The organism is Mycobacterium sp. E740, from assembly GCF_001672895.1.
Lineage (GTDB): Bacteria > Actinomycetota > Actinomycetes > Mycobacteriales > Mycobacteriaceae > Mycobacterium.
In genome coordinates, this window is sequence record NZ_LZKP01000224.1 from 1 (window position 1) to 57,302 (window position 57,302).

General features: G+C 68.3%; 54 protein-coding genes, 2 tRNA genes and 2 pseudogenes (1 of these 58 running past the window's edge). 26 read left to right on the forward strand and 32 right to left on the reverse strand.

What is annotated here, in order from left to right; translation table 11 throughout:
- The coding region (locus A5663_RS21725; RefSeq protein WP_068153797.1) for a DUF3515 domain-containing protein at positions 1-383 on the forward strand (383 nt) is incomplete at its 5' end.
- 7 nt (positions 384-390) lie between these two features.
- Here A5663_RS21725 and A5663_RS21730 read toward each other — a convergent pair.
- The 3 genes from A5663_RS21730 to A5663_RS21740 all read right to left on the reverse strand — a co-directional run bounded on the left by A5663_RS21730 (position 391) and on the right by A5663_RS21740 (position 3,711).
- Positions 391-1,494 (reverse strand): D-alanine--D-alanine ligase family protein, encoded by a 1,104-nt coding sequence (locus A5663_RS21730; protein WP_068153798.1) that lies wholly within the window; start codon positions 1,492-1,494, stop codon positions 391-393.
- A gap of 111 nt (positions 1,495-1,605) precedes the next feature.
- Positions 1,606-2,709 carry a cystathionine gamma-lyase gene (locus A5663_RS21735; RefSeq protein ID WP_068153799.1) on the reverse strand — a complete coding sequence of 368 codons (1,104 nt, stop codon included), beginning with the start codon at positions 2,707-2,709 and terminating at the stop codon, positions 1,606-1,608.
- Positions 2,710-2,712: 3 nt separating this feature from the next.
- Entirely contained in the window at positions 2,713-3,711 is a 999-nt protein-coding gene (locus A5663_RS21740) for an NAD(P)H-dependent glycerol-3-phosphate dehydrogenase (RefSeq protein ID WP_068153800.1), read from the reverse strand.
- 44 nt (positions 3,712-3,755) lie between these two features.
- On the opposite strand from A5663_RS21740, the gene cofC reads away from it, so the two are divergent.
- The 3 genes from cofC (at position 3,756) to A5663_RS21755 (ending at position 7,640) form a co-directional block, all read left to right on the forward strand.
- Positions 3,756-4,400, forward strand: coding sequence for a 2-phospho-L-lactate guanylyltransferase (cofC, locus tag A5663_RS21745; RefSeq protein WP_068153801.1), 645 nt, complete (start codon positions 3,756-3,758; stop codon positions 4,398-4,400).
- Positions 4,401-4,454: 54 nt separating this feature from the next.
- Positions 4,455-6,644 (forward strand): RNA degradosome polyphosphate kinase, encoded by a 2,190-nt coding sequence (locus A5663_RS21750; protein ID WP_068153802.1) that lies wholly within the window; start codon positions 4,455-4,457, stop codon positions 6,642-6,644.
- Between the two features lie 69 nt (positions 6,645-6,713).
- Positions 6,714-7,640: a bifunctional NUDIX hydrolase/histidine phosphatase family protein gene (locus A5663_RS21755; RefSeq protein WP_068153803.1), complete on the forward strand. Its 927-nt coding sequence runs from the start codon at positions 6,714-6,716 to the stop codon at positions 7,638-7,640.
- A 107-nt stretch (positions 7,641-7,747) separates the two neighbouring features.
- On the opposite strand, the gene A5663_RS21760 is transcribed toward A5663_RS21755, so the two are convergent.
- The 3 genes from A5663_RS21760 to leuC all read right to left on the reverse strand — a co-directional run bounded on the left by A5663_RS21760 (position 7,748) and on the right by leuC (position 10,636).
- Positions 7,748-8,383, reverse strand: coding sequence for an HU family DNA-binding protein (locus tag A5663_RS21760; protein WP_068153804.1), 636 nt, complete (start codon positions 8,381-8,383; stop codon positions 7,748-7,750).
- Between the two features lie 172 nt (positions 8,384-8,555).
- Positions 8,556-9,170: a 3-isopropylmalate dehydratase small subunit gene (leuD, locus tag A5663_RS21765; protein ID WP_068153805.1), complete on the reverse strand. Its 615-nt coding sequence runs from the start codon at positions 9,168-9,170 to the stop codon at positions 8,556-8,558.
- Between the two features lie 11 nt (positions 9,171-9,181).
- Complete coding sequence (gene leuC / locus A5663_RS21770; protein ID WP_068153806.1) at positions 9,182-10,636, reverse strand: 3-isopropylmalate dehydratase large subunit; 1,455 nt, start codon at positions 10,634-10,636, stop codon at positions 9,182-9,184.
- Between the two features lie 38 nt (positions 10,637-10,674).
- Here leuC and A5663_RS21775 point away from each other — a divergent pair, with 38 nt between their 5' ends.
- Complete coding sequence (locus A5663_RS21775) at positions 10,675-11,376, forward strand: IclR family transcriptional regulator (protein ID WP_068153807.1); 702 nt, start codon at positions 10,675-10,677, stop codon at positions 11,374-11,376.
- A gap of 10 nt (positions 11,377-11,386) precedes the next feature.
- Here the strand turns inward: A5663_RS21775 and A5663_RS21780 are convergent.
- The 4 genes from A5663_RS21780 to A5663_RS21795 form a co-directional block, all read right to left on the reverse strand.
- Positions 11,387-11,459, reverse strand: a tRNA-Glu gene (locus tag A5663_RS21780).
- Between the two features lie 62 nt (positions 11,460-11,521).
- Positions 11,522-11,596, reverse strand: a tRNA-Gln gene (locus tag A5663_RS21785).
- 134 nt (positions 11,597-11,730) lie between these two features.
- Positions 11,731-13,206, reverse strand: coding sequence for a glutamate--tRNA ligase (gltX, locus tag A5663_RS21790; RefSeq protein WP_068153808.1), 1,476 nt, complete (start codon positions 13,204-13,206; stop codon positions 11,731-11,733).
- Complete coding sequence (locus tag A5663_RS21795; RefSeq protein WP_068153809.1) at positions 13,203-13,991, reverse strand: fumarylacetoacetate hydrolase family protein; 789 nt, start codon at positions 13,989-13,991, stop codon at positions 13,203-13,205. Before A5663_RS21795 ends, gltX begins: the two co-directional genes overlap by 4 nt.
- Before the next feature lie 116 nt (positions 13,992-14,107).
- On the opposite strand from A5663_RS21795, the gene A5663_RS21800 reads away from it, so the two are divergent.
- The gene (locus A5663_RS21800) at positions 14,108-15,298 is read left to right on the forward strand and encodes an MFS transporter (protein WP_068153810.1); all 1,191 of its coding nucleotides are present in this window, start codon (positions 14,108-14,110) and stop codon (positions 15,296-15,298) included.
- On the opposite strand, the gene A5663_RS21805 is transcribed toward A5663_RS21800, so the two are convergent.
- The gene (locus tag A5663_RS21805; protein ID WP_068153849.1) at positions 15,295-16,305 is read right to left on the reverse strand and encodes a 3-isopropylmalate dehydrogenase; all 1,011 of its coding nucleotides are present in this window, start codon (positions 16,303-16,305) and stop codon (positions 15,295-15,297) included. The genes A5663_RS21800 and A5663_RS21805 overlap by 4 nt on opposite strands.
- Before the next feature lie 8 nt (positions 16,306-16,313).
- Entirely contained in the window at positions 16,314-17,900 is a 1,587-nt protein-coding gene (serA, locus tag A5663_RS21810; RefSeq protein ID WP_068153811.1) for a phosphoglycerate dehydrogenase, read from the reverse strand.
- A 30-nt stretch (positions 17,901-17,930) separates the two neighbouring features.
- Here serA and A5663_RS21815 point away from each other — a divergent pair.
- The 10 genes and pseudogenes from A5663_RS21815 to A5663_RS23440 form a co-directional block, all read left to right on the forward strand.
- Positions 17,931-19,334: pseudogene (locus A5663_RS21815) on the forward strand (phytoene desaturase family protein); the annotation flags it as partial.
- A 135-nt stretch (positions 19,335-19,469) separates the two neighbouring features.
- Positions 19,470-20,609, forward strand: a complete 1,140-nt coding sequence (locus A5663_RS21820; protein ID WP_369816688.1) for a polyprenyl synthetase family protein — start codon at positions 19,470-19,472, stop codon at positions 20,607-20,609.
- A complete protein-coding gene (crtI, locus tag A5663_RS21825; protein WP_068153812.1) occupies positions 20,609-22,117 on the forward strand; it encodes a phytoene desaturase family protein in 1,509 nt (502 codons plus the stop codon). Before A5663_RS21820 ends, crtI begins: the two co-directional genes overlap by 1 nt.
- Positions 22,114-23,061 (forward strand): phytoene/squalene synthase family protein, encoded by a 948-nt coding sequence (locus A5663_RS21830; RefSeq protein WP_068153813.1) that lies wholly within the window; start codon positions 22,114-22,116, stop codon positions 23,059-23,061. The genes crtI and A5663_RS21830 overlap by 4 nt, the downstream gene beginning before the upstream one ends.
- A 2-nt stretch (positions 23,062-23,063) precedes the next feature.
- On the forward strand, positions 23,064-23,408 hold the full coding sequence (locus tag A5663_RS21835) for a lycopene cyclase domain-containing protein (protein WP_068153814.1): 345 nt from the start codon (positions 23,064-23,066) through the stop codon (positions 23,406-23,408).
- Complete coding sequence (locus A5663_RS21840) at positions 23,405-23,734, forward strand: lycopene cyclase domain-containing protein (protein WP_068153815.1); 330 nt, start codon at positions 23,405-23,407, stop codon at positions 23,732-23,734. Before A5663_RS21835 ends, A5663_RS21840 begins: the two co-directional genes overlap by 4 nt.
- Entirely contained in the window at positions 23,731-24,462 is a 732-nt protein-coding gene (locus tag A5663_RS21845; protein ID WP_068153816.1) for a class I SAM-dependent methyltransferase, read from the forward strand. Before A5663_RS21840 ends, A5663_RS21845 begins: the two co-directional genes overlap by 4 nt.
- Positions 24,459-25,976: an FAD-dependent oxidoreductase gene (locus A5663_RS21850; protein WP_068153817.1), complete on the forward strand. Its 1,518-nt coding sequence runs from the start codon at positions 24,459-24,461 to the stop codon at positions 25,974-25,976. The genes A5663_RS21845 and A5663_RS21850 overlap by 4 nt, the downstream gene beginning before the upstream one ends.
- Positions 25,973-26,977 (forward strand): annotated as a pseudogene (locus tag A5663_RS21855) (DUF5914 domain-containing protein); the annotation flags it as partial. The gene A5663_RS21850 and the pseudogene A5663_RS21855, both read left to right, overlap by 4 nt.
- Positions 26,978-27,019: 42 nt before the next feature.
- Positions 27,020-27,229 (forward strand): DUF2945 domain-containing protein, encoded by a 210-nt coding sequence (locus A5663_RS23440; RefSeq protein WP_197503539.1) that lies wholly within the window; start codon positions 27,020-27,022, stop codon positions 27,227-27,229.
- Between the two features lie 2 nt (positions 27,230-27,231).
- Here the strand turns inward: A5663_RS23440 and idi are convergent, their stop codons facing one another.
- A complete protein-coding gene (gene idi / locus A5663_RS21860) occupies positions 27,232-27,777 on the reverse strand; it encodes an isopentenyl-diphosphate Delta-isomerase (RefSeq protein WP_068153851.1) in 546 nt (181 codons plus the stop codon).
- A 63-nt stretch (positions 27,778-27,840) separates the two neighbouring features.
- Positions 27,841-28,746 carry a MerR family transcriptional regulator gene (locus tag A5663_RS21865; RefSeq protein ID WP_231976870.1) on the reverse strand — a complete coding sequence of 302 codons (906 nt, stop codon included), beginning with the start codon at positions 28,744-28,746 and terminating at the stop codon, positions 27,841-27,843.
- 61 nt (positions 28,747-28,807) lie between these two features.
- Between A5663_RS21865 and A5663_RS21870 the strand changes: the two genes are divergently transcribed.
- The gene (locus A5663_RS21870) at positions 28,808-29,236 is read left to right on the forward strand and encodes a hypothetical protein (protein WP_068153818.1); all 429 of its coding nucleotides are present in this window, start codon (positions 28,808-28,810) and stop codon (positions 29,234-29,236) included.
- A 58-nt stretch (positions 29,237-29,294) separates the two neighbouring features.
- Here the strand turns inward: A5663_RS21870 and ilvC are convergent, their stop codons facing one another.
- The 3 genes from ilvC to A5663_RS21885 are packed head-to-tail and all read right to left on the reverse strand — an operon-like array spanning position 29,295 to position 32,722.
- A complete protein-coding gene (gene ilvC / locus A5663_RS21875) occupies positions 29,295-30,296 on the reverse strand; it encodes a ketol-acid reductoisomerase (RefSeq protein WP_068153853.1) in 1,002 nt (333 codons plus the stop codon).
- Positions 30,297-30,353: 57 nt separating this feature from the next.
- A complete protein-coding gene (gene ilvN / locus A5663_RS21880; protein WP_068153819.1) occupies positions 30,354-30,863 on the reverse strand; it encodes an acetolactate synthase small subunit in 510 nt (169 codons plus the stop codon).
- Positions 30,860-32,722 carry an acetolactate synthase large subunit gene (locus tag A5663_RS21885; RefSeq protein WP_068153820.1) on the reverse strand — a complete coding sequence of 621 codons (1,863 nt, stop codon included), beginning with the start codon at positions 32,720-32,722 and terminating at the stop codon, positions 30,860-30,862. Before A5663_RS21885 ends, ilvN begins: the two co-directional genes overlap by 4 nt.
- Before the next feature lie 318 nt (positions 32,723-33,040).
- Here A5663_RS21885 and A5663_RS21890 point away from each other — a divergent pair, with 318 nt between their 5' ends.
- Complete coding sequence (locus A5663_RS21890; protein WP_068153854.1) at positions 33,041-33,388, forward strand: PH domain-containing protein; 348 nt, start codon at positions 33,041-33,043, stop codon at positions 33,386-33,388.
- Here A5663_RS21890 and A5663_RS21895 read toward each other — a convergent pair.
- Entirely contained in the window at positions 33,385-34,215 is an 831-nt protein-coding gene (locus A5663_RS21895) for a DoxX family protein (RefSeq protein ID WP_068153821.1), read from the reverse strand. The genes A5663_RS21890 and A5663_RS21895 overlap by 4 nt on opposite strands.
- Positions 34,216-34,351: 136 nt before the next feature.
- Here A5663_RS21895 and A5663_RS21900 point away from each other — a divergent pair, with 136 nt between their 5' ends.
- Positions 34,352-35,473, forward strand: coding sequence for a sorbosone dehydrogenase family protein (locus A5663_RS21900; protein WP_068153822.1), 1,122 nt, complete (start codon positions 34,352-34,354; stop codon positions 35,471-35,473).
- A gap of 27 nt (positions 35,474-35,500) precedes the next feature.
- Here the strand turns inward: A5663_RS21900 and gatB are convergent, their stop codons facing one another.
- From gatB to gatC, 4 genes are all read right to left on the reverse strand, one after another.
- A complete protein-coding gene (gatB, locus tag A5663_RS21905; RefSeq protein ID WP_068153823.1) occupies positions 35,501-37,003 on the reverse strand; it encodes an Asp-tRNA(Asn)/Glu-tRNA(Gln) amidotransferase subunit GatB in 1,503 nt (500 codons plus the stop codon).
- 23 nt (positions 37,004-37,026) lie between these two features.
- Positions 37,027-38,058 carry an ATP-dependent 6-phosphofructokinase gene (locus A5663_RS21910; RefSeq protein ID WP_068153824.1) on the reverse strand — a complete coding sequence of 344 codons (1,032 nt, stop codon included), beginning with the start codon at positions 38,056-38,058 and terminating at the stop codon, positions 37,027-37,029.
- Between the two features lie 81 nt (positions 38,059-38,139).
- Positions 38,140-39,624 carry an Asp-tRNA(Asn)/Glu-tRNA(Gln) amidotransferase subunit GatA gene (gene gatA / locus A5663_RS21915; protein ID WP_068153825.1) on the reverse strand — a complete coding sequence of 495 codons (1,485 nt, stop codon included), beginning with the start codon at positions 39,622-39,624 and terminating at the stop codon, positions 38,140-38,142.
- A complete protein-coding gene (gene gatC, locus A5663_RS21920; protein WP_068153826.1) occupies positions 39,621-39,920 on the reverse strand; it encodes an Asp-tRNA(Asn)/Glu-tRNA(Gln) amidotransferase subunit GatC in 300 nt (99 codons plus the stop codon). The genes gatA and gatC overlap by 4 nt, the downstream gene beginning before the upstream one ends.
- A gap of 69 nt (positions 39,921-39,989) precedes the next feature.
- On the opposite strand from gatC, the gene A5663_RS21925 reads away from it, so the two are divergent.
- Positions 39,990-40,646 (forward strand): amino acid-binding protein, encoded by a 657-nt coding sequence (locus A5663_RS21925; protein ID WP_068153827.1) that lies wholly within the window; start codon positions 39,990-39,992, stop codon positions 40,644-40,646.
- A gap of 17 nt (positions 40,647-40,663) precedes the next feature.
- Here the strand turns inward: A5663_RS21925 and A5663_RS21930 are convergent, their stop codons facing one another.
- Together A5663_RS21930 and ligA are read right to left on the reverse strand one after the other, a co-directional pair.
- Positions 40,664-40,918: a hypothetical protein gene (locus A5663_RS21930; RefSeq protein WP_068153828.1), complete on the reverse strand. Its 255-nt coding sequence runs from the start codon at positions 40,916-40,918 to the stop codon at positions 40,664-40,666.
- A gap of 151 nt (positions 40,919-41,069) precedes the next feature.
- The gene (ligA, locus tag A5663_RS21935; protein WP_156744604.1) at positions 41,070-43,142 is read right to left on the reverse strand and encodes an NAD-dependent DNA ligase LigA; all 2,073 of its coding nucleotides are present in this window, start codon (positions 43,140-43,142) and stop codon (positions 41,070-41,072) included.
- A gap of 79 nt (positions 43,143-43,221) precedes the next feature.
- On the opposite strand from ligA, the gene A5663_RS21940 reads away from it, so the two are divergent.
- Both A5663_RS21940 and A5663_RS21945 read left to right on the forward strand, forming a co-directional pair.
- Entirely contained in the window at positions 43,222-43,626 is a 405-nt protein-coding gene (locus A5663_RS21940; RefSeq protein ID WP_068153830.1) for an MmcQ/YjbR family DNA-binding protein, read from the forward strand.
- Between the two features lie 38 nt (positions 43,627-43,664).
- On the forward strand, positions 43,665-45,269 hold the full coding sequence (locus tag A5663_RS21945) for a 4-coumarate--CoA ligase family protein (protein WP_068153831.1): 1,605 nt from the start codon (positions 43,665-43,667) through the stop codon (positions 45,267-45,269).
- Here A5663_RS21945 and A5663_RS21950 read toward each other — a convergent pair whose 3' ends face one another.
- Both A5663_RS21950 and A5663_RS21955 read right to left on the reverse strand, forming a co-directional pair.
- On the reverse strand, positions 45,270-46,079 hold the full coding sequence (locus tag A5663_RS21950) for a hypothetical protein (RefSeq protein ID WP_156744603.1): 810 nt from the start codon (positions 46,077-46,079) through the stop codon (positions 45,270-45,272).
- Between the two features lie 126 nt (positions 46,080-46,205).
- Positions 46,206-47,216: a methionine synthase gene (locus tag A5663_RS21955; RefSeq protein ID WP_068153833.1), complete on the reverse strand. Its 1,011-nt coding sequence runs from the start codon at positions 47,214-47,216 to the stop codon at positions 46,206-46,208.
- Positions 47,217-47,276: 60 nt separating this feature from the next.
- Between A5663_RS21955 and A5663_RS21960 the strand changes: the two genes are divergently transcribed.
- Positions 47,277-47,921, forward strand: a complete 645-nt coding sequence (locus A5663_RS21960; RefSeq protein ID WP_068153834.1) for a sensor domain-containing protein — start codon at positions 47,277-47,279, stop codon at positions 47,919-47,921.
- Here the strand turns inward: A5663_RS21960 and mnmA are convergent, their stop codons facing one another.
- The 6 genes from mnmA to A5663_RS21990 all read right to left on the reverse strand — a co-directional run bounded on the left by mnmA (position 47,922) and on the right by A5663_RS21990 (position 53,834).
- Positions 47,922-48,989 carry a tRNA 2-thiouridine(34) synthase MnmA gene (gene mnmA / locus A5663_RS21965; RefSeq protein ID WP_068153835.1) on the reverse strand — a complete coding sequence of 356 codons (1,068 nt, stop codon included), beginning with the start codon at positions 48,987-48,989 and terminating at the stop codon, positions 47,922-47,924.
- 2 nt (positions 48,990-48,991) lie between these two features.
- Positions 48,992-50,194, reverse strand: a complete 1,203-nt coding sequence (locus A5663_RS21970; protein WP_068153836.1) for a cysteine desulfurase family protein — start codon at positions 50,192-50,194, stop codon at positions 48,992-48,994.
- A 44-nt stretch (positions 50,195-50,238) separates the two neighbouring features.
- Positions 50,239-51,066, reverse strand: coding sequence for a 1-acyl-sn-glycerol-3-phosphate acyltransferase (locus A5663_RS21975; protein WP_068153837.1), 828 nt, complete (start codon positions 51,064-51,066; stop codon positions 50,239-50,241).
- Positions 51,063-51,893 (reverse strand): GNAT family N-acetyltransferase, encoded by an 831-nt coding sequence (locus A5663_RS21980; protein ID WP_068153855.1) that lies wholly within the window; start codon positions 51,891-51,893, stop codon positions 51,063-51,065. Before A5663_RS21980 ends, A5663_RS21975 begins: the two co-directional genes overlap by 4 nt.
- Before the next feature lie 151 nt (positions 51,894-52,044).
- A complete protein-coding gene (locus tag A5663_RS21985) occupies positions 52,045-53,001 on the reverse strand; it encodes an electron transfer flavoprotein subunit alpha/FixB family protein (RefSeq protein ID WP_068153838.1) in 957 nt (318 codons plus the stop codon).
- Positions 53,002-53,042: 41 nt separating this feature from the next.
- Entirely contained in the window at positions 53,043-53,834 is a 792-nt protein-coding gene (locus A5663_RS21990) for an electron transfer flavoprotein subunit beta/FixA family protein (protein ID WP_068153839.1), read from the reverse strand.
- Between the two features lie 194 nt (positions 53,835-54,028).
- On the opposite strand from A5663_RS21990, the gene A5663_RS21995 reads away from it, so the two are divergent.
- The 3 genes from A5663_RS21995 to A5663_RS22005 all read left to right on the forward strand — a co-directional run.
- A complete protein-coding gene (locus tag A5663_RS21995; protein ID WP_068153840.1) occupies positions 54,029-54,799 on the forward strand; it encodes a bifunctional 2-polyprenyl-6-hydroxyphenol methylase/3-demethylubiquinol 3-O-methyltransferase UbiG in 771 nt (256 codons plus the stop codon).
- Between the two features lie 86 nt (positions 54,800-54,885).
- Entirely contained in the window at positions 54,886-56,412 is a 1,527-nt protein-coding gene (locus tag A5663_RS22000) for a glycoside hydrolase family 57 protein (RefSeq protein WP_068153856.1), read from the forward strand.
- Between the two features lie 100 nt (positions 56,413-56,512).
- Positions 56,513-57,302, forward strand: partial view of a glycosyltransferase family 4 protein gene (locus A5663_RS22005; RefSeq protein WP_197503533.1) — the 5' portion only. The gene runs 452 nt beyond the window's last position; 790 of the gene's 1,242 nt are visible here — the first part of the coding sequence; its start codon is at positions 56,513-56,515; its stop codon lies off the right edge, out of view.

The following is a 57,302-nucleotide window of genomic DNA, read 5'->3' on the forward strand; positions in this document are numbered from 1 at the left end:
TGACCGCCGCACTACCCGACAAACTCGGCGACCTCGCCCGCGCCCAACTGGCCGAACCCGCTCCGCAAGGTGCTGCGGCGTGGCGGGCCGGTGGCGACGCCGAACCGGTCGTCCTGCGCTGCGGAGTGGACCGCCCCGCCGAGTTCGTCGTCGGGACACCGTTGCAGGGTGTCGACGACGTGCAGTGGTTCCGGGTGGGCGAGGCAGGCTCCGACGAGCTGCCCGCCGAACAACAGCGCAGCACCTGGTTTGCCGTCGACCGCGGCGTGTACGTCGCGCTGACGATGCCACCGGGTTCGGGGCCGACGGCTATCCAGCAGCTCTCCGCCGTCATCGCAAAGTCGTTGCCCGCCAAGCCCGTCGATCCGGCACCCGTCAGATGATGGGAAGTCAGCGCAGGCCGGTGCCCCGCTTGAGCGCGGTCTCGACCATGGTGGCCAACAAGGCCGGATAGTCAACGCCGCTGGCCGCCCACATCCGCGGATACATCGAGATCTTGGTGAACCCCGGCATGGTGTTGACCTCGTTGATGACCGGGCCGTCCTCGGTGAGGAAGAAGTCGACGCGGGCCAGTCCCTGGCAGTCGATCGCGTCGAAGGCCCGGATCGCCAACGCGCGCACGGTGTCGGCGACGTCGTCGTCGACCTTGGCGGGCACATCGAGTTCAGCGGCGTCCTCGAGGTACTTCGTCGCGAAATCGTAGAAACCGTCCTCGCGACCCCGCACACCGGCGACCCGGATCTCGCCGACCGTGCTCGCCTCCACGCGCCCGTCGGGGAACTCCAGCACACCGCACTCCAGTTCGCGGCCCGGCATCGCGGCTTCGACGATCACCTTCGGGTCGTGTCTGCGGGCTTGCTCGATCGCCGACGGCAACTGATCCCATGCCGTGACCCGGCTGACACCGATGGACGAGCCCCCGCGCGCGGGCTTGACGAAGACGGGCAGGCCGAGGCGCTCGCGGGCCTCGATGCTCAGCGTGCGCTGACGCGAGCGCAGCACCTCCTGGTCGCCGATCGGCAACCCGGCGGCGGACAGCAGCTTCTTGGTGAACTCCTTGTCCATCGCCGCAGCGCTGGCCAGCACGCCGGCCCCGACATAGGGGACCCCGGCGAGCTCCAGCAGACCCTGGATCGTGCCGTCTTCGCCGTACGGCCCGTGCAGCACCGGGAACACCACGTCGACCGCGGCCAGCAGTTCCCCGGCCGCCTCACCGAGCGACAGCAACTGCCCACGCCGGCCGGGATCGGCGGCCAATGCCAGCTCGGTGCCCGACGCGGCGGTGACCTCCGGCAGGCGGCCGTCGGTGATCGCGAGCGTGTCGGGGTCGGCGTCGGTCAGGATCCACGCCCCGTCGGGCGTGATGCCCACCGCGACGACGTCGAATCGCGCGGGGTCGAGGTTGCGCAGGATGCTGCCAGCCGAGACGCAGGAGATCGCGTGTTCCGGGCTGCGTCCGCCGTAGACCACAGCGACCCGGACGCGCCCCGGCATGCGGCCAGAGGCGGCCGGCCGGGCGGTTCCGGAGTCATTTGGGGCAGTCACAACCTGAAGACGCTACCGTCCGGCTCCGCAACGGGTCTTCCCATATCCGGCGCTGCGGTTTCAGCCCAGCGCCCGCTCGACATCGGCGATCAGGTCGTCGGTGTCCTCGATGCCCAGCGAGATTCGCGCGAAGCCTTCGGCGACCTCGTCGCCCCAGCGGGCGCGCCGGTCCACCGATGTGTGGATGCCGCCGAAGCTCGTCGCGGCGATCAGCAGTGCGCTGCGCTCGACCAGGGCGTGCACGGCCGCGGCGTCGGCCAGCTCGACGGCGATCAGACCGCCGAACCGCTTCATCTGCGAGCAGGCGATGCGATGGGACGGGTCGTCGGGCAGGCCGGGATACCGCACGCTGCGCACGGCCGGATGGGCGTTCAGCATCACCGCGAGCGCCGCCGCGTTGTGGCATTGCCGCTGGAATCGCAGCCCGGCCGTACCGAGGCTGCGCAGCAGCAGCCATGCCTCGAACGCGCCGAGGATGGCGCCCGACAGGAGCCGTTCGCGCGCCACTGCGGCCATCAGGTCGGAGTGACTGCCGGCGACGTAACCGGCGAGCAGGTCACTGTGGCCTGACAGGGCCTTGGTCGCGCTGGCCACGACGACGTCGGCACCCAGCGAAAGCGGTTGCTGACCGAGCGGGGTGGCGGTGGTGTTGTCGACGACGAGCGTTGCGCCGCGGCGCCGGCACTGCATCGCCAGCTGGTGCAGATCCACCACGTCCAACCCCGGATTGGCTGGACTCTCGGCGAGCACCACGTGGGCGTCGGCCGACGCCGCGCACATGTCGCGGCTGGGCGCCGCTATGACATGCACCCCTTGGGCGGCAAGGTATTCCGAGGCGTACCGGCGAACCTGGTAGTAGCCGTCGGCGGGGATGACGAGCGTGCTGCCGGGCTTGGCCAGCACTCGCAGCACCGACGAAATGGCCGCCATACCAGAGCCGAACGCCAACGCCTCGGTCGCGCCCTCGAGTCGGGCGAGCGCCGACTCCAACTGGCGCCAGTTCGGATTCGAGTTGCGGCCGTAGGCGTCCAGCGAATCGACCTGCTCGGGCGACAGGTGGAACGTGGCTGCCGGCACCGGTGACGGCGCCACCGGCCGGCCTGGAATCACCTCGGAGGCAACGGCTTTGACGCTGCGAGTGGAGTCACCGTACTGACCGTCCACCGGTCACTCCGGTTTGGTGGTGCGTCCGAGCAGCAGCACGACGGCCTCGTCGACCGACAATCCCTTGTGGCACACCCGGAAGACGGCGTCGGTGAGCGGCATCTCGACGTCGTAGCTTTCGGCAAGCGCCAGCACCGATTCGCACGATGCGACACCCTCGGCGACGTGGCCACCGGTCGCGCGCATCGCCGATTCCATCGTCCCGCCGCGACCGAGCCGCTCGCCGAAGCTGCGATTGCGCGAGTGCACCGATGTGCATGTCGCGATCAGGTCGCCCACCCCCGCCAGACCGGCGAGCGTGGCGGGCTTGGCGCCCAACGCAATTCCGAGCCGCATGATCTCGGCCAGGCCACGCGTGATGATGGCGGCCGCGGTGTTCTCCCCCAGCCCGGCTCCTGTCGCCATGCCGGACGCCAGCGCGATCACGTTCTTGCATGCGCCACCCACCTCCGCACCGATGACGTCGGCGTTGGTGTAGGGCCGGAAGTATCCGGTCGACAGCGCCCGCTGGAGCGCGACGGCACGCCCCGAGTCGCTGCACGCGACGACGGTGGCCGCCGGCTGCTCGTCGGCGATCTCACTGGCGAGGTTGGGACCGGTGACCACCGCGACCCGCGCCGGATCGGCGCCGGTGACCTGCACGATCACCTGGCTCATGCGCATGAGCGTGTCGAGTTCGATGCCCTTGGCCAGGCTGACCATGGTGACGTCGTCGCCGAGCAGGCCCGGCCACTGCTCCAGGTTGGTCCGCAACGTCTGGGCGGGCACGGCCAGCAACACCGTGCAGGCGCCGTCGAGTGCCTCGGCCGCATCGCTGGTGGCGCGGATCGTCTTCGGCAACTCGGCGTCACCGAGATACGACGAGTTGCGACCGGTGGCGTTGATCTCGTCGGCCAACTCGGGACGGCGTGCCCAGAGGCGAACCTCGTTGCCGGCATCGGCAAGGACCTTGGCCAATGCGCTGCCCCACGCACCGGCGCCCAATACCGCTGCCTCGACCACGCCATCAGCCTAGCCTGGAGCGGCCTGCTGGCAGGATGACGCACATGAGCGGGTCACCGGAAGCCGGCATCGGGTTGGTGATCGCGGTGAAACGGCTCGGCGCCGCCAAGACCCGCCTGGCACCGGTCTTTCCCGCGCCGCAGCGCGAGCGGTTGGTGCTGGCGATGCTGATCGACACGATCACGGCCGCGTCCGCGGTGCCCGCCGTGCACGCGATCACCGTCGTCACCCCCGACGACACTGCCGCCGGCGCCGCGGTCCGGCTCGGTGCGCGGGTGCTCGCCGACCCGACCCCCGACGGTCACCACGACCCGCTGAACAACGCGATCGCCGCCGCCGAGACTGAGGTTCGCCGTGAAACGCCCAATGTCGTTGTGCTGCAGGGTGACTTGCCGGCCCTGCAGCCGGACGAACTCGGCGCGGCGGTCGCGGCCGCCCGCGGTCACCAGCGCAGCTTCGTCGGGGACAGACACGGCACCGGTACCTCTGCTCTCTTCTCGTTCGGTGTCGGGTTGGACCCGCGCTTCGGCGCAGACTCCGCTCGGCGCCACCGGGATTCCGGTGCCATCGAGCTGACGGGAGCGTGGCCTGGGCTGCGGTGCGACATCGACACACCCGAGGACCTGTCGGTCGCACGACGCCTCGGAGTCGGCGCGGCGACCATGGCGGCGATCGACGCGAGCGGCTGAGCCGATCTGTTCGCGGTGGCACGATCCCCGGCGGATAAGGAATCATCTAGAAGCATGACGGAAACCGGGACCCACGTTCGTGACAGCGACGCCGACTCGGTGGCCGCGAGCGTCCGGCCGACCGCGGCAGACTCGGGCGACTCGGCGCCCGAGGCGCCCCCCGCAGCCACCTCACCCGCGATCGAAAACGCGCTTCCCGAAGACCGCTACCTCAACCGCGAACTGAGTTGGCTCGATTTCAACGCCCGCGTCCTGGCGCTCGCCGCCGACCCGTCGTTGCCGTTGCTGGAGCGGGCGAAATTCCTGGCGATCTTCGCGTCGAACCTCGACGAGTTCTACATGGTGCGGGTCGCGGGCCTGAAGCGGCGCGACGAGATGGGGTTGTCGGTGCGCTCGGCCGACGGCCTGTCGCCGCGCGAACAGCTGCGTCGCATCAACGAACGCACCCAGCACCTGGCCGATCGGCATGCGCACGTGTTCCTCGACGCCGTGCGCCCGGCCCTGGCCGACGAAGGCATCGTGATCGTCACGTGGGCCGAACTCGACGAGTCCGAACGCACGCGGTTGTCGACCTACTTCTACGAGCAGGTGTTCCCGGTGCTGACCCCGCTCGCGGTCGATCCGGCGCACCCGTTCCCGTTCGTCAGCGGGCTGAGCCTGAACCTGGCGATCACGGTGAAGCATCCCGATGACGGCGGCCAGCACTTCGCCCGGATCAAGGTGCCCGACAACGTCGATCGCTTCCTGGAACTCGGCCCGCCCGAAGGCGATTCACAGGTTGTGCGTTTCCTGCCCATGGAGGAGCTGATCGCGGCCTTTCTCACGGTCCTGTTCCCCGGCCTGGAAATCGTCGAGCACCATGCGTTCCGGATAACGCGCAACGCAGATTTCGAGGTCGAAGAGGACCGGGACGAAGACCTCCTGCAGGCGCTCGAACGCGAGTTGGCTCGCCGCCGGTTCGGTTCGCCGGTCCGGCTGGAGGTCTCCGACGACATGACCGAGAGCATGCTCGAGCTGCTGCTGCGCGAACTCGACGTCGCGCCGGGTGACGTCATCGAGGTTCCCGGACTGCTCGATCTGTCCTCGCTGTGGCAGGTCTACGATCTCGACCGCCCGGCGCTGAAGGACCGGCCGTTCGTGCCCGCCACCCCGCCGGCGTTCGGGGAACGCGAGACACCGAAGAGCATCTTCGCCACGCTGCGCGACGGCGACGTGCTCGTGCACCACCCGTACGACTCGTTCTCCACCACGGTGCAACGGTTCATCGAGCAGGCCGCCGCCGACCCGAACGTGTTGGCGATCAAACAGACGCTGTACCGCACCTCGGGTGACTCGCCAATCGTCAACGCGCTCATCGACGCTGCCGCGGCGGGCAAGCAGGTCGTTGCGCTGGTCGAGATCAAGGCCCGGTTCGACGAGCAGGCCAACATCAAGTGGGCCCGCGCGCTGGAGCGTGCGGGCGTGCATGTCGTCTACGGGCTCGTGGGCCTCAAGACCCACTGCAAGACGTGTCTGGTGGTCCGACGCGAAGGGTCGCTGATCCGCCGCTACTGCCATATCGGCACCGGCAACTACAACCCGAAAACCGCACGGCTGTACGAGGACATCGGCCTGCTGACCGCCGCGCCCGACATCGGCGCCGACCTCACCGACCTGTTCAACTCGCTCACGGGCTACTCCCGCAAGGATTCCTACCGCAATCTTCTGGTCGCTCCGCAGGGTGTCCGCAGGGGAATCATCGAGCGCATCGAACGCGAGATCGCCGCGGCCGGCGACGGTGCCGAGGGCCGGATCCGGCTGAAAGCCAACGCATTGGTCGACGAGCAGGTGATCGACGCCCTGTACCGCGCCTCCCAGGCGGGTGTGCGGGTCGAGGTGGTGGTCCGGGGTATCTGCGCGCTGCGCCCACATGCGCAGGGGTACTCCGACAACATCGTCGTCCGGTCGATTCTCGGCCGGTTCCTGGAGCATTCACGGATCATTCACTTCCGCGCCATCGACGAGTTCTGGATCGGTAGCGCCGACATGATGCATCGTAATCTCGACCGACGGGTCGAGGTGATGGCCGAAGTGAAGGATCCGAGGCTGAAAGCGCAACTGGACGACATCTTCGAGTCCGCGATGGACCCGGCCACCCGATGCTGGGAGTTGGGCGTGGACGGTAAGTGGACGGCGTCGCCGCACGAAGGCCAAACCGTCCGCGACCATCAGGTGTCGTTGATGGAACGCCGCCGGCAACCGTGACCGTCAGGACCGCGCTTGCCGTCCGGCGGCAAATGCCGTGGCTGCCCGGAATGATCTGCAGGAGTTGAGGTGCCGAAGCACAGTTCACAGACCGACCCTGCGTCGACGACGGTGCGAGCTGCCGGCGCGGTGTTGTGGCGGCCCGATTCGGACCCCGATTCACCCGAGATCGCGCTCATCCATCGCCCCCGCTACGACGACTGGTCGCTGCCCAAAGGCAAAGTCGACCCGGGCGAGACCGAACCCGTCACCGCGATCCGCGAAGTGCGAGAGGAGACCGGCTACACCGCGGTCCTCGGCAGGCGGCTGACTTCGGTGAGTTATCCGGTCGACAACGGCAAGAAGAAGAAGGTGCGCTACTGGGCGGCCCGTCAGAGCCACGGCGAGTTCCAGCCCAACGACGAGGTGGACGAGCTCAAGTGGCTACCGGTTTCCGCGGCGCTCAAGCAACTGGACTACCCGTATGACCGAAAGGTGTTGCGGCGCTTAATGAAGCACCCCGTCGACACCAAGACGGTGCTGATCGTGCGCCACGCGACCGCCGGGAGCAAGTCGCGTTTCAAAGGCGACGATCGCAAACGGCCGCTGGACAAGAACGGCCGGGCGCAGGCCGAGTCGCTCGTCGGAGTGCTGCTCGCGTTCGGTGCCGAGCACCTGTACGCCGCGGACCGTGTGCGGTGCGCGTCGACGCTGGAACCGTTGGCCGACGAACTCGGCACCGCGATCCACAGCGACGCGCTGCTGACCGAGGAAGCCTACGCCGAGAACCGCAAGGCGGCCCGGCAACGTTTCCTGGAGATCGCTGACATGCCAGGCACGCCCGCGATCTGCACGCAGGGCAAGGTGATCCCGGACCTGATCGAGTGGTGGTGTGCACGCGACGGCGTGCGGCCCGACAAGTCACGCAATCGCAAGGGCAGTACATGGGTGATGTCGCTGTCTCGCGGACGGCTGATCGCCGCCGACCACATCGACAGCCCACTGGCGCTCAAGTGACCACGCCCTGATGAATCCAAGTCAGGCGCCCGAAGACGTTGGGCGGGAGATGCTTTAGGCACAGAAACGCCGTGGGTCCCGATGACCCACGGCGTTTCCGTTGGAAACTACTTGCGGCCGCGCTTGGTAGCGGACTTCTTGGCCGGAGCCTTCTTCGCCGCGGTCTTCTTGGCGGCAGTCCGCTTGGTCGCGGCCTTCTTGGCCGGAGCCTTCTTCGCCGCGGACTTCTTGGCCGGCGCCTTCTTGGCGGCGGTCTTCTTCGCCGCTGTCCGCTTGGTCGCGGCCTTCTTGGCCGGCGCCTTCTTGGCGGCGGTCTTCTTCGCCGCCGTCCGCTTGGTCGCGGCCTTCTTGGCCGGAGCCTTCTTCGCCGCGGACTTCTTGGCGGGCGACTTCTTCGCGGCCTTGCGGGCGGTTCCTCCCGAGGTGACGCCTCTCTTCACTGCTGGTCCTTCCGCCGGGAGGCGCTGTGCCCCAGAGACAACGGCTTTGAACTGTGCGCCGGGCCGGAACGCCGGCACGGAGGTGGGCTTGACCCTCACGGTCTCGCCGGTGCGCGGGTTACGCGCGACGCGTGCTGCGCGGCGGCGCTGTTCGAAAACGCCGAAGCCGGTAATGGTGACGCTGTCACCCTTGTGAACCGCACGCACGATGGTGTCAACGACGTTCTCCACCGCGGCGGTAGCCGACCGACGATCCGAGCCCATTTTCTCCGTGAGTACGTCGATGAGCTCTGCTTTGTTCATGCATAACCTCCGGAAACCAGTGGCCCTCTTTGGACCGACTAGAGGACACGGTAAACCCATTCCCCATTGATTTCCAAGAGCCACGCGCAATTTCAGGCGTCGCCAGCGAACTTTCTTGCCCCCCTTGACGTCCTGAAGGCACCCCGGTGAACCGGGTCCGGCGGGGCGATTCCTACCCGCCGGCGGCTGTGCCCGCCGTCGGCTGAGTATGCGGCTTCCAGTCCGGCCTGCCCACTTCATACGCCTCGATTTGTTCGCATTTGCGCAGCGTAAGGCCTATATCGTCGAGTCCTTCGAGCAATCGCCAGGCGGTGTAATCGTCAATCCTGAACGGCACCATGACCGTTCCTGCGGTGATGGTCCGATCTTGAAGATTCACAGTGATTTCCATGCCTGGCTGCTCTTCTATGAGCTTCCATAAAATTTCGACATCATCTTGCGATATCTCTGCCGCCAGGAGGCCGGCCTTGCCCGCATTGCCCCGAAAGATATCGGCGAAGCGCGACGAGATGACGACCCGGAACCCGTAATCCATGAGCGCCCACACCGCATGTTCGCGCGACGACCCGGTGCCGAAATCGGGACCGGCGACCAAAACCGATCCCTTGTCGAACGGTGGCAGGTTCAACACGAATGACGGATCGTTGCGCCACGCGGCGAACAAGCCGTCCTCGAAACCTGTTCGGGTGACCCGCTTCAGGTAGACCGCCGGGATGATCTGGTCGGTGTCGACATTGGACCGACGCAGCGGGACGCCGATGCCGGTGTGGGTGTGGAAAGCCTGCATGGCTTGCGCTCCTATCGGATCAGGTCTGCGGGTGAGGACAGCGTGCCGCGGACCGCGGTCGCGGCGGCGACGGCCGGCGACACCAGATGGGTGCGGCCGCCCTTGCCTTGCCTGCCCTCGAAATTGCGGTTGGACGTCGACGCGCAACGCTGGCCCGGCGACAGTTGGTCGGGATTCATGCCCAGGCACATCGAACAGCCGGCCTGGCGCCACTCGGCCCCGGAAGCTTCGAATATGTCGCCGAGGCCTTCGGATTCGGCCTGTGCGCGCACGCGCATGGACCCGGGCACGACCAGCATCCGCACGCCGTCGGCCACCTTGCGGCCCTGCAGCACCTCGGCGACCACCCGCAGATCCTCGATCCGGCCGTTGGTGCACGAGCCGACGAAAACGGTGTCGACCGCGACGTCACGCATCGCCGTACCGGGCCGAAGGTCCATGTACGCCAACGCTTTTTCGGCCGCTTGGCGTTCACCGTCGTCGAACATCAACTCCGGGTCGGGCACGGAGTCGGACAGCGGAACTCCCTGTCCGGGGTTGGTACCCCAGGTGACGAACGGGCTCAGCGATGCGGCGTCGATGTAGACCTCGGTGTCGAATTCGGCGCCGTCGTCTGTGCGCAGCCGGCGCCATGCGGTGACCGCTTCATCCCACTGAGCACCTTGCGGCGCGTGCGGGCGTCCGCGCAGGAATTCGAAGGTGGTGTCGTCGGGTGCCACCATTCCGGCGCGCGCACCGGCCTCGATGCTCATGTTGCAGATCGTCATGCGGCCTTCCATCGACAGCGATTCGATGGCGCTGCCACGGTATTCGATGACGTGTCCCTGACCGCCGCCCGTGCCGATCTTCGCGATCACGGCGAGGATGATGTCTTTCGCGCTGACCCCGTCGGGAAGTTCACCGTCGACGTTGACCGCCATGGTCTTGAACGGACGCAACGGCAACGTCTGCGTTGCGAGCACGTGCTCGACCTCCGAGGTGCCGATGCCCATCGCCAGCGCGCCGAACGCGCCGTGCGTGGAGGTGTGGCTGTCGCCGCAGACGACGGTCATGCCCGGCTGCGTCAGGCCGAGCTGCGGTCCGATGATGTGCACGATGCCCTGTTCGGCGTCGCCCATCGGGTGCAGCCGGATGCCGAACTCTGCACAGTTGCGGCGCAGCGTCTCGACTTGCGTGCGCGAAACAGGGTCGGCGATCGGCTTGTCGATGTCGACGGTCGGCACATTGTGGTCTTCGGTGGCGATCGTCAGGTCGGGTCGGCGCACCGGCCGGCCGGCCAACCGCAACCCGTCGAAGGCCTGCGGACTGGTCACCTCGTGCACGAGGTGCAGGTCGATGTAGATCAGATCGGGTTCGCGCGCAGCGCCCTCACCGCCACCCTCGACGACGACGTGATCGGCCCACACCTTCTCGGCCATCGTGCGGGGCCGCTCGGCCCGCGCGGTGCTCGAATCTTCGGACGACATCTTGACTATCTCACAATCTGGGAAGTTAGTATCTCCTTGTGAGACAGGATAGCGGCATCGGCGTCTTGGACAAAGCCGTGTGCGTCCTGCACGCAGTGGCGGAGTCGCCGTGCGGGCTCGCCGAACTGTGCGAACGGACGGGTCTACCCCGCGCCACCGCACACCGCCTGGCCGCTGGGCTGGAGACCCACCGTCTTCTCACCCGCAACGGTGACGGCCGCTGGCGACTCGGTCCCGCCCTGACCGAACTGGCCGGCCAGGTCAACGATCCGCTCGTGGCCGCGGGCGCGGTGGTGTTGCCCCGGTTGCGGGAGATCACCGGTGAGAGCGTGCAGCTTTACCGCCGCGAGGGCTCTGCCCGGATCTGTGTGGCCGCACTGGAACCGCCGGCCGGGTTGCGCGACACCGTGCCGGTCGGCAGCCGGTTGCCCATGACGGCCGGTTCGGGCGCCAAGGTGCTGCTGGCGTACGCGGACGCCGCAACGCAACAGGCGGTGCTGCCAACGGCTAAGTTCACCGAGCGCACCCTCGCCGAGGTGCGCAAGCGCGGCTGGGCGCAGAGCGCCGCGGAACGCGAAGCCGGGGTGGCGAGTGTCTCTGCACCGGTACGAGACGGACGGGGAACGGTCATCGCCGCCGTTTCGGTGTCGGGCCCGATCGACCGGATGGGCCGCAGGCCGGGCGCGCGCTGGGCGGCGGATTTGTTGGCCGCCGCCGACGCACTGACTCGCCGACTTTGAGGAAGATTTGTACCCCCGATGGGATTCGAACCCACGCTACCGCCGTGAGAGGGCGGCGTCCTAGGCCGCTAGACGACGGGGGCTAGAACTGGTTTCCGGATGGCCAGCATATCTCAGCGAGAATTGCCGGCCTAATCACGGTCAGTGGCTGGGGTACCAGGACTCGAACCTAGAATGGCTGAACCAGAATCAGCTGTGTTGCCAATTACACCATACCCCACTGGCACCCATAACCGCAGGTCACGGGACCAATTCGGTCCTCACGCGCAACGAGCGGAGCGCGCCGCGCGTGGTTTCGGACCGACGTGCAGACTACCAAAGATTCTCGGGCCCCTTTTCACGCCCGGGCGCTACTCACGCCTGGGCCGCGGCGTGCTCTCGGCCGGCGCGCAGCCGGGCCAGGCTGCGCTCGCGGCCCAACAGGTCAAGCGATTCGAAAAGCGGTGGGCTGACCGAGGCACCGGTGGCCGCGACGCGGATGGGTCCGAAAGCCTTGCGCGGCTTGAGCCCCAGCCCATCGAGCAGGGCCTCCTTCAGGGCCGCCTCGATCGCCGCGGTGGTCCAGTCAGCGGTTCGTTCGAGCGCGCTCAGCGCTGCCTCGAGCACCGGAACGGCCTCAGCGCGCAACTCCTTGCCCGCGGACTTCTCGTCGAGCGTGAACTCGTCGTCGTTGAGGAACTTCAACAGATCCCATGCGTCGCCGAGCACCACGATGCGGGTCTGCACCAGGGCCGCGGCCTCGGCGAACCGCTTCTCGTCGAGGCCCGTGTCGTGACCCTGCTCGGCGAAGAACGCACCCAGTCGGGCCGTGAAGTCTTGCGCATCCAGCAGGCGGATGTGTTCGGCGTTCAGCGCGTCGGCCTTCTTCTGGTCGAACCGGGCCGGATTCGAGTTGACGTCGGCGACGTCGAAGGCGGCCACCATCTCGTCGAGGCTGAACACGTCGCGGTCCTCGGCGATGCCCCACCCGAGCAGCGCCAGGTAGTTCAACAGCCCCTCGGGGATGAAGCCGCGCTCGCGGTGCAGGAACAGATTGGACTGCGGGTCACGCTTGGACAGCTTCTTGTTGCCGTCGCCCAGAACACTTGGCAGATGGGCGAACTCGGGAATGCGGTCGGCAACCCCGATCCGTATCAGCGCCTGGTACAACGCGATCTGGCGCGTGGTCGAGGGCAGCAGGTCTTCACCGCGTAACACGTGGGTGATCTTCATCAGCGCGTCGTCGACAGGATTCACCAACGTGTACAACGGTTCCCCGGTGCCGCGGGTCAACGCGAAGTCGGGCACCGAACCCGCCGGGAACGTGGTCTGCCCGCGCACCAGGTCGTGCCAGCCGATGTCTTCATGCGGCATCTTCAACCGCACGACCGCCCGCCTGCCTTCGGCGCGGAACGCCGTACGCTGTTCTTCGGTGAGGTCCCGATCGAAGTTGTCATAACCCAGTTTCGGGTTGCGCCCGGCAGCGAGATGGCGCGCTTCGACTTCCTCAGGTGTGGAGAACGATTCGTACGCCTCACCGGTCTCGAGGAGCCGGGCGATGACGTCGCGGTAGAGGTCGAGTCGCTCGGACTGCCGATAGGGTCCGTACGGCCCACCGACTTCGGGCCCCTCGTCCCAGTCGAGCCCGAGCCAGCGCAGGGCGTCGAGCAGCGCGCGATAGCTCTCCTCGGAGTCGCGGGCCGAATCGGTGTCCTCGATCCGGAACACGAACGTGCCGCCCGTGTGGCGGGCGTAGGCCCAGTTGAACAGTGCGGTGCGGATCAGGCCGACGTGCGGCGTGCCCGTCGGCGACGGACAGAACCGTACCCGCACGGTGTTCTCGCTTGTCATGGTTTTCCTTTGCGCACAACCGGATTCGTCAGTGTGCCGATGCCTTCGATGGTGATGCTGACCGTGTCGGAGTCGTCGATCGGGCCCACACCGTGCGGCGTGCCGGTGAGGATGAGGTCACCGGGCAGCAACGTCATCACCCGGGAGATCCACTCCACGATCGCGCCGACGTCGTGGATCATGTTCGACGTCCGGCTGTCCTGCTTGACCGAGCCGTTGACCTCCGTGCGGATCGCGAGGTCGGTGGGGTCGACGTCGGTGGCGATCCATGGCCCGATCGGGCAGAACGTGTCGTGCCCCTTCGCGCGGGTCCACTGACCGTCTTTCTGCTGCTGATTGCGGGCCGAGACGTCGTTGCCGATCGTGTACCCGAGGATGTTCTCGGCGGCCCGCGCGGCGGGCACGTCCTTGCACGGCCGGCCGATCACAACGGCCAGTTCGCCTTCGAAATGCACGGGGTCGGCGTCGACGGGCAGCTGGATAGGGACGTTCGGGCCGACGATCGCGGTGTTGGGCTTCATGAAGATGACCGGCTCGTCGAACGTGCCGCCGCCCATCTCGGCGATGTGCGCGGCGTAGTTCTTCCCGACGCACACCACCTTGCTGGCCAGGATCGGGGCGAGCAGCCGGACGTCGGCCAGCGGCCACTGCCTGCCGGTGAACTCCGGGTTGCCGAACGGGTGCTCCGCGATCTCCCTGGCGATGGCCTCGTCGGGATCGTCGGGCGCACCCTCGATGCTGACGAACGCGACTCCGTCGGGACTGGCGATTCGGCCAAGGCGCATGCCCGTCAGCCTAGTGAACGGGGGCGTGGCCACCGCGGACCGCTCCCTCCCCGAGGGCGTCCTAATATCTGAGACAGCGATTCAGCATTGTGAGATCAATATGTCACGATGGTGCGATGTCCGTCGAGTCGATCGGCACCGCGCGGCGCTGGTCGCTGCTGTGCATCGCGCTGACCGCGACGACGAGTGCCAACGTCTTCATCAACGGCGCCGCATTTCTCATCCCGACCCTGCACACCGAGCGCGGACTCGACCTGGCCGCAGCGGGTCTGTTGTCGTCGATGCCCAGTTTCGGCCTGGTGCTCACCTTGATCGCGTGGGGCTACGTGGTCGACCGCGTGGGGGAACGTTTCGTGCTCACCGTCGGGTCAGCCCTGATCGCCGCTGCGGCATTTGCCGCTGCCGCCGCCGACTCCCTGGTCGCAGTGGGCGCCTTCCTGCTTCTCGGCGGAATGGCCGCCGCCAGCAGCAATTCCGCCAGCGGCCGCTTGGTGGTCGGCTGGTTTCCGCCCGAGCAGCGCGGGCTGGTCATGGGTATCCGCCAGACCGCTACGCCGCTGGGCGTCGGATTCGGCGCCCTGGTGATTCCGCGACTGGCCGAAAGTCACGGCGTCGCAACGGCATTGATGTTCCCGGGAATCGTCTGCGCTGTCTCGGCGGTCATCTGCCTGGTGGCGGTGATCGACCCGCCACGGCCGCCGCGTTCCGAGGCGCCGGCCGAACACCTGGCCAACCCTTATCGCGGATCGTCTGTGCTGTGGCGCATCCACGCTGTGTCGGTGTTGCTCGTCGTGCCGCAGGCCGTCGTGTGGACGTTCACGCTCGTGTGGTTGATGACCGACCGCGGCTGGTCGGCGGCCTCGGCCGGTGCCGTCGTCACCGTGGCCCAACTACTCGGCGCCGGCGGGCGAATCGCCGCGGGTTACTGGTCTGATCGGCTGGGTCAGCGGTTGCGGCCGATCCGCTGGATCGCCGCCGCCGCAGCGCTGTCGATGGGATTGCTCGCACTTTCGGACTGGCTGAGCTCACCGGTCAGCGTCGTCGTGATGGTCGTCGCCTCGGTGATCACGGTGTCCGACAACGGATTGGCGTTCACCGCCATCGCGGAGATCGCCGGCCCGTTCTGGAGCGGGCGGGCGCTGGGCACTCAGAACACCTCTCAGCATCTGGCGTCGGCGGCCGCCGCCCCGGTGTTCGGCGCGCTGATCGGTGTGGCGGGATATCCGGCGGCGTTCGCGGTGAGCGCGCTGCTGCCGCTGGTCGCGATCCCCGTTGTACCTCAGGACGACATCTCGCGAAACGACTAGAGGTAGCTCGCGATCCGGTCGCCGACCTGCGTAGTCGAGAACTTCTCGTCGCCGCGCGTGGCGAGGTGCTGTTCGACTGCCTTGTCGACGCGAGCGGCGGCGTCGACCTCACCGACGTGCGACAGCAGCAGCGCGACCGACATGATCGCCGCGGTCGGATCGGCGATCCCCTGCCCCGCGATGTCGGGGGCGCTGCCGTGCACCGGTTCGAACATCGACGGGTTCGTCCGCGTCGCGTCGATGTTGCCGCTGGCCGCCAGGCCGATACCGCCGCACACCGCGGCAGCGAGATCGGTGACGATGTCGCCGAACAGGTTGTCGGTGACGATCACGTCGAACCGCCCCGGGTCGGTCACCATATGGATGGTGGCGGCGTCGACATGCTGGTAGGCCACTTCGACGTCCGGGTATTCGGCGGCGACCTCCTGCACGGTGCGCCACCACAACGAACCCGCGAACGTCAGCACGTTGTTCTTGTGCACCAGCGTCAGATGCTTGCGGCGCCGCTGGGCCCGAACGAACGCGTCGGCCACCACCCGACGCACACCGAAGGCCGTGTTGACACTCACCTCGGTGGCGATCTCGTGCGGTGTCCCGACCCGGATCGCCCCGCCCGTACCGGTGTACGGGCCCTCGGTGCCTTCCCGCACGACGACGAAGTCGATGTCGGGGTCACCGGCCAGCGGACTGCTTACCCCGGGATAGAGCCGGCCCGGCCGCAGATTGATGTGGTGGTCGAGGGCGAAGCGGATACGCAACAGCAGACCGCGTTCGAGGACACCGCTGGGCACCGACGGATCACCGATCGCGCCGAGCAGGATCGCGTCGTACTCGCGTAGTTCGTCGAGCACCGAGTCCGGCAACACCTCGCCGGTGGCGTGGTACCGGCGCGCACCCAGGTCGTACGGCGTCTTCTGCACGCCGGGCAGCACCGCGTCGAGCACCTTGACGGCTTCGCCGACGACCTCGGGGCCGATGCCGTCGCCGGCAATGACGGCCAGCTTCATCGCGGAACTCACGACAGGTCAACCACTTTCAGCAAGTTCGCACCGACTTGCTCGGCGATCGACGAGCGCACGTCGTCGGGTACGTCGCGGTCGATCCGCAGCAGGATCGTCGCACCCGGACCCTCGGCGTCCTCGCTCAGCTGGGCGGCGTGGATGTTGATCTCCGCGCTGCCCAGCAGGGTGCCGATCTTGCCGAGCGTGCCCGGCTGGTCGAGATAGTTGACGATCAGGTACACACCTTCGGCGCGCAGGTCGAAGTTGCGCTCGTTGATCTGCACGATCTTCTCGACCAGTTGCGGACCGGTCAGCGTGCCCGCCACGTTGGCGGTCGAACCGTCGGCGTAGACCGCCCGTACGTCGACCATGCTGCGGTGGTTGGGACTTTCGGTAGCAGTGCTGATGTCGGCCTGCACGCCCCGTTCGGCGGCGAGCGCGGGCGCGTTGACGAATGTCACCGGATCCTCGATGACGGCCGAGAACAACCCGCGCAGTGCCGACAGCTTGAGCACCTCGACGTCTTCGGCGGCCAGCTCGCCGCGCACCTGGACCGACAGCGACACCGGCAGCTCGTTGCACAGCACGCCGACCAGCAGGCCGAGCTTGCGCACCAGGTCCAGCCACGGCGCGACCTCTTCGCCGACGACGCCGCCGCCGACGTTGACCGCGTCGGGTACGAACTCCCCCGCCAGCGCGAGCTTCACGCTCGCCGCGACGTCGGTGCCCGCCCGGTCCTGCGCCTCGGCAGTCGACGCCCCGAGGTGCGGGGTCACGACGACCTGCGGCAGATCGAACAGCGGGCTCTCGGTGACCGGCTCCTTGGCGAACACGTCGATGCCCGCCGCGCGCACGTGCCCGGAACGCACCGCGTCGGCGAGCGCGCTTTCGTCGATCAGGCCACCGCGCGCGGCGTTGACGATGATCACGCCCGGCTTGGTCTTCGCCAACGCATCCTTGTCGATCAGGCCTGCCGTCTCGGGTGTCTTGGGCAGGTGCACCGAGATGAAGTCGGCGCGGCCCAACAGCTCGTCGAGGCTCAGCAGCTCGATACCGAGCTGAGCGGCGCGGGCGGCCGAGACGTACGGGTCGTAGGCCACGATGTGGGCGCCGAACGCCGCCAGCCGCTGGGCGACCAGCTGACCGATGCGGCCCAGGCCGACGACGCCGACCGTCTTGCCGTAGATCTCGGTGCCGGAGAACGACGAGCGCTTCCAGGTGTGCTCGCGCAGTGAGGCGTCGGCGGCGGGAATCTCGCGCGCGGCGGCCAGCAGCAGGGCTAGCGCGTGCTCGGCCGCGCTGTGGATGTTCGAGGTCGGCGCGTTGACCACGAGCACCCCACGGGCGGTGGCGGCCTCCACGTCGACGTTGTCGAGGCCGACGCCGGCGCGGGCGACGATCTTGAGCTTGGGCGCCGCGGCCAGCACCTCGGCATCCACGGTCGTCGCGGAGCGCACCAGCAGCGCGTCGGCTTCGGGCACCGCGGCCAGCAGCTTCGGCCGGTCCGGGCCGTCGACCCAGCGGACTTCCACCTGGTCGCCGAGGGCGGCGACCGTCGATTCAGCCAATTTGTCGGCGATGAGTACAACGGGCAGGCTCACGCGGTCAGCCTAATGGGCTTGAATTGTCCGGTGGATGTCACCGTCGTCGGTAGTGGACCCAACGGTTTGGCCGCCGCGGTCATCTGCGCGCGCGCCGGCTTGTCGGTGCAGGTGCTCGAGGCGCAACCGACCTTCGGCGGCGGCGCGCGCACGCTGCCCGACCCCGAGTTTCCCGGCGTATCGCACGACATCTGTTCTGCGGTACATCCGCTCGCGCTGGCATCCCCGTTCCTCGCCGAGTTCGACCTGCCCGCCCGCGGCGTGACCCTAAAAGTGCCCGAGGTGTCCTACGCCAATCCACTGCCGGGGGCACGCTCGGCGGTCGGGTACCACGACCTCGACCGGACCGTCGCGGAGCTCGAGTGCGGCCGGTCGTGGCGCAGGCTCTTCGGGCCGATGGTCGACCACGACGACGCGGTACTCGACATCCTTCTCGGCGACAAGCGTTCGATCCCGACGAATCCGCTCGCCGCGGTACAAGTGGGACGCCGACTCATCGAGCAGGGCACGCCGGCGTGGCGGGCGCTGACGGGAGCCGATGCGCGCGCCTTGTTCAGCGGCGTTGCCGCTCACGTGATCTCACCGATGCCGTCGCTGGTGTCGGCCGGCGGTGGGCTGATGCTGGGTACGCTCGCGCACACGGTCGGCTGGCCCATCCCGGTGGGCGGCAGTCAGGCCATCGCCGACGCATTGATCGACGACCTCCGCGCTCATGGCGGTACGCTGACCGCCGACCACGAGGTCACCGAACCACCTACCGGCGTAGCGCTTTTCGACACGGCACCCACCGCGCTGCTGGGCATCTACGGTGACAGACTGCCGCGCCGGTACGCAAACGCTTTGCGGCGGTACCGATTCGGCCCAGGTGTGGCGAAGGTCGACTTCGTGCTGTCCGAGGAGGTGCCGTTCACCGACGAGCGGCTCCGGCGCGCCCCGACCCTGCACATGGGCGGCACCCGGGAGCAGATGGCACACGCCGAGCGCGAGATCGTCGCGGGCCGGCACCCGCAGTGGCCGATGGTGCTCGCGGCGCTGCCACACCTCGCCGATCCGAGCCGCGTCGATGCGCAGGGCCGCCGCCCGCTGTGGACGTACGCGCACGTGCCGTCGGGATCGACGGTCGACCAGGCCGAACGGGTCACCGATATCTTCGAACGCTTCGCGCCCGGGTTCCGCGACATCGTGGTGGCGGTCCGGTCGACGCCGGCCGCGCGGCTGGCCGACCACAACGCCAACCTCGTCGGCGGGGACATCGGGGTCGGCGGCAACACATTGATGCACGCGCTCGCCGGCCCGACACCACGCCTCAACCCGTGGAGCACGCCGCTGCACGGCGTGTACCTGTGCTCGTCGGCCACTCCGCCGGGCGGCGGAGTGCATGGAATGGCCGGCTACTTCGCCGCCCGCACGGTGCTGCGGCGCGAGTTCGGTATCAAGAGAATCCCCCCGCTTTCGCGCTATGATCAATCGATGCAAACTCGATGCATCAAATGCGGCGAAAGCGGGTACCCGCGATTGAGTGCCGCGCATCGGGGTACTTGTCGTCACATCGAGTGAAGGGGATGCTGCTTGAGCGGTATCAACGGACACGCGCACGCCCCTCTGCTGGCGATGACGCCCGCCGTTGCTCCGGAAAAGGGGCTGTTGAACACGGCCTTTCCGGTGTGGCGCGCCGCTGTGCGGCGTGCGGTGTTGCGGTCGCTGGCCGACTTCGTCACCACGCGGTGCGCCGACGACCTCGGCGCGGCAGGCGTGGATATCGCGATCGACGTACTGCAGGGCTTCGTCGACAGCGGCAAGTGCGTGCGCTCGACCTTCATGTACCTGGGCTGGTTGTGCGGGGCGCAGGACGATTCGGCAGCGCTGCGGGCCGCCGCGAGCTTCGAATTGCTCCACGCGTTCGCGCTCCTGCAGGACGACGTGATGGACGGATCGGCACTGCGGCGCGGACGCCCCGCAGCCCACGTCAGCTTCGCCCGATGGCACCGGCAGCGAGCGATGTCGGGTTCCCCCGAGCGATTCGGCGAGGCGGCCGCGGTCCTGCTCGGCGACCTGTGCCTGGTGTGGTCCCAGCAGATGCTGCGCGAGAGCGGACTCGGCGAAACGGCGCTGTCTCGCGCATGGCCCCGCTACGACGCGATGCGCACCGAACTCGCCGTCGGGCAGTTCGCCGACCTCGTCAACGACGCCGCCGAATTCCCCGAGTGGGAGCAGGTTCTCGACGTTCTGCGTCGCAAATCGGGCAACTACACCGTGCGCAGACCACTCGAGATCGGCGCCGCGATGGCCGGATGCACTTCCGGAGTCCTGGAGCTGCTCGGCGGCTACGGCGAAGCCGTCGGTGAGGCTTTCCAGTTGCGTGACGACGTCCTGGGGATCTTCGGCTCGCCCGAGATCACCGGCAAACCGGCGGGCAGCGACCTTTTCGAGCACAAAGCGACAAGCGTCGTGGTCGCGGCGTACCGGCTCGCGGACACGACCGTCCGTCGGGACCTCACCCAGTTGATGAGCACCTCCGATCTCTCCGACGGTGACGTCCGGCGGTGGCGCAAGCTGATCGTGGCCACCGGCGCAGTGGAATGGATTGAGCAGCTCATCGATTCGCGCCTGAACCGCGCGCTGGACCTGATCGAAGCGAGGCAGGTGGACCCGATGATCCGTACCGCCCTGACCGACATGGCCGCGGCCTGCACCGAACGGGCCGCGTGATGCGCACCGTCGGGGGAAGCACCGATCACGTGGTAGTGGTCGGTGCCGGGTTGGCCGGCCTTTCGGCGGCCCTGCAACTGGCCGGGCGCGACCGCGCGGTGACGGTCGTCGAACGCGGTCAGTATCCGGGGGGACGTGTCGGCCGGATGGACATCGACGGGTACCGGCTCGACACCGGGCCGACCGTGCTGACGATGCCCGACATCATCGACGACGCATTCGCCGCGGTCGGTGAGTCCCTCTCCGACCGGCTTGAGCTCATCAGCGTCGAGCCCGCCTATCGCGCGTCGTTCGCCGACGGCAGTGCGCTGCAGGTGCACAGCGACCGAGACGTGATGACGGCTGAGGTCGAGCGGTTCGCCGGCCCGCGAGAAGCCGACGGCTATGTCCGCATGCGTGACTGGCTCACCAAGCTGTACCAGGTCGAGTTCGACGGCTTCATCGCGGCGAACTTCGACTCGCCACTCTCGCTGCTCACTCCGCAGCTGGCCCGGTTGGCCGCGATCGGCGGATTCCGCCGGTGGGACAAGATGATTCGCCGCTATCTGCGCGACGAACGACTACAGCGGGTGTTCACGTTCCAGGCCCTGTACGCGGGCGTGCCACCCCACCGCGCGCTGGCCGTGTACGCCGTGATCGCCTACATGGACACCATCGGTGGCGTCTACTTCCCGCGCGGCGGAGTCCGCGCGCTTCCCGACGCGCTGGCCGCGGCCGCATCCGACGCGGGTGTCGAGTTCCGTTACGGCTCCGCGGTCTCCGCGCTGGAGCGGACGGGCGACCGGGTGGTGGCGGTGCGCACCGCCGCCGGTGACCGGATACCCGCCGATGCGGTCGTGCTGACCACCGAGCTGCCCGACACCTACCGCCTGCTCGGCCGCACACCGCGGCGCGCGCTGCCGCTGCGGCCTGCGCCGTCCGCGGTCGTCGCCCACGTCGGCTGTCGCGCGGTCGGCCCGGAGATCGCCCATCACACCATCGTTTTCGGCGACGAATGGGAGCAGACGTTCACCGACATCATCGACGACGGCCGGGTGATGTCGGACCCGTCGTTGTTGGTGACCCGGCCCACCGCCGGCGACCCCTCGCTGGCGCCCGCCGGCCGCGACCTGCTCTACGTCCTCGCGCCTGCACCGAATTTGAAAGTAGGACAAGTCGATTGGGCATCGACCCGGGACCGCTACGTCAGCCAGATGATGGACACCGTAACTGCGCGGTTACCACAGTTGGGAGCCGACGCGGAGGTGCTGCACGTGGTCGATCCGCTGGACTGGGCGCGCCAGGGCATGACGGCCGGCACACCGTTCGCACTGGCGCACACGTTCGCCCAAACCGGCCCCTTCCGGCCCGCCAACACCGTGCGTGGTGTCGCCAACGTGGTGCTGGCCGGGTCGTCGACGGTTCCGGGTGTCGGCGTGCCCACCGCGATGCTGTCCGGCCGGCTGGCCGCCGACCGAATCACCGGCCTGCCCATCCGGCGGGCCCGCAACCAGGTGGTGCAAGCATGATCGGTTCCGAACTCGACGCGGCGGGTGTACGCGATCCGGCGCTGCGCAAGGCCTACCGCCGATGCCGGACGATCAACGCCGAGCACGGCCGCACGTTCTTCCTCGCCACCCGTCTGCTCGCACCCGAACAGCGTCCGGCCGTCCATGCGCTGTACGGCTTCGCCCGCCGCGCCGACGACATCCTCGACGACTTCGATCCGGTCATCAGCATGAGCGAACGCGCCGATCAATTACAGCGGCTCGCCACAGAGCTTTTCAACCGGTTGGCTCCGGGCGGCTGCGACGACGGGGACCCGGCACTGGCCGCGGTCGTCGACTGCGCGCGCCGGTACGGCATTCCCTGGGAGCTGTTCGACGACTTCCTCAGTTCCATGCGCATGGACCTTTCCGTCACCGACTACCCCGACCGGGCGGCGCTCGACCGCTACATGTACGGCTCCGCGGAGGTCATCGGCCTGCAGCTGTTACCCGTGCTCGGCACCGTCGGCCCGCGTGAGGAAGCCGCGCCCTACGCGGCCGCGCTCGGAAAAGCCTTCCAGCTCACCAACTTCCTGCGTGACATCGACGAGGACCTCGAACGTGGCCGGGTGTACCTGCCCGCCGACGAGCTGGCCGCACACGAGGTGGACCGCGACGTGTTGATGTGGTGCCACGAGAACCAGCGCACGGACGCCAAGGTGCGGCGCGCGCTGGTCGAGCAGCACGCGATCAACCGGCGGGTGTACGACTACGCGCGGCGCGGCATCGCTCAGCTGCGGCCGCGGTCGCGGCCGTGCGTGTCGGCTGCCCTGACGTTGTACTCCGAGATCCTCGACCGCATCGAGGAGATCGACTTCGCGGTGTTCACCCAGCGTGCGAGCGTCGGGATCGGTCGCCGTCTCCGGGTCGGCGGCACCGGGCTGGTCAAAGCATGGAGCGCGCGGCGTCGGGACGGCAAGGTGTGAGGATGGAGCACTGGCAGTACCTGTTCGTGCTGGCGGCCTGCCTGGCGATCACCGCGCCGCTGGAGCTGCTCGGCGCAGGCGTGTATCGGCAGCCGCGCCGCGCCGCAGCTGCGCTGCTGCCCGTCGCGGCAGTCTTCGTGCTGTGGGACGCGATTGCGATCGCCACGGACATCTGGACATACAACCCGCGTTATGTCACGGGTTTCGACGTGGCGGGCGTGATGCCGGTGGAGGAACTCCTGTTCTTCGTCGTCATCCCGCTGTGTGGCCTGCTGACGTACAACGCCGTCGAGACGATACTGGCTTGGCTGCAACGCAAGCGGACCCGCGCGGAGCACGCGAAGTGAGCGGGCTCGGGTACACGGTGCCTGCCGTGGTGGCCGTGATCGCGGTCTGTGTCCTGGAATTGGGCGTCCTGCGCACCGGGCTGTTCCGCCGCCCGGCGTACTGGATCTCGATGGTGATCGTGGTCGGCTTCCAGGTGCCGGTCGACGGCTGGCTCACCAAGCTGGGCGCACCGATCGTGATCTACGACGAGCAGCACACCAGCGGGATCCGGTTCCCGTTCGACATACCGGTCGAAGACTTCCTGTTCGGGTGGGCGATGGTCACCGCGGTGCTGGTGCTGTGGGAGCGGCAGCGACAGCGGATGCCGAGAAAGGACGCGTCGTGAGGGACAACGTCGACGGCAGCTCCGATGACCCGGCGGACGTTCCGGCCGCCTTCGACGAAGGCGCGGCCGCCTACGACACGCTGGTCGACTCGAATCCGGGTTACCACGCCCACCTGCGGATCTCCGCGCGGCGAATGCGGCTGCCCGACGGGGGCCGCGGGCTGCGACTGCTGGATGCGGGGTGCGGCACCGGGGCGTCGACCGCCGCGCTGTTGTCCGTCGCACCCCACGCCGAGATCGTCGCGGTCGACGGCTCCGCGGGCATGCTCGCCGAGGCGCGCGCCAAGAGATGGCCCTCGACAGTGCGTTTCGTCCACAGCCGTATCGAGGACATCGCCCACGCCGGCGTCGACGGGCCCTTCGACGGCATCTTCGCCGCGTACCTGGTGCGCAACCTGCCCGACCCCGACGGCCAACTGCGCGAGTTCCGTTCGCTGCTGCGACCCGGCGCAAGGCTCGGAGTGCACGAGTACTCGGTGCGTGACTCGCGACTGGCCACCGCCGTGTGGAACGCTGTCTGCGTCGGGATCATCATTCCGAGTGGCCGGCTGCGCAGCGGCGATGCGTCGCTGTACCGGTACCTGCGGCGCAGCGTGAACCGCTTCGACGGAGCCGCCGAGTTCCGGAACCGGTTGCAGCGCAACGGTTTCAGTGCCGTAGACAGCAAGACGATGCGGGGCTGGCAGCGCAACATCGTGCACACGTTCCTCGCCGAGGCGCCCCGGTGACCGACCCACGCCGCGTGACCCACGCAGCGCCGACCGGCTTTCCCGACGCGGCAGCGCTGCCGCACAGGCCGAGCGTCGTGGTCGTCGGCGCGGGCATCGCCGGTCTGGCGGCGGCCACCGGACTGGCCGAACGCGGTGTCAGCGTCGATCTGCTCGAGCGCGAATCGTACCTGGGCGGTCGCGTCGGAGGCTGGAGCGAGACGCTCGACGACGGCACATCCGTGGCGATGAACCGCGGCTTCCACGCCTTCTTCCGCCAGTACTACAACCTGCGGAACCTGTTGCGGCGCATCGATCCCATGCTGGGAATGCTCAGCCCCGTGTCGGACTATCCGCTCGTCGACGCGCACGGCAGGCGCGACACCTTCCGCGGACTGCCGCAGACGCCGCCGTTGAACGCGCTGGCATTCGCGTTGCGCAGCCCCACCTTTCGGCTGCGTGACCTCGCGCGTCTCAACGCCCGCGCCGCGGCACCATTGGCGGCGGTCGCGGTGCCCGCGACCTACGAGCGGCTCGACCACCTCGACGCCGAGACGTTCCTGCGGCAGATCAACTTCCCCGCCGCCGCCCGGCATCTGGCATTCGAAGTGTTCTCGAGGAGTTTCTTCGCCGAACCCGCCGAACTCTCGGCAGCAGAACTGGCGACGATGTTTCACATTTACTTCCTCGGCTCCAGCGAAGGACTGGTGTTCGACGTCGCGAACGCCAACTTCGATACGGCCCTGTGGAATCCGCTACGCCGCCATCTGGAGTCGCTCGGCGTGCGGGTGCACACTTCAGTATCGGTCACCGAGGTGCACCCGGGCACGCGGTTCGTCGTCCGCTCGAACCACGGTGACGACATCGAGGCTGACGGCGTGGTGCTCGCGACCGATGTCTCGAGCCTGCAGCGCATCGTCGAAGGCTCGCCATCGCTCGGTGGCGACGGTTGGCGGCGCCGGATCGCCGCAATGGGCACCGCCGCACCGTTCGTCGTGCAGCGCTTGTGGCTGAGTAGGCCCGTCAATCCGGACCGCGCCGCGTTTCTCGGGACGGGCGGACGCCCGCCGCTGGACAATGTCAGCGTGTTGGAACGATACGAGCGGGAAGCTGCCGCGTGGGCGAACAGCACCGGCGGCTCGGTAGTCGAGTTGCACTCCTACGCGGTGACCGACGGCACGGCGGTTGTGCGCGAACGCCTTCCGGCCCGGATGCATGAACTCTATCCGGAGACCCGCGCCGCCGACATCGTCGGCGAGCGGGTGCTGTGCCGGCAGGACTGCCCGCGCTTCGCACCAGGTGACTTCGCACACCGCCCCACCGTGGGGACACCGCAGTCGGGTTTGGCGCTGGCCGGCGACGGCATCCGAATCGATCTACCGGTCGCGCTGATGGAACGCGCCGCGACGACCGGATGGTCGGCGGCCAATCTGCTGCTCGAGCGGTTCGGCCTCACCGGGCACGCGTTGCAGACCGTGCCGACCCGCGGCCGCTTCGGGCCGCTGCGGCGCCTGGCGGAAAGACAGCACAGATGAACATGCTCGCGAACGTGAAAGCCCGGTTGGCGAAAACGACACCGTTCGAGGTACTTCCGCGGACCGCGTGGTCGGGTCAGCAGCCCACCTATCACGACGCCGAGCCGGCGTTGATCCATTCGGCTCTGCGGCGCTCCCAGCGCAGGCCCAGCGGCAACTGGTATGTGTTCGCTGCCAGCGACACCATCGGCAAGCGGCCGATCCGTGCCACGGTCGGCGGGATCGAACTGGTCGCTTGGCGCGCCCGCGGCGGTGCGCTCGCGGTCGGCCCTGCGGCGTGCCCGCACCTGGGCGCGGACCTGTCGACCGGAACGGTCGACTGCGGTGCGTTGATCTGCCCGTGGCACGGTCTGCGCTTCGACGGCGGCCGCACCTGGAGTTGGCGACCCTATCCGGCACTCGACGACGGTGTGCTCGCTTGGGTCCGCCTGGATGAGCTCGGCGGTGAAACCCCCACTGCCGCACCGATACTGCCGAAGCGGCCGCACGAGCCGCAGCTGTCGGCGGTGACGCGGCTGGTCGGCACGTGTGAACCTTGCGACGTGATCGCCAACCGGCTCGACCCGTGGCACGGCGCGTGGTTCCACCCGTATTCGTTCACGCGACTCGAGGTGCTCTCGGCGCCGCCCGCCGACGACGAGCTCCCCGAGGAAGCGGACCGCCTGCTGGTCGCAGTCACGTTCCGGATCGCGCGGCTCGGTGTGCCGGTCATCGCGGAGTTCACCGCGCCGGAGCCGCGAACCATCGTGATGCGCATCGTCGACGGCGAAGGCGCGGGCAGCGTCGTCGAAACGCATGCCACCCCGCTGGGGGCCGATCGCGACGGCGCTCCGCGCACTGCCGTGATCGAGGCGGTCATCGCGCACTCCGATCGTCCCGGTTTCGGTCATGCGCTGCGCGGCGCACCGCTGATCGTCCCGTTCATGCGGCGTGCGGCAACACGGCTGTGGCGAGACGACCTCGCCTACGCCGAGCGGCTCTACCGGCTGCGCGCAAAACGTGAATCGGTTTCGCATCGATTCGCTTCGGGGTACTCCGCCGAAATGAGCAAGGACATCAGCAAGGGCGACAAAGTCCAGTGGAAGAGTCACGGCACCACGGTGACCGGGACGGTCGAGGAGAAGATCACCTCGGACACCGAAGCGGCGGGCCGCAAGGTGCGCGCCGACTCCGACAATCCGCAGTACCGGGTGCGCAGTGACAAGAGTGGACGCGACGCCGTGCACAAGCCAGGGTCACTGAAGAAGAAATAGCCTCACGGCCGACATCCCGGGTAGGTCTCATTCAGCAGCGGTATCTGTTCGGCCGCCCACGGACTGATGGCCCAGGGCAATTCGGCAGCCGACCGGAGTTGCTCCCAGGACACCCACATCCAGTCCATTACCTCGTCGGCGGCGGGTCGAATCGGTGCGTCGCAGCGCGCGACGAACACCGGACACACCTCGTTCTCCACGGTGCCGTCGGCGGCCACCGCGCGGTACCGGAAGTCCGGGAGCACGCAGGTGAGCGAATCGATCGCCACACCCAGCTCCTGCGCAGCACGGCGGCACACCGCATCGTCGATCCGCTCCCCCGGCGCTGGATGCCCACAGAACGAGTTCGACCACACCCCCGGCCAGGTCATCTTGCCGAGAGCCCGCCGGGTCAGCAGCACCCGCCCGTCCCTGTCGAACAGATAACACGAGAACCCGAGGTGCAACGGCGTCTGCGCATGGTGGACGGCGGTTTTGGCGGCACTGCCGATGTGCCGGCCTTGCTCGTCGAGTAACACGACGGATTCATCCGTTGTCGCGCTCGTCACTGCTGCCACTCCCTATACATACCCGAATTGGGCGGACTAACCGACGCAAACTCGATGCGCCCGTCATACATCGGACATGCAGTCGAGCGCTTCGCGCAGGCTGGTCACGCGCACCCCGGGCTCGATGTCGGGTACGGCGTCCCAGCCGAGGCCGCCGAGCAGTACTTCGGCATCGGCACCCAGCGCCCGGACGACGGCGATGTCGGCGGTGGCAGCGGTCTGCGACCACAACATCACCTTGACCGGTGAACCCACCCGCGAGACCGCTTCGGCCAACGCAGATTGCGGGACGTCGGCGCCGAGCGCCAGCGCGCCCTGTCCCTGCTCCGCGAGAGCCGCCCGCAGCGCCTCGAGCGGCAGGGCGTGCGTCTCGCCCGCAGTGCACGCCAGGATGACCGATGCCGCACCGGCGAGCGGCGCCAGCGGCGCGCGCTGCAGCGACCGCGACACCGCCCACGACAGGGCATGCTCGACGTCGACGCAACCGCCGCTCTCGTCCTGTTCCGTCATGATCGTCGAAAAGGCCGGGCGCACAATGAGATCCCAGGTGTCGAGGACGCCGAAATGGCGCAGGTGCGACTCGAGTAGCCGGCCCAGCGAGACGAGGTCGAGTTCGAATGCGGCAGCCACCAGCGAGTCGACATCGCCGCGCGGCGGCTTGAGCGACTCGGTCGCCAATTGCGCCGCGCTGCGCGCGCTGGTGCCCTGCTCGATCAGCTCGTGCATATGCCGAACGACCGCGATGTCGTGCTCGCTGTAAAGGCGGTGGCGGCCCGGACGGTGCCGGGAGGGCCCGACGCCGTAGCGCTGACTCCAGCTGCGCAGCGTCGCCGTCGGGACACCGACACGTTCCGCTACGACGCGGACGGTGTACCTCGGCTGGTCGGCGTCGTCGATCGGGCTGCGGCTGGGGGTCTCGACCCCGTCAGAGTATCCCCCGACTCGATCGGCCGAGGAATCAATGCGCAACCGATGCAAAATTTCGCCAACTGGATAGGATTTGCAGCCCGGAGCGGGTACTGCAACCTTCATGACCGATCAGGACAACGATAGCCACAGCCGCCCCGAGGGTCTCGGCGACGCCACGGTCGAAGCGCTCGGCGCCGTCTCCGAAGCGCTGGAATGGGTCGAACGTGCGCGCGGTGAACTGTATTCGTTTCATCAGCTGATGGGTCGGGCCGACCTCCTGCTGGGCGAAGCCTGCGACAAGCTGCGCGACGCCGGGCACGCCTCGGCCGCCGAACGCCTGGAGTCTGAACTCGTCGGTCGCAACGTGCTCTACGGCCGCTGGACCTTTCAGATCGTCGAGGACTTCGACGACAACTACTGGTCGGTGTTCCGCGACCACGAACGCCGAGTTCGCGACGAGCTCGCCCAAGGCCGCCGGCACGTGTTCGAGTCGGAGATGAAGGAGCGGCGCCGCACCCAGGGCAACTCCGGGCACGAACGCCGCCCCTGAAAAGCCGCGTTTTGGGGAGCGTCAGCGGCGCTGAGCACCGCTGCGGCTCCACAAACCGCTAGGCGGTCTCGGTGATCGGCCGGTCGACCCAGCTCATCAGGTCGCGCAGCTTCTTGCCGGTCACCTCGATCGGGTGCTCGGCGTTCTTCTTGCGCAGACCCTCGAGTTCCTTGTTGCCGCCCTCGACGTTGGCGACGAGCTTCTTGACGAAGGTGCCGTCCTGAATCTCCTTGAGGATTCCGCGCATCCGCTCTTTGGTGTCGGCGTCGATGACCCGCGGACCGGACAGGTAGCCGCCGAACTCGGCGGTGTCGGACACCGAGTAGTTCATCCGCGCGATGCCGCCTTCGTACATCAGGTCGACGATCAGCTTGAGCTCGTGCAGCACCTCGAAGTAGGCGAGTTCCGGCGCGTACCCGGCCTCCACCATCACGTCGAAGCCGGTCTTGACGAGTTCCTCTGTGCCGCCGCACAACACGGCCTGCTCGCCGAACAGGTCGGTCTCGGTCTCGTCCTTGAAGGTGGTCTTGATGACGCCGGCGCGGGTGCCGCCGATGCCCTTGGCGTACGACAGCGCCAGCGCCTGTCCCTCGCCTGTCGGGTCCTGGTCGATCGCGATCAGGCAGGGCACGCCCTTGCCGTCGACGAACTGCCTGCGCACCAGATGGCCGGGGCCCTTCGGGGCGACCATGCCGATGGTGACCCCGGCCGGCGGCTTGATCAAGTCGAAGTGGATGTTCAAACCGTGGCCGAAGAACAGCGCGTTGCCGTCCTCGAGGTTGGGTTCGATGTCGCTGGCGAAGATCTCGGCCTGCGCGGTGTCGGGCGCCAGCAGCATGATGACGTCGGCCCACTTGGCCACCTCGGCGGGCGTGTCGACCTCGAGGCCCTGCTCGGTGACCTTCTCGCGGGACTTCGACCCCTCCTTGAGGCCCACCTTCACCTGCACGCCGGAGTCACGCAGACTCAGCGAGTGCGCATGGCCCTGGCTGCCGTAGCCGATGACGCCGACCTTGCGGCCCTGGATGATCGACAGGTCCGCGTCGTCGTCGTAGAACATCTCGATGCTGCTTGAAGACACTGTTAACTTTCCTTCTCTTTCAACCGATTTCGGGGCTTACTTGGCGGTGCCGATACCGCGGGGGCCGCGGGAAAGTGACACCACTCCGGACTGCACGATCTCGCGGACACCGTACGGCTCCAGCACTCGCAGCAGCGCTTCGAGCTTTGCCGGGGTGCCGGTCGCTTCGATCGTCAACGACTCCGTCGACACGTCGACGACCTTGGCGCGGAACAGGTTCACCGCCTCGATGACCTGCCCGCGAGTCGACGCGTCGGTCCGCACCTTGATCAACGCCAGCTCGCGCGAGACCGAGTTCTCTTCTTCCTGCTCGACGATCTTGATCACGTTCACGAGTTTGTTGAGCTGCTTGGTGATCTGCTCCAGCGGTGCCTCGTCCACGCTGACGACGATCGTCATCCGCGACATGTTCTTCTGCTCCGTGGCACCGACCGCCAGCGACTGGATGTTGAAGCCGCGCCGCGAGAACAGCGAGGCGACCCGGGCCAGCACGCCGGGTTTGTCCTCGACGAGCACCGACAGCGTCTGCGTATTCGTGCCGGTCATGCGTGTCCCTCTTCCGGATCGTCGAACAACGGCCGGATGCCGCGCGCGGCCTGGATCTCGTCATTGCTGGTGCCTGCCGCCACCATCGGCCACACCTGGGCGTCCGCGCCGACGATGAAGTCGATCACCACCGGGCGGTCGTTGATCTCCCGAGCCTGCCTGATCACATCCTCGACGTCTTCGGCTCGCTCACAACGCAATCCGACGCAACCGAGCGCCTCGGCCAGCTTCACGAAGTCAGGGATCCGGCGCGAGTGCGTGGCCAGATCCGTTTGGCTGTACCGCTCGTCGTAGAACAGCGTCTGCCACTGCCGGACCATGCCGAGGTTGCCGTTGTTGATCAGGGCCACCTTGATCGGCGCACCCTCCACGGCGCAGGTGGCCAACTCCTGGTTGGTCATCTGGAAGCACCCGTCCCCGTCGATGGCCCACACCTCGGCCTCGGGGCGACCGAACTTGGCGCCCATGGCCGCAGGTACGGCGAAGCCCATGGTGCCCAGACCGCCGGAGTTGAGCCACGTCTTCGGGTTCTCGTAGGAGATGAACTGCGCGGCCCACATCTGGTGCTGGCCGACGCCCGCGACGTACACCGCCTCCGGCCCGGCCATCTTGCCCAGCATCTCGATCACGTACTCCGGGGACAGGCTGCCGTCGCTCTGCGGCCCGTAGCTCAACGGGTAGGTCGCCTGCACACCGCGCAGGTAGTCCATCCAGTTGTCGATCCCCAGCGAGATGTCGTTGCGGCGCAACGCAGCGATCAGGTCGACGATCACCGCCTTGACATCACCCACGATCGGCACGTCGGCGTGGCGGTTCTTGCCGATCTCGGCAGGGTCTATGTCGGCGTGGATCACTTTGGCTTCGGGGGCAAAGGAATCCAGCCGGCCGGTCACCCGGTCGTCGAAGCGGGTCCCCAACGCGATCAACAGGTCGCTGCGCTGCAGTGCGGCCACGGCGGACACCGTGCCGTGCATCCCGGGCATGCCCATGTTCAGCGGGTGGCTGTCGGGAAACGCTCCGCGCGCCATCAGCGTGGTGACGACGGGAATGCCGGTCAGCTCGGCCAGCTCCAGCAGCTCAGCACTGGCCTCACCGCGGATCACGCCGCCGCCGACGTAGAGCACCGGCTTGCGGGCGGCCCCGATCAGCCTGGCGGCCTCGCGGATCTGGCGGCTGTGCGGCTTGGTGTTCGGCTTGTAGCCGGGCAGGTCCATCTTGGGCGGCCAGCTGAAGGTGCACTGGCCCTGCAGGACGTCCTTGGGGATGTCGACGAGCACCGGGCCCGGGCGACCCGACGAGGCGATGTGGAAAGCCTCGGCGATCGCCTGCGGGATCTCGTCGCCGCTGCGCACCAGGAAGTTGTGCTTGGTGATCGGCATCGTGATACCGGAGATGTCGGCTTCCTGGAATGCGTCGGTGCCGATCAGTCCGCGCCCGACCTGGCCGGTGATCGCCACCACCGGGATCGAGTCCATATGCGCATCGGCCAGCGGCGTGACGAGGTTCGTGGCTCCGGGCCCCGACGTCGCCATCATCACGCCGACCTTGCCGGTGGCGTGCGCGTAGCCGCTGGCGGCGTGGCCCGCCCCCTGCTCGTGACGGACCAGCACGTGACGCAGCTTCTGCGAGTCGAAAAGCGGGTCGTAGACCGGCAAGACGGCGCCGCCGGGAATCCCGAAGATCGTGTCGACGTCGAGTTCCTCGAGCGACCGGATCACCGCCTGTGCACCGGTCATCTGTTGCGGCACAGCACGTTTCGCCGGTGCGGGCGCAGGCTTCGATGCCGGCGTGGCGACATGTCCGTCGTCGGGCACGGTCGCCGCGACTTGCTCCAGCGGCCGGGTTGTTGGTGCGCTCACGGTGTTCGTTCTCCTAAATCCTGTTCCGGATCCGTATCTAGGGTCTCAAATCGGTGGTCGGGCAAGAAAAAACCCCCGTCAGCTGGGCTGCTGTACGAGGGTCGCGCGTCGGTGCCGGTGGTTATGCCCGAGTACGGGCGAGCGCGGCATCAACGCGCTTCCCAATTACTACGAGCAACCCCACGGCCTGCATAACCGTCGACGGTAGCCTCCGCACAGGTCACAGGTCAAATTTGCCGGTGACCACCGCGCCGGTGCGAAGATGGCCGGGTGAGCCGCGACGCCGAATCCGCCCCCGTCGTCATCCGCATCTCGCCCATGGCGCATTTCGCGGTGGCATTTCTGGCGCTGGCGCTGCTGTCGCTGGTTCTCGCGGGGCTGACCTGGGTGGCAGTGCTGTTGATCGTTCCGATCGGGCTGTCCGTCTATGTCGTGCGCTGCCGCACCGTGGCCGATCGCGAGACGGTCACCGCACGATCTTTGCTGTCCAGCAAAACGGTGAGGTGGGCCGACGTCGACGGCCTGCGGTTCGGCAAGGGTTCGTCGGCTTACGCCCAGCTCAAGGACGGCACAGACGTGCGCCTGCCCGCGGTGACGTTCGCGACGTTGCCGCTACTGACCGAGGCCAGCGGCGGCCGCGTGCCGAATCCGTACGCGCCGAGTTAGGCGAACGGGTTGCCGCCGTTGAGCAGCACCCAGATCGCAACACCCGCGCCCACGCCGAGCACCAGCGCGCCGAACGAGCCGATGAACGGTCGGCGCGCCCACCCCCGGCCGGCGTCGAAGCCGTACCGGCCGGGGCCGGTCAGCACCAGAGCGGCCACCGCGCAGAGCAGGAACACCTTGTACTCGTGTCCGTCGGTGAGGAAGTTCGACAGCTGTGCAGCCTCATGGGCCTGCATGGCGTCGGCCAGCACACCGGTCACCAGGTACGCCAGCGCGCCGGCGGCCGCCACCGGCGTGAACAGACCCAAGATCAGCAGCACGCCGGCGGCGATCTGTCCGCCAGCCGCCACGTAGGTCAGCACGCCCGCGTACCGGAACCCCATGTCGGACAGTTCCGCCTGCCAGCCGTCGAGCCCGGGACCGCCCCACAGGCCGAAGGCCTTCTGCAGTCCGTGTCCGATGAACAGCGCGCCCACCGCGAGGCGCAGCACCAGAATGCCGAGGTCGAGCGTGCCGCGCCGGTCCGCCGCACGATTGAGCGGGTCGGGTCCGATCGCGGCCGGCTCGGCCGAGAAGCCGGTCAGCGGATGCTGTCCGTCGGGCTGCACGTAGGGCAGCGGCTCGGGCTCGTTGAGCAGCCCGAACGCCGGCGAGACCGGCGCGCCGCTGTTGGCGTCGTAGTGCGGGATCGCGGTGGTTTCGAAATCGCCCCCGTAGTTGGAGGACGGAAGATCGTCTTCGGGGTCGACCAGGCTCGCCGACACAGGCCGCCCGGCCGCGTCGTCGGGCCGCTGCCAGGCGCGTGGGTCATTGGAAGGACTGGTCACGTAGTCAGCGTAAGTGCTAGTCACCCGGTAGCCGGGTATTGGCGCGGCGCTTTGCGGGCCTTATTTAACGAGCTCGCGCGGCACGTCAGGTGGTGTGCATGGCGCGTCCGGCTCGACGATCCGTAACCTGGCTCGCATGAAACTGCGCCGGCCGATGCGGGGTGTGCTCGCCGTGCTGTGCGCGGCGTTGCTCGTCGGGTCCGGGTGTGCGCGGTTCGACGACGCGCAGTCGCAACCGTTCACGACCGAGCCCGAACGGGGGCCGGGGCCGACGTCCACACCGCCGCCCCCGCCGCCGCTGCCTCCGACGCCGTTCCCGAAAGAGTGCCCGGCGCCGGGCGTCATGCAGGGCTGCCTGGAGAGCACCAGCGGGCTGATCATGCTGCCCGACAACCAGTCGGCGCTGGTCGCCGAGCGCACGACCGGTGTGGTCAAGGAGGTGTCGGTCCGAGCCGAACCGAAGGTCAAGACCACCCTGCCCGTCGACGGCTCGGGTGACGGCGGGCTGATGGACATCGTGTTGTCGCCGACCTACCAACAGGACCGGCTGATGTACGCCTACGTCAGCACCCCGACGGACAACCGCGTCATCCGCATCGCCGACGGCGACATCCCCAAGCCGATCCTGACCGGCATCCCGAAAGGCGCGACCGGTAACACGGGCGCGTTGATCTTCACCAGCCCCACCACGCTGCTCGTGCAGACCGGCGACGCGGGCAACCCGGCCGACGCCGCAAACCCGGGTTCGTTGGCCGGCAAGGTGTTGCGTATCGAGCAGCCCACCACGGTGGACCAGGCGCCGACGACGACCGCACTGTCGGGGTTGGGAGCCGCCGGCGGCATGTGTATCGACCACTCGGACGGGTCGCTGTACATCACCGACCGCGCCCCGTCCGGTGATCGGTTGCAGCGCATCACCAAGGACTCCAAGACATCGACGGTGTGGACCTGGCCCGACCGGCCGGGCGTGGCGGGCTGCGCGGCGCCCGAGGGTGCGGTGCTGGTCAACCTCGTCAACACCAAGCAGACCGTCGCGGTGCGACTCGCTCCCGAAACCGGCGCGGTCACCGGTGATCCCGAGGTGGTCCGCCAGGATCAGCACGGGCACGCGTGGGCGCTGGCGACGTCACCCGACGGCAACATCTGGGGCGCCACGGTCAACAAGACCGCCGGCGATGCGCAGAAACTCGACGACGTCGTGTTCCCGTTGTTCCCGCAGGGCGGCGGCTTCCCGCGCAGCCCGGCCGACAACACCTGACCGACCGGCGGCGAAAAGCCCCAAACGCTAGCTGCAGGCCGCCAGCACCAGTTCGCGCACTCGTGCGGCGTCAGCCTGGCCCTTGGTCGCCTTCATCACCGCGCCGACGATCGCGCCCGCCGCCTGCACCTTGCCGCCGCGGATCTTCTCGACGATCCCGGGGTTGGCGGCCAGCGCCTCGTCGACGGCCGACTGCAGCGCCGAGTCGTCGCGCACCACTTCGAGCCCACGGTTCTTCATGACCTGTTCGGGTTCGCCTTCACCGGCGAGCACTCCCTCGACCACCTGGCGGGCGAGCTTGTTCGACAGCTTGCCGTCCTCGACGAGCTTGACCACCCCGGCCACCTGAGCGGGTGAGATCGGCAGCGCGTCGAGTTCGACGCCTGCCTCGTTGGCCTTCTGCACGAGGAAGTTTCCCCACCAAGCCCGGGCAGCGTCGCTGGCTGCCCCCGCTTCGACGGTGGCGGCGATCAGGTCGATCGCGCCGATGTTCACGAGGTCGCGCATCACCTCGTCGGAGATGCCCCAGTCTTGCTGGATTCGGTTGCGCAGCAACCACGGAAGCTCGGGGATCGTCTGACGCAGACGCTCGACCCACTCGGCGTCAGGAGCCACCGGTTCGAGGTCGGGTTCGGGGAAATAGCGGTAATCCTCGGCGGTTTCCTTGCTGCGCCCCGGCGAGGTGTAGCCGTCCTCGTGAAAGTGTCTGGTCTCCTGAGTGACTCGACCCCCTGCGTCGAGAACCGCTGCCTGGCGGCGCATCTCGTAGCGGACGGCGACCTCGACACTCTTGAGCGAGTTGACGTTCTTCGTCTCGGTGCGGATACCGAACTCGGCCTGCCCGATCGGCTTGAGCGAGACGTTCGAATCGCAGCGCATCGACCCCTGGTCCATCCGCACATCGGATACGCCCAAGCCGCGCAACAGGTCTCGCAGAGCGGTGACGTAGGCGCGGGCGATCTCCGGCGCGCGGTCACCGGTGCCCTCGATGGGCTTGGTGACGATCTCGATCAGCGGCACACCGGAGCGGTTGTAATCGATCAGCGACGTCGTGGCGCCCTCGATGCGGCCGGTCTGGCTGCCGAGATGCGTCAGCTTGCCGGTGTCCTCTTCCATGTGCGCACGCTCGATCTCGACCCGCCAGGTGGAGCCGTCGTCGAGCGGCACGTCGAGATGACCGTTGATCGCGATCGGCTCGTCGTACTGCGAGATCTGGTAGTTCTTCGGCATGTCCGGATAGAAGTAGTTCTTCCGGGCGAACCGGCACCACGGCACGATCTCGCAGTTCAGCGCGAGCCCGATCCGGATCGCCGACTCGACGGCCTTCTCGTTGAGCACCGGCAGCGACCCGGGCAGACCCAGACAGACCGGACACACCTGGGTGTTGGGTTCGGCGCCGAACTTGTTGGCGCAGCCGCAGAACATCTTGGTGGCGGTGGACAACTCGACGTGGACCTCCAGGCCGAGCACGGGCTCGTAGCGCACGACGACGTCGTCGTAGTCCATCAATTCGGCGGTCGCAGCAGTCATGGGAGCGAGTTTAGTAAGCGCCCTCAGCCGAAGAACTCCGCGGCGTCGTCGTAGCGGCTCTGCGGCACGAGCTTCAACTGCCGGGTCGCGTCTGCCAACGAGACCCGCCCGATGTCCTGGCCGCGCAGCGACACCATCATCCCGTACTCCCCCGCGTGCGCGGCATCGGCGGCGTTGACGCCGAAGCGGGTGGCCAGCACGCGGTCGAAAGGCGTCGGGGTGCCGCCGCGCTGCACGTGGCCGAGCACGGTCACCCGCACCTCCTTGTTGATCCGCTTCTCCACCTCGAGCGCGAGCTGCTGCGCGACGCCGGTGAACCGTTCGTGGCCGAACTCGTCGATGCCGCCTTGCCGCAACTGCATCGACCCTTCCGCGGGCTTGGCGCCTTCGGCCACCACGCAGATGAAGTGCGAATCGCCGCGCACGAAGCGCTGTTTGATCAGTCGGCACACCTCTTCGACGTCGAACGGCTGCTCGGGGATCAGCGTCATGTGCGCGCCGGAGGCGAGGCCGGCGTTCAGCGCGATCCATCCGGCGTGGCGGCCCATCACCTCGACGAGCATCACCCGCTGATGCGACTCGGCCGTGCTGTGCAACCGGTCGATGGCCTCGCTCGCCACGCCCAGCGCGGTGTCATGGCCGAACGTCACATCGGTGCAGTCGATGTCGTTGTCGATGGTCTTGGGCACACCGACCACCGGCACGTTCTCCTCCGAGAGCCAGTGCGCCGCGGTGAGCGTGCCCTCGCCGCCGATGGGGATCAGCACGTCGATGCCGTTGTCGTCGAGCGTCTGCTTGATCTGGTCCAGCCCCGCGCGCAGCTTCTCCGGATGAACGCGCGCGGTGCCGAGCATGGTGCCGCCCTTGGCCAGCAGGCGGTCATTGCGGTCGTCGTTCTTCAACTGGATGCGCCGGTTCTCCAGCAGCCCACGCCAACCGTCCTGGAACCCGACGACCGACGAGCCGTAGCGCACGTCGCAGGTGCGCACCACCGCCCGGATCACCGCGTTCAATCCCGGACAGTCGCCGCCGCCGGTCAGCACTCCGATACGCATGCCTACATACTCCCCGAGCGCACGGCTGTTCGCGCCCCTACTCGGCGTTTGCGTATGACAACCCGGGTGATCGACGAAGATCTACAGCGCCGTCGGCAGCGGCCCGCGCGCCGCCTCGTACGCCGCACCGACGCGATACAGGCGGTCGTCGGCGAGTGCGGGGGCCATGATCTGCAGGCCGGCCGGCAGGTTGTCGTCAGGTGACAATCCCGACGGCACCGACATGCCGCAGTGCCCGGCCATGTTCAGCGGCAGCGTGCACAGATCGAACCGGTACATCGCCAGCGGGTCGTCGACCTTCTCCCCCAACAGGAATGCGGTCGACGGCGTCGACGGCGAAACCAGCACGTCGACCTTCTCATACGCCTCGTCGAGGTCACGCGCGATCAGCGTGCGGACCTTCTGCGCCTGGTTGTAGTACGCGTCGTAGTAGCCCGCCGACAACGCGTAGGTGCCGATCATGATGCGGCGCTTGACTTCTGGGCCGAATCCGGCTGCCCGCGTCATCGCCATGACCTCTTCGGCGCTGTGCGTGCCGTCATCGCCGACGCGCAGCCCGTAACGCATGGCATCGAACCGCGCGAGGTTGCTCGACACCTCCGACGGCAGGATCAGGTAGTAGGCCGACAGCGCGTAGTCGAAGTGCGGGCAGTCCACCTCGCTGACCTCGGCGCCCAGCGCGGTGAGCTGTTCGACGGCGGCATGGAACGACTCGAGCACGCCGGGCTGATAGCCCTCTCCGTCGAACTGGCGCACCACGCCGACGCGCACGCCCTTCAAGTCACCGGCCGCGCCGGCCTTGGCCGCGCCGACGACATCGGGCACCGCGGCGTCGACCGACGTGGAGTCCTTCGCGTCGTGGCCGGCCATGACCTGGTGCAGCAGCGCGGTGTCGAGGACGGTGCGGGCGCACGGTCCGCCCTGGTCGAGGGACGACGCACAGGCCACCAGCCCATAACGCGACACCGTGCCGTAGGTGGGCTTCACCCCGACCGTCGCGGTCAGCGCGGCCGGGGTGCGGATCGAACCGCCGGTGTCGGTGCCGATGGCCAGCGGCGCCTGCAGCGCCGCCAGCGCCGCCGCGCTGCCGCCCCCAGAGCCGCCGGGGACGCGTTCGACGTCCCACGGGTTGCGCGTCGGGCCGTATGCGGAGTTCTCGGTGGACGAGCCCATTGCGAACTCGTCGAGGTTCGTCTTGCCGAGGATCGGCAGGCCTGCCGCACGCAACCGCACGGTGACGGTGGCGTCGTACGGCGCGGTCCAACCCTCGAGGATCTTCGAGCCGCACGTCGTCGGCATGTCGGTCGTGGTGAACACGTCCTTGAGCGCCACCGGGACCCCGGCCAGCGGGGAGGGCAGGTCTTCTCCCGCGGCGACCGCGGCATCGACGCGTGCGGCGGCCTCCAGTGCGCGGTCGCCGGCGACGTGCAGGAAGGCGTGGTAGCGCTCGTCGGTCGCCGCGATCTGGTCGAGGAAGGCCCGGGTGACCTCGGTCGACGACAGCTCCTTGGCCGCGATCTGGTGTCCGAGCGCGGCCGCGTCCATCCGGATCAGGTCGCTGCTCATGCCTCTGCCCCGAGGATGCGCGGGACCGCGAAGCGGCCCTCAGCCGACTTGGGCGCCTCCTCCAGCGCTTCGTCCTGCGTCAGCGACGGCTCGACGGCGTCGGGCCGAAAGATGTTGACGTCGGTCAGCGGGTTTCCGGTCGGTGCGACGCCCGTGACGTCGACGGACTGGATCTGGCTGACGTAGCCGATGATGGCGTCCAACTGCCCGGCATAGCTGTCGAGCTCGTCTTCGGTCAGGGCGAGGCGAGCGAGACGGGCCAGGTGGGCCACCTCGTCTCGGGAGATCTGCGACACGACACGAAAGCCTAGTCACCGCAGCCACGCCGGAATGCCCGGCACCGCCCGTTGTGGAACAGTGTGCGCGTGCCTTCATACCTGCTGCGGGTCCAGCTGGAAGACCGACCGGGCAGCCTCGGCTCGCTGGCCGTCGCGCTCGGGTCGGTGGGCGCCGACATCCTGTCGCTCGACGTGGTGGAGCGGTGGTCGGGCAACGCCGTCGATGACCTCGTCGTGGAGTTGCCCGCCGGCGCGATGCCGGACATGCTGATCACCGCCGCCGAGCAGATCAGAGGCGTCTACGTCGACTCCATCCGGCCGCACACCGGGCTGCTCGAGGCGCACCGCGAACTCGAGCTCATCGACCACATCGCCGCCGCGGAACGCAAACACAAACTCCAGGTCCTCGCCGACGAGGCACCGCGGGTGTTGCGCGTCGGGTGGACCACTGTCATCCGGCTCACCGATGCGGGGCCCGAGCGCATCGTCGGCAGCCAGGCCGCGCCCGAGACGCAGGCGGCCCAGACGCCATGGCTGCCGCTCGAGCGTGCCCGCGCCCTCGACGGCGACGCCGACTGGGTGCCGCAGTTGTGGCGCGACATGGCCACCACCTTGGCCGCCGCTCCGCTCGGCGACCCGCGCACGGCGGTTGTCCTCGGGCGCCCGGGCGGCCCGCTGTTCCGGCCGTCGGAAGTCGCCCGACTGGGCTACCTGGCAGGCATCGTCGCCACGATCGTGCGCTGAGTCCGCGCTGTCGAGCGTCAGCCGCCCGCGGGCACCGGCCACCGGTCGTTGACGTCGGCGTTGGAGTCCTTGCGCGCGCAGTGCGCGCAACAGAACATCGCTTCCTCGGTCTCGATGCCGTGGCCGAGAATCCGGCAACCGCAGTGGGCGCATTCCGGGGCCAGTTGCCCGGCCGCGCACTCGACGCTGTCGAACGTCGCACTGCGGCCGTCGGGCCATGTCACGGTGAACGCCTTGTCGTAGTCGTTGCCGCAGGTATCGCAGATCGCCATCTCAACTCCTTGTCGCCTCGACCAGTCGGGTGCCCGGTGGTCGGGACGGACAAACGCAGCGTCGGGCCGACGATGGGCCGCACCCGGCCGAGATCGACGAACTGGCGGTCTCGCTCGCCACAAATCCGCCAAAGCGTCGGTTTGGGCGCAGCTAGGCGCCGTCGGGTCCGTTCTCCAGCAGTCGCGTGAACCCGGCCTCGTCGAGGATCGGCACGCCCAACTCGACGGCCTTGTCGTACTTCGAACCGGGCGAGTCCCCGGCGACCACGAACGCGGTCTTCTTCGACACCGAACCGGCCGCCTTCCCACCGCGCGCGACGATCGCCTCTTTCGCGTCGTCACGCGAAAACCCGGCCAGCGATCCGGTGACGACGATCGACAGGCCCTCCAGGGTGCGCTCGATGCTGGCGTCGCGTTCGTCGGCCATCCGCACTCCGGCGGCGCGCCACTTGTCCACGATCGCGCGGTGCCAGTCGACGGTGAACCACTCCGTCACCGCTGCCGCGATCGTCGGGCCCACACCCTCGACGACCGACAACTCGTCCTCCGAGGCCGCCATGATCGCGTCCAGGCTGCCGTACTCGGTGGCCAGCGCGCGCGCCGCCGTCGGTCCGACGTGGCGGATCGACAGCGCGACGAGCACCCGCCACAACGGCTTGGCCTTGGCCTCGTGCAGGTTCACCAGCAGCCGCTTGCCGTTGGCCGACAGATTGCCGTCTTTGGTCCGGAACAGCTCGGTGCGCAACAGATCCGCGCTGCCGAGCGTGAACAGGTCACCCTCGTCGGCGATGACGCCGGCCGCGAGCAGAGCAGTCGCCGCCTCGTAACCCAGCCCCTCGATGTCGAAGGCGCCGCGGCCCGCGACGTGAAAAACGCGTTCCCGCAACTGCGCTGGACACGACCGGGTGTTCGGACAGCGGATGTCGGCATCACCCTCCTTGGCCGGCGCGAGTTCGGTCCCGCACTCGGGGCAGTGCGTCGGCATCACGAACTCGCGTTCGGACCCGTCGCGCAGGTCCACGACTGGACCGAGCACCTCGGGTATCACGTCTCCGGCCTTGCGGATCACCACCGTGTCGCCGATCAGCACACCTTTGCGCTTGACCTCCGACGCGTTGTGCAGCGTGGCCTGGCTGACCGTCGAACCGGCCACCTTGACCGGTTCCATCCACGCGAACGGGGTGACCCGGCCGGTCCTGCCGACATTGACTTTGATGTCGAGCAGCTTGGTCTGCGCCTCCTCGGGCGGATACTTGTAGGCGATCGCCCATCGCGGGGCCCGCGATGTGGATCCGAGGCGGCGCTGCAACGCGACGTCATCGACTTTGACCACCACACCGTCGATTTCGTGCTCGACGTCGTGGCGGTGCTCGCCCCAGTAGGCGATGCGCTCGGCGACTGCGGCCATCCCTTTTACCTGTGCGGTGTGCTCGGACACCGGCAGTCCCCAGGCCTTCAGTGCCCGATAGGCGTCGTGCAGGGTCTTGGGCCGAAAGCCCTCGGCCCGACCCAGCCCATGACAGATCATCCGCAGCTTGCGACGGGCGGTGACGGCCGGGTTCTTCTGGCGCAGTGAACCGGCCGCGCTGTTGCGCGGATTGGCGAACGGCGGCTTGCCTTCCGCGACGAGCCCGGCATTGAGGTCTTCGAAGTCGGCCACCCGGAAGAACACCTCGCCGCGTACCTCGAGAGTCTTCGGGATCGGGAATTCCTTGCTGGCCGTGAGCTTTTCGGGGACATCGTCGATGGTGCGCGCATTGAGCGTGACGTCTTCACCCGTGCGGCCGTCGCCTCTGGTGGCGGCACGCTCCAGCCGGCCGTCGCGGTACACCAGGGCCAGGGCCACCCCGTCGATCTTCAGTTCGCACAGGTACTGCGCGTCCTCCCCGATCTCGCCCCTGATCCGCCCAGCCCACGCCGCGAGCTCTTCGGGCGTGAACACGTTGTCCAGGCTCAGCATGCGCTCGAGGTGCTCGGCGGGGGTGAAGTCGGTGGCGAAGCCGGCGCCTCCGACCAGCTGGGTGGGCGAGTCCGGCGTGCGCAACTCGGGGTGCTCGTCCTCGAGGGCCTGCAGCTCGCGCAGCAGCTTGTCGAACTCGGCGTCGGTGATGATCGGCGAGTCACGCACGTAGTAGCGGAACTGGTGCTCGCGGACCTCGTCGGCGAGCTCCTGCCAGCGGCGACGCAGGTCAGCGTCGGGGCCTTCGTCGGCCTGGGCGGCCAACGTTGCCTGGGGATCCTCGGGACTCACTCTCGCAGGCTAACGGAGCGGCCCGACAGGTCGGCACCATTACCCTGGGCGCATGCCGCACCCGATCATGTTCCGCGACGACGACCCGGTGCTGGCCCGGGTTCGCAAGGTGGCGCTGTCGTTTCCCGACGCCTACGAGAAGGTTTCGCACGGCAGGCCGGCGTTCTTCGTCGCGAAGATGTTCGCCATGTACGGCGGCAGCGTGAAACCCGAAGCCAAGGGCGAGTACGTCCAGTACCCGCAGTCGGTACTGGTGAAGGTCGACGACAGCGACCGCCAGGCTCTGCAGCAGGACGGCCGGTTCTTCTGCCCCGCCTACCTCGGACCGTCGGGTTGGCTGGGCCTGGATCTGACGGCCACCCGCGACATCGACTGGACCGAGGTACGCGAGCTGATCGACGCCTCGTTCCGGTTGACCGCCCCCAAGAAACTCGTCAAGCAGCTCGACGATGCTTGACCCGAGAACCGACAGTCCATGATCCGATCGGAGGCGCCATGAGCTTCGCGAGCCCGTTCCCCGAAGTCGACATCCCGTCCAGCAGCGTCTACGACTACCTGTTCGGCGGCATCGCTGAAGCCGATCTCGATCGCGTCGCGCTCGTCGACGCGAAGTCCGGCCGCGAGACCACCTACCGCGAAATGGTCGCGCGCATAGACGCATTCGCCGGTGCGCTCGCCGGTCGTGGGATCGGCGTCGGCGACGTCGTCGGTCTGCTCTCGCCGAACAGCTCGGGATTCGCCGTCGCCTTCCACGGCATCCTGCGGGCGGGCGCGACAGCCACCACCATCAACGCGTTGTTCACTCCCAAAGACATCGCCAAGCAGCTGACCGACTCGAACGCCAGGATGCTGGTGACGGTGTCGGCTCTGCTGGCACCGGCCGAGGAAGCGGCCGCGGCCGCCGGAATCGGCGACGACGGGCTCGTCGTCCTCGACGGCGACGGGCTGGACGCCGACGGCCATCCCAACGCCGAGGACCTGATGGGGCCCGGGCATCCGCCGCCGCGGGTGAGCTTCGCACCGTCCACCCACCTGGCGGCGCTGCCGTACAGCTCGGGGACGACTGGAAACCCCAAGGGCGTCATGCTGACTCACCGCAACCTGGTCGCCAACGTCGCGCAGATCCGGCCGTTGCACGGGATGACTCCCGGCGACACCGTTCTGGCCGTTCTGCCGTTCTTCCACATCTACGGGATGACGGTGTTGCTCAACGCCGCGGTGCACGCGCGCGCCCGGCTGGTCATCATGGGCAGCTTCGACCTCGGTGATTTTCTGGCCAACATCCAGAACCACAGGTGCACAATCGCTTTCATCGCGCCTCCGGTCGCCGTGGCACTGGCCAAGCACCCGCTGATCGACGACTACGACCTGTCGTCGCTGAACACGGTGATGTCGGGTGCGGCCCCGCTGGACGCCGACCTCGGCCACGCGGTTGCGAAACGGCTCGACTGCCGCGTGGTCCAGGGGTACGGCATGAGCGAGCTCAGCCCGGTCAGCCACATCACCCCCTTCGACGGCGGTCAGCGCGAGATGAAGATGGTGGCGCCGCTGAGCTCGGTGGGCTGGACGGTCTCCAACGCCGCCTCGAAGATCGTCGACCAGGAAACAGGTGACGAAATCGACCCGCCCACGCAGGGTCTCAGTGCGACGGGCGAACTGTGGTTCAAAGGCCCGAACGTCATGGCCGGATATCTCGGCAACGACGAGGCCACCAAGGAGACGATCGACGACAGCGGTTGGCTCCACACCGGCGACCTCGCCCAGGTCGACGCGAACGGCTGCGTGTACATCGTCGACCGGCTCAAGGAGCTGATCAAGTACAAGGGGTACCAGGTGCCGCCCGCCGAACTGGAAGCCGTGCTGCTGAGCCATCCCGACATCGCCGACGCCGCCGTCATCGGGGTCAACGACCCCGGGGGCGAGGAGATCCCAAAGGCGTTCGTGGTCAAGCGATCCGGCGCGGATCTGACCGAAGACCAGGTGATCGACTTCGTCGCCGGACAGGTGGCGCCCTACAAGAAGGTCCGCCAGGTGGCGTTCATCGATGCGGTGCCGAAATCCGCCTCCGGCAAGATACTTCGCAAAGATCTTCGCGGCTGATCAGCGCTGGCGCATCCGCTCGGCGGCCCGGGCCGCGCGCGCCTGGCGGTAGCCGAGCACCGCGCCTGCCGCCGGTATGAGCAACAACCCGGCGATGCCCCACATCGGGTCGGTCGACTGGGCGCCCGGCGCGACGACGAACTGCCTCGCGGTGACCGGCGGCGCGAGCACACGCTCGACCCACGTGGGAGTCCGCGGCGTCGGGATGACGGGCGCTGGCGGTGGTGGTGGCGGTGCTTCAGCGGATTCGAGCGGCCGAGCCGGCGGAGGCAGTTCCGGTTGACCGGCCTGAGCGATGGGCGCGCGACCGTTGCCGAACGTCGCCTTGGGAGGGGCAAATTCGGGCGTCGGCGCATCCGTGCCTCCGGAGGCGGCGGGGAAATCCGTCGTGGGAGCGCTGCTCGGCACAGTGACGATCGGCCCGCTGTCGGTGACCGGTTCGCTGTCCAGCGCGGGACCGTCGGCGAGCGAGGGGCGGTTGGCCGATGCCACCGCCGAAGCCGATCTTCTCACCGTGTCCGAGTCGTCGACGACGTCCGACGTTTCGCGGCCTGACCCGACGCGGGACGGGGTGCTGTCGATGTTCGCCTTCGCGCCGCCGCGGTTTCCCCTGTGCTCACCACGACGACCGTTGTCGTGGTTGGCTTTGTTCGACGCTCGGCCGTGACTGCCGCCGCGATCGGAGCTGTTGCCCTTGTCCGATCCGCGCGAGTCACCCGGGTGCGCGTACGCGACAGTGGTGACGCCGGCCCCGCTCATCAGGAGAAAGGCGGACACCACCCCGACACCTGCGGCGAGGCGCGGGTTCACGACGGGCACATTCCTTCCATTGGCAAAGGCGAACGACATCGCCCGCGCTGCATTCTTGCACGCCGGATGACCGGACATGCGCGGGTGCGCAAAACTGCGCGCCAACTGACGAGGCGACCCCCGACACTAGATCGCGTCGGGGTCCTCGGCGAAGGCATCCGCCGTCTTCTGCGTCAACGCGATCGCGGCGCGCGCCCATTCGGCGGTCGCACCGGACAGCCCGCACGCCGGCGTCACCCCGATGCGCTCGCTGAGCACGGATCGGGCGAAGCCCAGGCGGTCGGTCACCGAAACCGCCGCCTTGGCGATCTCCTCGACCGACGGCCGGGTATCGGGAGCGCCCGAAGGCACCACGCCGAGCAAGGCGGTGCGGCCCGAATCGACGAACTCACCGATCCCGTCGAGATCTTCGGCGACAAGAGTGGAGATGTCGACCGAGACGGCGTCGATCTGACTGCGCTGCAGGCCTTTCCACGGCAAGTCCGAAGCGCAGCTGTGCACGACGACGGGGGCGCCCACGGCCGCCACGCACTCGTCGAGCAAGCCGATCGCGACCGGCTCGTCGACCGCGTGTACCGGTGTCAGGCTGGTGACCCCCGTCAGTCGGCCCGCGAGCGCGGCGGGCAACAGCGGCTCGTCGAATTGCACCGCCACCGCCGCGTCCAGTCTGCGGCTGACTTCGGCCCGGTGTACCGCCATCCCCTCGGCGAGCGAGGCAGTCAGGTCGCGCACCGCGCCGGGATCGGTGAGCGCGCGGTGGCCGTTGGCGAGTTCCAACTGCGCCGCCAGCGTGATCGGGCCCGGCGCCTGGACCTTCACGGTGCGGCCCGCACCGCGCAGACCCGCCTTCTCCCACGCTTCCTCGAGCGCGTCGAGGTCCTCGTCGAGCAGGCTGACCGCGCGCCTCGCGACCGCTGTGCGGCCCGACGCGATGCGGTAACCGCGCGGCACGGTGTCGATGCCGATGTCGACGAGCAGCGCCCCGGACCGGCCGATGATGTCGGCGCCGACGCCGCGGGCCGGCAACTCGACGAGGTGCGGCAGAGTATGCAGTTCACCGATGACGACCTCGGCGGCCTGCCGCGCCGACGTCCCCGGCCAGGACCCGATGCCGGTGGCGGCGGCGAAAGCACTCACTCGTTTGACAGTATTCGATAGGGCTAGTCTCGCTCGGAGAAGGGTTGGAAGGAACGCGCCATGCCCGCAGCGCCGAAGGCGATCGTGTTGTGGTGTGCGGTGGCAGCGCTCGCTGCGGGGTGTAGTCATACCGTCGACGGTCAGGCGCTGCGAGCCGCGCCGGGCATCGACGACGACTCGTTGTCGCCGGTCGATGTCGAGAAGATCATGCTCGACCAGTCGCAGATGCGCGCAATCACCGGCGCGGGAGACGATCTCACGATCATTCCCACCATGGACGGCAAGATCCCCGTCGACATCGAGCCGCTCGTCGACACCACTCCGCGGCAATGCCAATGGATCTTCGCCGAGACGCAGACGTTCGGACCCGACCTCGAAGAGTTCCACAAGACGACGTTCCAGAACCCGCCCGGCGGCGGGCTGATCTCCCAGGGCGCCGCCGCGTATCGCGACGCCGCGACGGCGCGCCACGCCTTCGACGCGCTCGTCGGTTCCGTGAACGATTGCAGCACAACGCCTTTGGGGCCGATGTTCGTCGGCGAGTGGACGGTGAGCGCGGACACCCTGCAGACGCGGCCACTGAGCGCCTGCGGCCGCGACTACCGCGTCAAGTCGGTCGTGCTCGTGGAGGTGACCGCGTGCCGGTTCCCCGACTCGGTACCCGAGATCGTGATCACCAACATTCTGGCGAACGTACCGGGGTAGTCACCGGCTGATGGTCGCGCTGGCCAACACCTCGTCACCGGCGGGGTCCGGCCGGTAGAGCACCATCGTCTGGCCCGGCGCCACCCCGCGCAGCGGCGCACGCAGCTCGACGACCAGTCTGCCGTCGCGCAGCTCGGCCACGCCGTCGCCGACACCGCCGTGTGCGCGCACCTGCACCTGGCATTCGACCGGACCCAAAATCGGCGCACCGGAGGTGAAGACCGGCCGCTCACCGGCCAGCATCCACACGTCCAGGTCGGTGGCATTACCGACGCGCACGGTCGCGGTGTGCGGATCGATTTCCGTCACGTACCGCGGCTGTCCGTCCGGACCGGGGCCGCCGATGCCGAGGCCTTTGCGCTGACCGACCGTGAACCCGTGTACGCCGTCGTGCTCGGCCAGCACCGTGCCCGCGGCGTCGACGACGGCTCCGCGCCGGACTCCGATCCGTGTGCCGAGGAACGCGCGTGTGTCGCCCGAGGGGATGAAGCAGATGTCGTGGCTGTCGGGCTTCTCGGCGACCGCGAGCCCACGGCGCATCGCCTCTGCACGAATCTGCGGCTTCGGGGTGTCCCCGACCGGGAATACCGCGTGGCGCAACTGTTTCGCGGTCAGCACGGCCAACACGTAGGACTGGTCCTTGTCGACATCGACGGCGCGCCGCAGCCGGCCGTCGGACAACCGCGCATAGTGTCCGGTGGCCACGGCGTCGAAGCCCAACGCCAGCGCTCGGGCGGCCAACGCGGAGAACTTGATCCGCTCGTTGCAGCGCACGCAGGGGTTCGGGGTCTCGCCGCGCGCGTAGGACGAGACGAAGTCGTCGATCACGTCTTCTTTGAACCGGTTGGCGAAGTCCCACACGTAGAACGGAATGCCGAGCACGTCGGCAACGCGGCGGGCATCCCCCGCGTCCTCCTTGGAGCAGCACCCGCGTGACCCGGTGCGCAGCGCGCCCGGCGTCGCCGACAACGCGAGATGCACGCCGACCACGTCGTAGCCGGCGTCGACCATCCGGGCGGCGGCGACCGACGAGTCGACCCCGCCGCTCATGGCCACGAGAACCCGCATCGTCATCGGAACTCCACAGCTCCCGAACTCGCCAGTGCCGCCTGGCGCGCCCTTTGGACCGCGGCGGGCAGCACCTCCAGGGCCGCATCCACGTCACTTTCGGTGGTCGTGTGGCCGAGCGAAAGCCGCAGCGAACCGCGCGCGCTGGCGGGGTCGGCGCCCATGGCCATCAACACGTGCGAAGGCTGCGCGACGCCTGCGGTACACGCCGAGCCGGTCGAGCACTCGATGCCCTTGGCGTCCAGCAACATCAGCAGCGAGTCACCTTCGCAGCCCCGAAAAGTGAAGTGGGAGTTGCCTGGAAGTCGAGCACTTCCCACCGCCCCGTTGAGGTCGACGTCGTCGATGCCCGTCAGCACACCTTCGATCAAGCGGTCGCGCAGCGCCGACACCCGGGCGCTGTTGGACTCCAGCCCTTCGACCGCGACTTTCGCGGCCACGGCCATCGCGACGGCGCCGGCCACATACGGGGTCCCGGACCGCACGTCGCGCTCCTGGCCGCCGCCGTGCAGCAGCGGCACACAGGCAGTGTCCCGCCGTAGGAACAAGGCTCCGATCCCCGTCGGGCCGCCGAACTTGTGCGCGGCGATGCTCATCGCCGAGAGCCCGCTCGCAGTGAAATCGACCGGAACGTGCCCGGCGGCCTGGACAGCGTCGCTGTGCATCGGCACCGCGAATTGCGCTGCGACAGCGGCTAATTCGCTGATCGGCATGATTGTGCCGACCTCGTTGTTGGCCCACATCACCGACACCAGTGCCACGTCGTCGTGATCCTGCAGCGCCTGGCGTAGGGCCGCGGGCGTCACCGAGCCGTCCCTCTCGACGGGAAGCCAGGTCACTTGGGCACCTTCGTGCTCGACCAGCCATTCGACGGAGTCGAGCACAGCGTGGTGTTCGATCGGCGTGGTCACGATGCGGCGGCGACGCGGTTCGGCGTCTCTGCGCGCCCAGTAGATGCCCTTGACCGCCAGGTTGTCGCTCTCGGTGCCGCCTGCGGTGAAGATCACCTCTGAGGGGCGCGCGCCGAACAGCTTGCCCAGCGTCTCGCGCGACTCTTCCATCCGCCGGCGCGCAGCGCGACCCGCGCCGTGCAGCGACGAGGCGTTGCCGACCGTCGTCAGCGCGGCCGTCATCGCCTCGACCGCAGCGGGGTGCATCGGCGTGGTGGCGGCGTGATCGAGGTAGACCGGCTTCGACGAGGTCATAACCAGTCAAGAATAGCGGCCGAGCCCGTGAGCCCCCGCGCCGCTCAGGCCGCGACGACGTGCCCGACGGGGCGCCGGGTGAGGTCACCGCGTACCACTGTCTCGCAGCGGGCTGCCAGCTCGCGACGGTCGGTCCCCGGCAACTGCAGCGACTCGACGTGCACTCGCGCCGTGGTCCGCTTCTCGGTGATGAGCCGCCGGATCGACGCGAGCAGCGTGTCGTCACCCACGTACGCCGCCACCGTCGACGGCCGTCCGTCGGTGTGGTGATAGCTCAACCGCAGCGGCTGCACCGGCCTTCCCGCGTCCACCGCGGCCTGGAACATCGCCGGGCGGAAGCTGCCGTACGCCAACCCGCAGTACGTGGTGCCCTCGGGGAAGGCGACGACGGTCTGGCCGGCGCGCAGCCCGTTCGCGACGGAGTCCACCACCTCGGGCAGCCGCCGCAGATTGCCTCGCTCGATCGGTATCACCTTCAGCAGTCGCGCCAGCAGCCCGAGGCCGGGCCAGCTCACGAGTTCCGCTTTCGCGACGAACCGGCCAGGCAGCACCGAGCCGATGACGAAGATGTCGGTCCAGGACACGTGACCGCTGACCACCAGCACGCCACTCAGATTGCGAACGGGCCCGCCCGTGACCGTCGTGCGCACGCCCAGCGCCCACAACAGCATCCGGCAGTAGCCGCGTTGCAGGCGAGACCGCCCCGGCGCGGGGATCGCGAGCAGCGGCGCCAACGCCAGCAGTGTCACCGCGGAGGTGGCGCGCAGCACGGCCCGGCAGATGACGAGCGGCCGACGGCTTCGGGCGGAAACTTGGCTGACACAGCTCGAGTCGCATGCGGCCTGCGGCACCCAGCTTCTCGGGACGCTCACGACGCGATCGCCCCGGCAACGTCGGCCATCGACCTCAGCTTCCGCAGATACCGGATGTCGGCACGCCGTTTGTCCAGCAGCGCCGGGAAGTCGGCCACCCCGAAGGCGGGATCGTGCGCAGGCTCGCCGCAGACCTGCGCGCCGAGCCGCAGATATCCCCGCATCAGCGGCGGGACCGTGATGCGCGCCGGCGGGTCGATGTCGTCGAGATCCCTGCCGCCGAGCCGCACGGGATTGTGGGGATGGACCGTGTATCGCGCCGGGGCGGCGTGCCGGTGACGGACCACGTCGCGCACCCCGCGGATCTGTGCGCCGGGCACCTCGTCAGAGCACCCGTGCGTCGGCACCGAGACGCAGCCCGTGACGTAGTCGTATCCGCACCGGTCTAGGTAGGCCAGGATCCCCGCCCACATGAGCAGCACCACCCCGCCGTTGCGGTGATCGGCGCGAACCACCGCCCGGCCCATCTCGACCAACGACGGCCGCAGCGAGTCCAACCCGCGCACATCGAATTCCGTTGCCGCGTAGAGGCCACCGGCGCCGATGGCGCCCGCCGGCGGCAGCATCCGGTAGCAGCCGACCAGTTCACCGGTGCGGTCCTCGCGCACCAGCAAGTGGTCGCAGTGCTCGTCGAACCGGTCGGCATCCAGACCGTCGGCGCGGCCGGCGAGCGCGTAGCCCGGCTCGGCGGTGAACACCTGATGACGCAGCCGTTGGGCCGCCTCGACGAGCGTGGCATCCGTCGACAGCAGCAGGGAGTAGCGCGGCGCCGATCCGGCACGGCGGTCGGTCTCGTCGGGAGCGATGAGTACAGATGCAGTGCTCATGGCTGCACGGTCGCCCAGCCGCATCTCCGAACGGCGTCGTGCGCATGACGTGTCCGTGAGCGTCAGGTGACGAGTTGACCGCCGGCCGCGCTTTCCGCAGGAACGCGAAAGCCCTCGGAACGGTCGTGTCCCGAGGGCTTCGCGTGCGAGATCAGCCCTTGCGGGCCTTGACCGCGTCGGTCAGCTGCGGCGTGACCTTGAACAGGTCACCGACGATGCCGAGGTCGGCGATCTCGAAGATCGGCGCCTCTTCGTCCTTGTTCACCGCGATGATCGTCTTGGACGTCTGCATACCGGCCCGGTGCTGGATCGCGCCCGAGATACCCAGCGCGATGTACAGCTGCGGCGAGACCGTCTTACCGGTCTGGCCCACCTGGAACTGGCCCGGGTAGTAGCCGGAGTCGACGGCCGCGCGCGATGCGCCGACGGCGCCCCCGAGCGAGTCCGCCAGATCCTCGACGACGCTGAAGTTCTCGGCGCTGCCGACACCGCGCCCGCCCGAGACGACCACGGTGGCCTCGGTGAGCTCCGGACGGTCGCCGGCCACTGCGGGTTCGCGCTTGGTGATCTTCGTCGCATTCTCGGCCTGGGCGGGAACCTCGACGTTGACGACCTCGCCCGCGCCGTCGGCGGGTTCGGCGTCGACCGAACCGGCGCGCAGCGTAATGACGGGCAGCTCACCGGTGGACTCGGCCTCGACGGTGAACGCGCCGCCGAAGATCGAGTGGATGCCCTTGCCGCCCTCCTGCACGTCGACGACGTCGGTCAGCACACCGGCACCGATGCGGGCCGCCAGCCGTCCGGCGATCTCCTTGCCGTCGGCGTTGGAGGACAGCAGCACGCCCGCGGGCGAGGCCGACTCCACGAGCGAGGCCAGCACGTCGACGTACGGGGTGATGAGGTAGTTCTCCGCGTCGTCGGACTCGGCGACGTAGATCTTGGCGGCGCCGGCCGCCTTGAGTCCCTCGATGAGGGGTTCGGCCGTGCCGGGCTTGCCCACCACCACAGCGGAGGGTTCACCCAGCTTGCGGGCGGCGGTGATCAGTTCCGAGGTGACCTTCTTCAGCGCACCTTCGGCGTGCTCGGTGAGCACGAGTACTTCAGCCATGAGTTCTCTCTCGTCCTTGTCTTCGGCAGTCTGTTCGAGTCTCAGATGATCTTTTGAGCGACCAGGTACTCGGCGATCTTGGTGCCGCCGTCGCCTTCGTCGGTCACCTTCTCGCCGGCGGTCTTCGGCGGCTTCGGCGTCGACGACAACACCTTCGAGCCGGCGTTGTCCTTGCCCACCTCGTCGGCCTCCACGCCGATCTCGGCGAGCGTGAGCTTGGTGACTTCCTTCTTCTTGGCGGCCATGATGCCCTTGAAGGACGGGAAGCGCGGCTCGTTGATCTTCTCGTTGACGCTGACCACCGCGGGCAGCGACGCCTCGACGGTGAACACGCCGTCGTCGGTCTCGCGCTCGCCGGTGACCTTGTCACCCTCGACCGTCACCTTGCGCAGGTGCGTCAGCTGCGGCAGACCCAGGTACTCGGCGATGATCGCGGGAACCGCGCCGCCGGTGCCGTCAGTGGCCTCGTTGCCGGCGATGACCAGCTCGGTGCCCTCGATGGTGCCGAGCGCGCGGGCCAGCGCCCAACCGGTCTGGATCATGTCCGAGCCGTGCATGCCCTCGTCGACGAGGTGCACAGCCTTGTCCGCACCCATCGACAGCGCCTTGCGGATCGCCTCGGTGGCGCGTTCCGGGCCGGCCGTGAGCACGGTCACGGTGCTCTCGCCGCCTTCCCGCTCCTTGATCAGCAGCGCCTCCTCGACGGCGCGCTCGTTGATCTCGTCGAGCACCGCATCGGCGGCCTCCCGATCGAGCGTGTAGTCGCCGTCGGTCAGCTTGCGCTCCGACCAGGTGTCTGGGACCTGTTTGATCAGGACCACGATGTTCGTCATGAGTCTGGTTCGTCCTCCTCGAAGGGACCGGTGGCCGGCCCGCAATCCACGCTTTGAGCACTCACCACTACGTTACTCGTCGGTAACTTATGGTGGTTCGCAGGAACACAATAGCGGGTCGAAGTTCGCGTTCTAGCAGCACGTAGGCGGTCAACCATTCGCCTTCGGCCCGATCCGCGTTAGCCTGCCTTGCAATGAGCGCATTTGTCACCGACGGTCCGGACCTGCCCCTGACGGGGGAACGCACGGTTCCGGGACTGGCGGAGGAGAACTACTGGTTCCGCCGCCACGAGGTCGTCTACGAGCGGCTGGCCCGTCGTTGCGCGCAGCGCGACGTGCTCGAGGCGGGCTGCGGCGAGGGTTACGGCGCCGACCTGATCGCCGATGTGGCTCACCGCGTGATCGGCCTCGACTACGACGAGTCGGCGGTCGCCCACGTCCGCGCCCGTTATCCCCGGGTGGACATGCGCCACGGCAACCTGGCTCAACTTCCGCTGCCGGACAGTGCCGTCGACGTCGTCGTCAACTTCCAGGTGATCGAACACCTATGGGACCAGGGACAATTCGTCGCCGAGTGCTTCCGCGTGCTGCGGCCCGGCGGCAGCCTGCTGATGTCGACGCCGAACCGGATCACCTTCTCCCCCGGTCGCGATACGCCGATCAACCCCTTCCACACCCGCGAGCTCGACGCCGCCGAGTTGACCGACTTGCTGACGACGGCCGGGTTTTCGGTCGAGGCGATGCTCGGTGTCTTTCATGGCCCGCGGCTCGTCGAACTCGATGCCCGGCACGGCGGATCGATCATCGACGCCCAGATCGCCCGCGCGCTGGCCGATGCGCCGTGGCCCGAAGACCTGCTCGCCGACGTGGTGTCGGTGCGCAGCGACGACTTCGAACTGGTGGACGCTCGCGACCGCAACATCGACGACAGCCTGGACCTGGTGGCGATAGCGGTGCGGCCGTGACTTCCGCCGGCGCTCCGGCTCCGGGGCTGACTGTCGCCGGCCTTCCGGCTCCGGGGCTGAATGTCGCCGGCCCTCCGGCTCCGGGGCTGAATGTCGCCGGCCCTCCGGCTCCGGGGCTGTTCACGCTCGTCCTGCACACGCACCTCCCGTGGCTCGCCCACCACGGCCGCTGGCCCGTCGGCGAGGAATGGCTCTATCAGTCGTGGTCGGCGGCGTATCTGCCACTCATGCGGGTGCTGCGGACCTTGGCGGCCGAGGGCCGCCGACACCAGCTCACGCTCGGCATGACGCCGGTGGTGACGGCCCAGCTCGACGACCCGTACTCCCTGACGGGCATGCACCACTGGTTGGCCAACTGGCAGCTGCGGGCGCTCGAGGCGACCACACTCGGAGATCCGTTGCGGCAGTTCGGTGTTCGCGAGCACGCCGAAGCCGAGCAGGCGATCGCCGACTTCGAGGCGCTGTGGTCGCACGGCGGCAGCCCGTTGCTGCGCGAGTTGATCGACGCCGAGACCATCGAACTGCTCGGCGGCCCGCTGTCGCATCCGTTCCAGCCACTGCTCAACCCGCGCCTGCGGGAGTTCGCCCTGCGCGAAGGGCTGGCCGACGCCCGCCTGCGGTTCGCGCACACACCCGTCGGAATCTGGGCACCCGAATGCGCCTATGCGCCCGGTTTGGAGAACGACTACGCCGCAGCCGGAGTCGGCCACTTCATGGTCGACGGGCCGTCGCTGCACGGTGATACCGCGCTCGGCCGCCCGGTCGGATCGTCCGACGTCGTGGCGTTCGGCCGCGACCTGCAGGTGAGCTATCGGGTGTGGTCGCCGAAATCCGGCTACCCCGGGCACGCCGGCTACCGCGACTTCCACACCTACGACCACACGACCGGCCTGAAGCCGGCGCGGGTCACCGGCCGCAACGTGCCCTCCGAGGCGAAGGCGCCCTACGACCCCGAGCGCGCCGACCGCGCGATCGACTCCCATGTCGCCGACTTCGTCGAAGTGGTCCGCAAGCGACTGCACGACGAGAGCGAACGCATCGGCAGGCCCGCACACGTCATCGCCGCGTTCGACACCGAGCTGTTCGGCCATTGGTGGTACGAGGGCCCCGCATGGCTGGAACGCGTGCTGCGCGCACTTCCGGAAGCCGGGGTGCGCGTCGGCACCCTGGCCGACGCCAAGGCCGACGGTTTCGTCGGTTCACCCGTCGAATTGCCGCCCAGCTCTTGGGGTTCCGGCAAGGACTGGCAGGTGTGGGCGGGCGAGCAGGTCGCCGACCTGGTGCAGTTGAACGGTGAGGTCGTCGACACCGCGCTCACCACTGTCGACAAGGCACTCGGCGAGACCGACGGGCCCGCGGCCCGCAACTTCGTCGCCGACCAGATCCTGCGCGAGACGCTGCTCACCGTGTCGAGCGACTGGCCGTTCATGGTCAGCAAGGATTCGGCTGCCGACTATGCGCGCTACCGCGCGCACCTGCACGCGCACGCCACCCGTGAGATCGTCGACGCGCTCGCGTCCGGCCGCGACGAGCAGGCGCTGCGGCTCGCTGCCGGCTGGAACCGCGCCGACGGCCTGTTCGGCGCCCTGGACGCGCGACGGCTCCCGAAGTGAGCCCCTCCTTGTTCTTCTTCTTGCGCGAGCGTGCGTGTTTGCACACGACACGCCGCGCGTTGACAGTACTTTCCGCACGTTCGCGCGGCAGCGAGCGACCGTGAAGATCCTGATGGTGTCGTGGGAGTACCCGCCGGTGGTCATCGGCGGACTGGGCCGCCACGTCCATCACCTGGCCACCGCGCTGGCCGACGTCGGCCACGAAGTCGTGGTGCTGAGCCGTCGACCCAGCGGCACCGACCCCAGCACTCACCCGTCGACCGACGAGATCGCCGAAGGTGTGCGCGTCGTCGCCGCAGCCCAGGATCCGCACGAGTTCGACTTCGGCAGCGACATGATGGCGTGGACGCTGGCGATGGGTCATTCGATGATCCGGACCGGTCTGACTCTCAAGTCGCGGCGCGGCCATCCATGGCGGCCCGACGTCGTTCACGCCCACGACTGGCTCGTCGCACATCCCGCAACCGCCCTGGCCGAATTCTTCGACGTGCCATTGGTTTCCACGATCCACGCCACCGAGGCAGGCAGACACTCCGGATGGGTGTCAGGCCGGATAAGTCGGCAGGTTCATGCGATCGAATCCTGGTTGGCGCACGAATCCGACTCGCTGATCACGTGTTCGACATCGATGAGCGACGAAATCGTCGAGCTGTTCGGTCCCGGGCTGGCTGAGACACACGTCATCCGCAACGGAATCGACTGTGCGCGATGGCCCTTCGCAGAGCGTCGGCCTCGGTCCGGACCGGCGCAGTTGCTGTATCTCGGCCGGCTCGAGTACGAGAAGGGCATTCACGACGCGATCGCAGCATTGCCTCGTATTCGGCGCACTCACCCCGGGACCACGCTGGCGATCGCCGGCGAGGGCACGCAACTCGACTGGCTCGTGGCGC

Coding starts and splice junctions, on each gene's coding strand:
- gatB (WP_068153823.1), bottom strand. CDS start 37,003: ATGACTGCTGCGACCGCCGAATTGATGGACTACGACGACGTCGTCGTG.
- mnmA (WP_068153835.1), bottom strand. CDS start 48,989: ATGCGGGTTCTCGTGGCCATGAGCGGCGGGGTCGACTCGTCGGTCGCC.
- A5663_RS21990 (WP_068153839.1), bottom strand. CDS start 53,834: ATGACGAACATCGTGGTCCTGATCAAACAGGTCCCAGACACCTGGTCG.
- A5663_RS21910 (WP_068153824.1), bottom strand. CDS start 38,058: ATGCGTATCGGAGTGCTGACCGGCGGCGGCGACTGTCCGGGATTGAAC.
- A5663_RS21970 (WP_068153836.1), bottom strand. CDS start 50,194: ATGACCTCGTCGAAGCCGGTCTACCTCGATCACGCCGCCACCACGCCG.
- A5663_RS21730 (WP_068153798.1), bottom strand. CDS start 1,494: ATGCCGGGGCGCGTCCGGGTCGCTGTGGTCTACGGCGGACGCAGCCCG.
- cofC (WP_068153801.1), top strand. CDS start 3,756: ATGAGCGGGTCACCGGAAGCCGGCATCGGGTTGGTGATCGCGGTGAAA.
- ilvC (WP_068153853.1), bottom strand. CDS start 30,296: ATGTTCTACGACGACGACGCGGACCTGTCGATCATCCAGGGCCGCAAG.
- A5663_RS21870 (WP_068153818.1), top strand. CDS start 28,808: ATGACCGATCAGGACAACGATAGCCACAGCCGCCCCGAGGGTCTCGGC.
- A5663_RS21960 (WP_068153834.1), top strand. CDS start 47,277: ATGCCCGCAGCGCCGAAGGCGATCGTGTTGTGGTGTGCGGTGGCAGCG.
- A5663_RS21930 (WP_068153828.1), bottom strand. CDS start 40,918: ATGGCGATCTGCGATACCTGCGGCAACGACTACGACAAGGCGTTCACC.
- A5663_RS21945 (WP_068153831.1), top strand. CDS start 43,665: ATGAGCTTCGCGAGCCCGTTCCCCGAAGTCGACATCCCGTCCAGCAGC.
- A5663_RS21830 (WP_068153813.1), top strand. CDS start 22,114: ATGATCGGTTCCGAACTCGACGCGGCGGGTGTACGCGATCCGGCGCTG.
- leuD (WP_068153805.1), bottom strand. CDS start 9,170: ATGCAGGCTTTCCACACCCACACCGGCATCGGCGTCCCGCTGCGTCGG.
- gatA (WP_068153825.1), bottom strand. CDS start 39,624: ATGAGCAGCGACCTGATCCGGATGGACGCGGCCGCGCTCGGACACCAG.
- A5663_RS21805 (WP_068153849.1), bottom strand. CDS start 16,305: ATGAAGCTGGCCGTCATTGCCGGCGACGGCATCGGCCCCGAGGTCGTC.
- A5663_RS21835 (WP_068153814.1), top strand. CDS start 23,064: ATGGAGCACTGGCAGTACCTGTTCGTGCTGGCGGCCTGCCTGGCGATC.
- A5663_RS21890 (WP_068153854.1), top strand. CDS start 33,041: ATGGCGCATTTCGCGGTGGCATTTCTGGCGCTGGCGCTGCTGTCGCTG.
- gltX (WP_068153808.1), bottom strand. CDS start 13,206: ATGACAAGCGAGAACACCGTGCGGGTACGGTTCTGTCCGTCGCCGACG.
- A5663_RS21980 (WP_068153855.1), bottom strand. CDS start 51,893: ATGAGCACTGCATCTGTACTCATCGCTCCCGACGAGACCGACCGCCGT.
- A5663_RS21750 (WP_068153802.1), top strand. CDS start 4,455: ATGACGGAAACCGGGACCCACGTTCGTGACAGCGACGCCGACTCGGTG.
- leuC (WP_068153806.1), bottom strand. CDS start 10,636: ATGTCGTCCGAAGATTCGAGCACCGCGCGGGCCGAGCGGCCCCGCACG.
- A5663_RS21900 (WP_068153822.1), top strand. CDS start 34,352: ATGAAACTGCGCCGGCCGATGCGGGGTGTGCTCGCCGTGCTGTGCGCG.
- A5663_RS21795 (WP_068153809.1), bottom strand. CDS start 13,991: ATGCGCCTTGGCCGAATCGCCAGTCCCGACGGAGTCGCGTTCGTCAGC.
- A5663_RS23440 (WP_197503539.1), top strand. CDS start 27,020: ATGAGCAAGGACATCAGCAAGGGCGACAAAGTCCAGTGGAAGAGTCAC.
- A5663_RS21985 (WP_068153838.1), bottom strand. CDS start 53,001: ATGGCTGAAGTACTCGTGCTCACCGAGCACGCCGAAGGTGCGCTGAAG.
- crtI (WP_068153812.1), top strand. CDS start 20,609: ATGCGCACCGTCGGGGGAAGCACCGATCACGTGGTAGTGGTCGGTGCC.
- ilvN (WP_068153819.1), bottom strand. CDS start 30,863: ATGACCGGCACGAATACGCAGACGCTGTCGGTGCTCGTCGAGGACAAA.
- A5663_RS21760 (WP_068153804.1), bottom strand. CDS start 8,383: ATGAACAAAGCAGAGCTCATCGACGTACTCACGGAGAAAATGGGCTCG.
- A5663_RS21995 (WP_068153840.1), top strand. CDS start 54,029: ATGAGCGCATTTGTCACCGACGGTCCGGACCTGCCCCTGACGGGGGAA.
- A5663_RS21940 (WP_068153830.1), top strand. CDS start 43,222: ATGCCGCACCCGATCATGTTCCGCGACGACGACCCGGTGCTGGCCCGG.
- A5663_RS21800 (WP_068153810.1), top strand. CDS start 14,108: ATGTCCGTCGAGTCGATCGGCACCGCGCGGCGCTGGTCGCTGCTGTGC.